Genomic DNA, 57,671 nt, shown 5'->3' with positions numbered 1-57,671 from the left:
GTCGAGGGCTCGGGCGGGCTGCTCGTACGGTTCGACGCGGCGGGCGCCACGCTCGCGGACGCCGCCCGGCTGCTGGGGGCCCCGGTCCTGGTGGTGGCGGAGGCCGGACTCGGCACGCTCAACGCGACCGCGCTCACGGCGGAGGCGCTGCGGGCCCGGTCGCTGACGCCGCTGGGGGTGGTGATCGGAAGCTGGCCTGCCGCGCCGGGGCTGGCGGCGCGCTGCAATCTGGCGGACCTGCCCGACGTGGCGGGCGCGCCGCTGCTGGGCGCCCTGCCGGCGGGCGCCGGGTCGCTGGACCCGGCGGAGTTCCGTACGCGGGCGGCGACCTGGCTGGCGCCGGAGCTGGACGGCGGGTGGGACGGGGCCGCGTTCGCGAGGGCGTTCGCACCGGAGCCCGGGTAGGCGCCGGAGCCGGTGGGGGCGTCCGTACCTGTGTCCAGGGCGCCCTCCGGGGTCGATCCGGTCACGGGTGGGTAGCGAATCCGGGCGCCCGGTTCCCGACCGTACGCGTCACGCGTGAGGAGCGTCCATGACACGGCCCTTCCGATTCGGTGTGAACATGACCTCGGCCACCGGCGGCGACGAGTGGCGCAAGCGGTGCAGACGCGCCGAGGAGCTGGGGTACGACGTGATCCTCGTGCCGGACCACCTCGGTATGGTCGCGCCGTTCCCCGCCCTGGCCGCCGCCGCGGAGGCGACCGAACGGCCGCGGCTCGGCACCTTCGTCCTCAACGCCGCGTTCTGGAACCCGACGCTGCTCGCCCGGGAGATCGCCACCGTGGACGCGCTGTCCGACGGGCGGCTGGAGCTGGGGCTCGGCACCGGTTACGTACGGGAGGAACATGAGCGGACCGGGCTGGAGTTCCTGCCGCCCGGCGAACGGGTCGACCTGCTCACCCGTACCGTCGACGAGCTGGACCGGCTGCTCGGCGACGCGTCCCATGTGCCGCGCCCCGCGCAGTCCCCGATGCCCCCGCTGCTGATCGGCGGTAACGGCGACCGGGTGCTGCGGCTGGCCGCGGAGCGGGCCGCGATCACCGCGTTCACGGGGGCCCGCCACACCCCGGAGGGGCTGCGCGCGATCACCGCCGGGGAACTGGCCGAACGGGTCGCCGCCTACCGGGGGTTCGAGGCGGGCCGGGCGGTGCCCGCGGAGCTGAATCTGCTGCTCCAGTTCGTCACCGTCACCCACGACCGCCGGGCGGCGGTGCGGGAGTTGCTGTCGAGGGTGGGACTCGACGAGGACGAGGCGCTGGAGCTGCCGCTGCTCGCGGTGGGCACCGTACGGCAGATCGCCGACCAGCTCAGGGCCCAGCGCGAGCGCTACGGATTCACCTATCTGACGGTCCTCGACCCGTACATGGAGGCGTTCGGCCCGGTGATCGAGGAGTTGCGCGGCGGGTGACCACGGCCGCCGGGAGGGACGGTCAGCGGTGGGCGCGGGCCTCAGCCGTGGTCTTGAGGTCGTGGAGCCAGGCTTCGAGGCCGTCTCCGAGAGCCTTCGTCGCGGTGGGGACATCCGCTTCGACCTGGGCGCCGGTCCAGGTCTCCTCGGTGTGTACGCGGACACCCCCCTTGACCGTGGTGAAGGTCCACAGGTGGACGCCCTCGTCGATGCCCAGCCCCTCGCCGATCGCGGGTCCCCGCCACAGGATGCAGCGGTCGCGCTGGAGTTGCTGGACGGTGGAGGTGATGTTCAGGGTGGTGGCGGGCGTCGTGGGGGTGGCGGGCGCCGGGGTGGTCCACCGGAACCGTGAACCCTTGCGCAGGGGGCCCGGGTCGAGGCGCCGCATGGTGAGGACGGGTGGCTGCCAGGACGGCCAGCGTGCCACGTCGGTCTGCAGCGTGAAGACGGTGCTCAGCGGCGCCTTGATCACGATGTCGGACCGGTAGCGGATGACGGCGGACGGGTCGACGCCCTCGCCCCGGCAGAGCGCGGCACCGCCGTGGTGGCCGACCGCGGCCGGGTCCGGGGCGGCATGGGCGGCCGGGACGGTCGTTCCGAGGACCCCGGCGACGGCGAGGCAGGCCGTGAGCGCGGCGACGCGCAGACCGGACCGGGACCGTCGGTACGGAACGGTGGACGGGTTGGTGCTGGACATGACGTCCCCCAATACTGCGGATAAGTGGACAGGTAGGTGAGTGATCGAGTGGTTGAGTGGCTGCGCTGGTGATCGAGCGAGTGGGCCGACGGGCTACGGGGTGAGGACGATCTTTCCGGCGACGGTGCCGGATTCGGCCAGCCGCAGGGCCTCGGAGGCGCGTGCGAGCGGCAGTTGGGCAGCGATCCCGGCGGTGACCTCACCGCGCCGGTGGGCCGCGAAGACCTGGGTGAGGTCGGCGCGCAGCCGGGCCCGGAACCGGTCCTTGGCGAAGGCGCGCCCGGCCCAGATGTTGAAGAAGTAGGCACGGCGGCCGTTGGGCAGCGTGTTCCAGACCCACACCCGGGCAAGGATCTTCAGCACGGGAAGCTGCTTGGACCCGGAGTCGTCGCGGGTGGAGGCGCTGCCGTACGAGACGAGCGTGCCGCCGGGGGCGAGCAGGCGCCAGGAGTCGATGACGCTGCGGCCCCCGACATGGTCGAAGACGGCGTCCACCCCGCCGGGGGCCAGCTCACGCACCCGCGCGGCGACGTCCTCGGTGCGGTAGTCGACGGGGGTGACCCCCTGCGCCCGCAGGCTGTCGTGGTGGCGGGCGGAGGCGGTGCCGATCACCTGCACGCCCGCGGCGAGGGCGAGTTGGACGAGGACCGAGCCGACGCCGCCGTTGGCCCCGTGCACCAGGACCGTCTGTCCCGCGCGGATCCGTGCCCTGCGGTGCAGCATCTGCCAGGCGGTGATGCCGTTGACCACCAGGGTCTCCGCCTCCGCCGCGCCGATCCCGTCGGGGACCGCGACGGTGTCCGCCGCCTCCACGACGACGTGGCTGGCCCAGCCGCCGACCTTGACCAGTGCGGCCACCCGGCTGCCGGTCAGTGCGGGGTCGACGCCCTCGCCGGTCGCCTGCACCGTGCCGACCAGGTCGTACCCGGGCACGAAGGGGAACGGCGGCTGGTCGTAGTAGCGGCCCCGGCGCATCTGCTGCTCGGCGAAGGAGACCCCGGTCGCCTCCATCCTGATCACGACCTGCCCCGGCCCCGCGACCGGGACCGCTCCCCGCCGGATCAGCAGCCCCTCCGGCTCCACCGTGCCCGGCAGGACGACCTCGACGAGTCCTTCGGCGTTCATGACGACCTCCACTGCGTTCCGACTTCGGCTATGCGCTTTCGCGTTCGTTAGAAGTTATAGCGCTTCATCGAGGAGAGCGTCAATACGATTCGCGACACCCTCTAACCAAAGCTTGAGGTCGTTCCAAACGGTGGTTCCACGCGGTGAGCGGATCTCACGGAACGGGACGGCCGACGGGGCCGGGCGGCGGTCTGATTGGGTTGCTTTCATGAGCGATCTCCACATCCGCCCCGCCACCCGCACGGACATCGACGCCGTGCTGCGGTTCTGGCGCGAGGCCGCCGAGGGCACGAGCATCAGCGACGACCACGACGGAGTGGCCCGGCTCGTCTCCCGGGACCCGGAAGCCCTGATCCTCGCGGAGCGCGACGGCGTCCTCACCGGGACGGTGATAGCCGGCTTCGACGGATGGCGGTGCTCGGCCTACCGGCTCGCCGTACACCCGGACCACCGCCGGCAGGGCATCGCGAGCGCCCTGATGGAAGCGGCGGAACAGCGGTTCGCCGCGCTGGGCGGGCGGCGGGCCGACGCCATGGTCCTGGAGGCCAACGAGCGCGCCCACCACACCTGGGCCTCGGCCGGATACCACCGTGAGGACCACTGGCGACGCTGGGTGAAGCCGCTGAGCGGCGCCGGAAGCGCCGAACAGCCGCACGGCGCCTGACGGACGCGCGTCTTCCGCCCCCGTACGCCGTCGCGGAAAATGGCCGGCGACGCCGCGCGGTCCCCGGCCCGTGCGGCGATCCTGGGACGGAGGTGACCGGATGACCGAAGTGCTTCTGCTCCTGGTGGCGGTTCTGCTGGCGCTGGCCTGCGGGGCGTTCGTCGCGGCGGAGTTCTCCCTCACCACCGTGGAACGCGGCGATCTCGAACGGGCCGCCGAGCGCGGGGAACGGGGCGCGGCCGGGGCGCTCAAGGCCGTACGGAGCCTGACGTTCCAGCTCTCCGGCGCGCAGCTCGGCATCACCGTGACCAATCTGGTCGTCGGGATGCTCTCCGAGCCGTCCATCGGGAAGCTGATCCGCGGGCCGGTCGAGGCGCTGGGCCTCGCCCCCGCCACCGCCTCCTCGGTGGCGCTGGTCATCGGCACGGCCTTGTCGACGATCGTGCTGATGGTCGTCGGCGAGCTGGTGCCGAAGAACTGGGCGATCTCCTCACCCCTGGCCGTCGCCAAGGTGGTGGGCACACCCCAGCGGTACTTCAGCGGCGCGTTCCGTCCGTTCATCGCGCATCTCAACAGCACGGCGAACCGGATCGTGCGCGGGTTCGGCCTGGAACCGACCGAGGAACTCGCCTCCGCGCGCGGCCCCCAGGAGCTGGTCGCGCTGGCGCGGCACTCCGCCGAGGCGGGCGCACTGGAGGAGGACACGGCGGAGCTGTTCGTACGGACGCTGAGCCTGGCGGCGCTGACCGCGGAGAACGTGATGACGCCCCGCGTGCAGGTGATGGCCCTGGACGTACGGGCCACCGCGGCGGACGTCGCCAACGCGACCCGCGCCACCGGCCTGTCCCGCTTCCCCGTCTACCGGGGCAGCCTGGACACCGTCGTCGGCATCGCGCACATCAAGGACGTCCTGGCGGTCCCGGCGGAGCGGCGGCCCCGGCTCGCGGTGGCCGAGTTGCTGCGCGAGCCGCTGCTGGTGCCGGGGAGCCTGACCGTGGACACCCTCCTCGACCGGCTGTCGGGCGGCGTCACGATGGCCGTCGTCATCGACGAGTACGGGGGAACGGCCGGGGTGGTGACGCTGGAGGACATCGTCGAGGAGGTCGTGGGCGAGGTACGGGACGAGCACGACCCGCACGAGCTCTCCGACCTGGCGCCGGTGGGCGAGGACGCCGAGGGCAGGGCGCTCTGGTCGGCCGACGGCGCCGCGCGCGCCGATCAGCTCAGGACGGCCGGGCTGCGGATGCCCGAGGGCCCGTACGAGACGCTCGCGGGACTGGTCGCCACGGAACTGGGCCGGATCCCCGCCGAGGGCGACCGGCTGACGCTGGAGGGGTGGGAGCTGGAGGTCGTGGACGCCACGGGCCGGCGCGCGGCCCGGCTGCTGCTGCGCGCGCCCCGCCCGTCGGACGGGGCGGCGGACGCAGGCATGCGGAAGACCGGCGGGAGCGGGAAGACGGGGGAGGGTGCCGGATGATCATCGCGCTTCAGCTCTTCGTCGCGCTGCTGACCCTGGCCGTCAACGCGTTCTTCGTCGCGGCCGAGTTCGCCCTGATCTCCGTGCGCCGCAGCCAGATCGAGCCGGCCGCGGAGGCCGGCGACCGGAGGGCGCGGAGCGTGATCCGGGGGCTGGAGCACGTGTCGGCGATGCTGGCCGCGGCGCAGCTCGGGATCACGCTCTGCACCCTGGTTCTGGGCATCGTCGCCGAGCCCGCCATCGCGCACCTTCTGGAGCCCCTCTTCAGCGCGGTGGGGGTTCCGCACGGGCTGGTGCATCCGCTCTCGTTCGTGATCGCGCTCACCGTCGCCACGTATGCGCACATGCTGCTGGGCGAGATGGTGCCCAAGAACGTCGCCCTGGCCGGGCCCGCGCGGGCCGCGCTGCTGCTGGGGCCGCCGCTGGTCGCGCTGGCGGGTGCGCTGCGCCCGGTGATCTTCACGGTGAACGCCTTCGCCAACGGCCTGCTGAAACTGCTCAGGGTGGAGACGAAGGACGAGGTGTCCGCCACGTTCTCGGACGACGAACTGGCCCGGCTGGTCACCGACGCGGGCCATGCCGGGCTGCTCGACGACCGGTCGGCGGAACGGCTGCACGACGCGCTGGAGCTGGGGCGCCGTCCGGTGCGCGATGTGGTGATGCCGCTGGAGCGCGTGGTCTCGGCGCGGCTCGGGGTGACGCCGGAGGGCCTGGAACGGCTGGGGGCGGAGACCGGCTTCTCGCGGTTCCCGGTGGTGGATCCGGCGCGCCGGATCCTCGGCTACCTCCATGTGAAGGACGCGCTGGACGCGGGGCCGCGTGAGGAGCCCTTCCCCGTCTCGGGGATGCGCGCGATCGCACGGGTACGGGCGACGACCCCGATGGACGACGTGCTGACCGCGATGCGCCGCGGCCGTACGCATCTGGCGGGGGTGCTGGACGAGGACGGGAAGCTCGAAGGACTGGTGACGATGGAGGACCTGCTGCGTGAGCTGGTGGGCCGGCACGCGTAGGGCACGCGAACCTACCGCGCGGTACGATCGGCTCCGCCATGGAGATGAATGCCAAGTACACCAGTTTTGTCGCGGTCGGTGACTCGTTCACGGAGGGCATGTCCGACCCGCTGCCGGACGGCTCGTACCGCGGCTGGGCGGATCTGCTCGCCGCCCGGCTCGCGGCCCGTACCCCCGGGTTCCGGTACGCCAATCTCGCCGTACGCGGCAAGCTCATCGGCCAGATCGTCGAGGAGCAGGTGGACCTCGCGGCGGCGATGGCTCCGGACGTGGTGACGCTGGTCGGCGGACTCAACGACACCCTGCGGCCCAAGGTCGACATGGGCCGGGTACGCGCACGGCTCACGGAGGCCGTGGAACGGCTCGCCCCGGCGTGCGGGCAGCTCGTACTGATGCGCAGCCCGGGGCGGAACGGGCCGGTGATGGAACGCTTCCGGCCGCGCATGGAGGAGCTGTTCACGACCGTGGACGAGCTGGCGGCCCGGCACGGCGCGCTCGTGGTGGACCTGTACGGGGCGCCGGTCCTCGGCGATCAGCGGATGTGGGACGTGGACCGGCTGCATCTGACGCCGGAGGGCCACCGCCGGGTCGCCGAGGCGGTCTGGCAGACGCTCGGGCTGGAGGCGGCCGACGACTGGCGCGCGGAGCTGCCGCCCGCCGAGGCCGCGCGGTGGCTGGCGCGGCGGACGAGCGACGCGCGGTTCGCCCGGCAGTACCTCGGGCCGTGGGTGATGCGCCGGGTGACGGGGCGCTCCTCCGGGGACGGCAGGGCGGCGAAGCGGCCGGAGCTGCTGCCGTACGAGGCGAACGAGCCGTACGAGACGCACGAGGCGCAGGAACACCCACCACACGAACACGCGTCGTAGGAACACACGAAAACGGGTGCGGCGCGGGGTCACGTGAACCGACAGTAGAATCAGCTCACGTGACTCCCAAGCCTCGTATCCCCAATGTCCTTGCCGGCCGCTACGCCTCCGCGGAGCTGGCCGTGCTGTGGTCCCCCGAGCAGAAGGTGAAGCTGGAGCGTCAGCTCTGGCTGGCCGTGCTGCGGGCGCAGCGGGACCTCGGGATCGAGGTGCCCGACGCCGCCCTCGCCGATTACGAACGCGTCCTCGACCAGGTCGACCTGGCGTCGATCGCCGAGCGCGAGAAGGTCACCCGGCACGATGTGAAGGCGCGGATCGAGGAGTTCAACGCCCTCGCCGGTCATGAGCAGGTGCACAAGGGCATGACCTCGCGCGACCTGACGGAGAACGTCGAGCAGCTCCAGATCCGGCTCTCCCTGGAGCTGACGCGCGACCGTACGGTGGCGGTGCTGGCCCGGCTCGGGAAGCTGGCGGGCGAGTACGGCGCGCTGGTCATGGCCGGCCGCTCGCACAATGTCGCCGCGCAGGCCACCACCCTCGGCAAGCGGTTCGCGACCGCGGCCGACGAGCTGCTGGTGGCGTACGGCCGGCTGGAGGACCTGCTGGGCCGCTACCCGCTGCGCGGGATCAAGGGCCCGGTCGGCACGGCGCAGGACATGCTCGACCTGCTGGGCGGCGACACCGCGAAGCTGGCCGAGCTGGAGCAGCGGATCGCGGGCCATCTCGGCTTCGGGCGGGCGTTCACGTCCGTGGGCCAGGTGTATCCGCGCTCGCTCGACTACGACGTGGTGACCGCGCTGGTGCAGCTCGCCGCCGCGCCGTCCTCCGTCGCGAAGACGATCCGGCTGATGGCCGGGCACGAGCTGGTCACGGAGGGCTTCAAGCCCGGCCAGGTCGGCTCCTCGGCGATGCCGCACAAGATGAACACGCGCTCCTGCGAGCGGGTCAACGGGCTGATGGTGATCCTGCGCGGCTACGCGTCGATGACCGGCGAGCTGGCGGGCGACCAGTGGAACGAGGGCGATGTCTCGTGCTCGGTGGTGCGCCGGGTGGCGCTGCCGGACGCGTTCTTCGCGTTCGACGGGCTGCTGGAGACCTTCCTGACCGTCCTGGACGAGTTCGGCGCGTTCCCCGCGGTGGTGGCGCGCGAGCTGGACCGCTACCTGCCGTTCCTGGCGACGACGAAGGTCCTGATGGGCGCGGTACGGGCCGGGGTCGGCCGGGAGGCGGCGCACGAGGTCATCAAAGAGCACGCGGTGGCGTCGGCGCTGGCCATGCGCGAGCAGGGCGCCGAGCGCAACGAACTGCTCGACCGGCTGGCGGCGGACGCCCGTATGCCGCTCGACCGGGCGGAGCTGGACGCGCTGATGGCCGACAAGCTCTCCTTCACCGGTGCGGCGGAGGAGCAGATCGCGACGGTGGTGGGCCGGATCGAGGAGATCCTGAAGCGCCACCCCGAGGCGGCGGGCTACACACCGGGCTCCATTCTGTGACGGCTGCGCGCTGAACCCGCCCGTGACCACGTCCCGCCCGACGTGGTCACGGGCGGTTCTCGTTTCTCGTCCGCCCGACCGGTTTCCCGCCGTTCAGTCCAGGTCGGACAGGTCGAGCACGAAGCGGTAGCGGACGTCGTTGCGCCGGAGCCGGTCGAGGGCCTCGTTCACGCGCGCCGACGGCAGCAGTTCGATGTCGGCGGTGAGAGGACAGCAAGCTGGGCGCGATCGCCCGGGCGCAGGCAGCCGGCCTGGTGCGCGAGGGCGGCCCGTTCGACCTGATGGCGATGGTGATCGCCATGTCGATGGCCTGGTCACCGGTGAGCAACGTCTACGCGGCGACCGACGAGGAGCCCGCGGACGTGCACGAGCGGCGTCGCGCCCTGCGTGAGAGCGTCCGGCGCGTGGTGACCGTCGCGTAACCGCTCACCGCGCATGTCGCGCGGCCACTCCGGGGGCGGAGCGGCAACACCGGGGCGGCAGCACCGAGGCAGAGGCCTTGCCAATTTTGTGGCAAGCGTTGACAAGTTTGCGCAACGGTGACGACCATGCACCATGTCGTTCACGCACCCTTCTCCCCTTTCTCCGTCGAGCCGGTAAACGGAGTACTCCATGGCCCCCACCCTCACCGACGTCGCCAAGCGCGCCAACGTCGCCCTGTCCACCGCGTCCCGCGCCTTCAGCGACCCGGACCGGCTCGGACCGCAAACCTTGCGCAAGGTTCTCTCCGCTGCGCAAGAACTGGGATACGAACCGAACGGATCGCGGGTCGCCGAGCCCGCCGCCGACGGGGAGACCGCCACGGTGGCCGTGGTGGTCCCCGATATCGCCAACCCCGTGTTCGGGGCCTTCGTGAAGGCCGCCCAGGGTGAGGGGTGGCACCGCAGGCAGACCGTCGTGCTCGCCGACACCGATCTCAACCCGGACCGCGAGCGCGAGGTGATCGCCCATCTGCGGGACCAGGCCGACGGGCTCGTCGTGGTGTCGTCACGGCTGGACGCCGACGAGATCCTCGGCCTCTGCGGCCGTACGCCCGCCGTGCTGGTCAACCGGGAGACGACCGGCGCGGACTGTGTGCTCACCGACGCCGCGCACGGGCTGCGCCAGGCCGTCGACTACCTCGCCGCCCTCGGCCACCGGCGGATCGCGTACGTCCAGGGCATGCAGCGCTCCTGGTCCAACGCCCAGCGCGTCGAACTGATCCGCGCCGAGGCCGAACGGGCCGGGCTGGAGCTGGAGTTGCTGGGGTGGCAGTCCGAGACGGTGGCGGGCGGGACCGCCGCGGCGGCCAGTGTGATGGCCTCCGGGGCGTCCGCGGTGATCACCCACAACGATCTGGTCGCGCTCGGTGTGATCGCGGGCGCCCGCGCGCTGGGGATCGGTGTGCCGGAGGACCTCAGTGTGATCGGGGTCGACGACATCCCGTTCGCGGAGGTGTCGCAGCCCTCCCTCACCAGCATCGCCGTCCCCATGGCGAAGGCGGGTTCCCTCGCCATGGACCTGCTCGGCCAGGTGCTCGCCGGTGACCGCCACACCCCGCGCACGCTGCGGCTGCCGACCCAGCTCATCGTCCGCGGTTCGAGCGGCCCGGCCCTCCCCCACAGCCGTCCGGCCCCTCCTCACAGCGGCCCGGCCCGCACCCACAGCGATCCGCCCCGCACCCACGACGCCGGGCTCCACACCACCGCGGGGCGAGCCACGAAGGACGGGTCATGACACTCACCGTGGTCGTCGCCGACTCCAACCTCCGGCCCCTGCGCCCCGAGTTCGAGGCCGCGCTCCCGGCGGGTACGGCCGTACGCTGGCCCGACCCGCGGGACACCACCGCCGTCGGGACCGCCCTGGCCGACGCCGATGTCCTCGTCTCCGGCCAGTGCACCGCCGCCATGGCCGCCGCGGCCCCCGGGCTGCGTCTGGTGCACGCCGCGGGCGCCGGCACGGAGAAGATCGAGACCGGTGCGCTCGCCGCCGGTACCGTCGTCGCCAACACCTTCCACCACGAGAACTCCATGGCGGAGTACGCCGTCTCGGCGGCGGTCCTGCTCCGCCGGGGCTTCCTGCGCCAGCACGAGGCGCTGCGCCGCGGGGAGTGGGACTCCCCCGTGTACGACGCCCGCGCACCCTGGGTGGACAGCCTGGGCGCGGCGACGGTCGGTTTCGTGGGCTTCGGTCATATCGGCGCCCGTAGCTGGGAGTTGTTCCGGGCGTTCGGCGCGCGGGGCGTCGCGGTCACCCGGCGCGGCGATGTCGACGCGGCGGCGCACCGGCTGGCGTGGTCGGGGACGGTGGACGATCTCGGCACCCTGCTGGAGACGTCGGACGTCGTGGTGGTCTCGGCGCCGCTCAGCGCGGCGACGACCGGACTGATCGGTCCGGCCGAGTTCGCCCTGATGCGCCCCTCGGCCGTCCTGGTCAACGTGGGCCGCGGCCCCGTCGTGGACGAGGACGCCCTGTTCCACGCGCTGAGCACCCGGGCCATCGGCGGCGCCGCACTCGACGTCTGGTACCGGTACCCGTCCGACGGCCACTCCGGCGCGCCCGGCACACATCCCTTCGAAACGCTGGACAACGTACTGATGACTCCCCATTCCTCGGGCCTCACCCGCGAGACCTTCGCGCGCAGGGCCGCCGACATCGCCGCCAACATCGGCCGGCTCGCCGCCGGCGAACAGCTCCACAACGTCGTGGCGGTGGCCCGATGACCAGGACCGACACCATCGCCGCCGTGGACGTGCTCGTCACCAGCCCCGGCCGTAACTTCGTCACCCTCAAGATCACCACGGCGGAGGGGCTCGTGGGCTGGGGCGACGCCACCCTCAACGGGCGTGAGCTGGCCGTCGCCTCGTATCTGCGCGACCATGTTGCGCCGCTCCTCGTCGGCCGGGATCCGGCACGGATCGAGGACACCTGGCAGTACCTGTACCGGGGCGTCTACTGGCGGCGCGGTCCGGTGACGATGACGTCCATCGGCGCGGTGGACCTCGCGCTGTGGGACATCAAGGGCAAGGCCACCGGGCAGCCGGTGTACCAGCTCCTCGGCGGCGCGGTCCGCGACCGCGTCCTCACCTACACCCACGCCTCCGGCTGGGACGTGCCCGAACTGCTCGACGCCATCGACGCACAGCGCGACCGGGGCTTCCTCGCCGTACGGGCGCAGAGCGGTGTGCCGGGTCATGACATGGTGTACGGGGTGACGCGGGGCGGCGCCGGGTACGAGCCCGCCGGGCGGGGCGCGGCACCGGTGGAGGAGATCTGGGACACGGAGTCCTACCTGCGGCACGCCCCCGGCGTCCTCGCGGCGGCCCGCGCGCACGTCGGCCCGGAGCTGAAGCTGCTGCACGATGTGCACCACCGGCTGACGCCCGGCCAGGCGGCCAGACTGGGACAGCGGCTGGACGACGTCGACCTGTTCTGGCTGGAGGACGTCACCCCGGCGGAGAACCAGGAGGTGCTGCGGCACGTCCGGCATCACACCACCGTGCCACTCGCCATCGGCGAGGTGTTCAACACCGTGTGGGAGTGCCAGTCGCTGATCACCGAGCAGCTCATCGACTACGTACGGACGTGTGTCACGCACGCGGGCGGCATCAGCCATCTCCGGCGGATCGCCGCGCTCGCCGAGATCTGGCAGGTCAAGCTCGGCCCGCACGGCCCCTCCGACGTGTCGCCGATCGCGCTCGGCGCGTCCCTCCATGTCGGCCTCTCCACACCGAACTTCGCCATCCAGGAGTACATGGGGTACGAGCCGCTCGTCCACGAGGTGTTCCGGCACGCGTGGAGTTACAAGGACGGACATCTGCACCCCGGGGAGCAGCCCGGTATCGGGATCGAGGTCGACGAGGAGCTGGCCGCCCGATTCCCTTACGAACCGGCCTACTTGCCGATCGCGCGCCGCCGCGACGGCTCGATGACGGACTGGTGACCGGTGATGACCACAGCGCTCCCCCGGCTCGGTGCCGGAACCGTCGCGGCGAAGCCGCCGGCCGAGACCGGCCTCGTCCATCTCGGGCTCGGCAACTTCCACCGCGCCCACCAGGCCGTGCACACGGCCGCCGCGCTGGCGCACACCGAGGGGCCGTGGGGCATCCTCGGGGTGGCGAGCCGGTCGGCCGGGGTGGCCCGGGCCCTGCGGGAGCAGGACATGCGGTACGCGGTCGTGGAGATCTCCCCGGAACACACCGAGGTGACCGTCCCGTCGGTGCACACCGGGGCGCTGGTGGCCGCCGCGCAGCCGGACGAGTTGCTCGACGCGCTGGCCGCGCCCGGCACCGCCGTCATCACGATGACGGTCACGGAGCACGGCTACACCTTCTCGCCGCGTACCCACGGTCTCGACTTCGACGCCCCCGCCGTACGGTCGGATCTGCGCGGTGACGCGCCACCGCGCACCACCATCGGGCAGATCGTCCGCGGGCTGCAGCGCAGGCAGCGTACGCACGCCGCTCCGGTGACGGTGCTGAGCTGCGACAACCTGGTGGCCAACGGCGCTCAGACCGAGCGCCTGGTGCACGAGTTCGCCCAGGCGCTGCCCGCCGCCGAGCGGGACGCGCTGACGCCGTGGCTGGAGCGTTCGGTGACGTTCCCCAACTCGATGGTGGACCGGATCGTCCCCGCCACGACCGATGTCTACCGGGAGGCGGTCGCCGCCCGGCTCGGGGTGCGCGACGCGGTACCGGTGCCGGCGGAACCTTTCTCCATGTGGGTGATGGAGGACCGGTTCGCCGCCGGGCGGCCGCGCTGGGAGCACGGTGGGGCGCTGTTCACGGCGGACGTCGAGCCGTACGAACTGCTCAAGCTCCGGCTGCTCAACGGCACGCACTCGCTCATCGCGTATCTGGGCGCGCTGGACGGGCGGGCGACCGTTCCGGAGTCGATCGGCCGTCCGTTCGTCGCGGAGGCCGCGCGAGGTGTGCTGCGCGGCGAGTACCTGCCGAGCCTCACCGTGCCCGACGACATCGATCTCGACGCGTATGTCGGGCAGCTCTTCCAACGCTGGGCCAACACGGCGCTGGGCCACCGCACCCAGCAGGTCGGGTCCGACGGCTCGGTGAAGCTGCGCCAGCGGGTGCCGGAACCGGCGCTTCTGCACCTGCGCGCCGGGCGCATGCCGCACCGGCTGGCGCTGACCGTGGCCGCGTACCTGTGCTGCGTCGCCCCGCCCGAGGGGTTCTCGCCCGGTCCGCACGCCGCCGCGATGGTGGATCCGGCGCGCGGGACACTGACGGCGATCGCGGAGCGCGCGGCCACGGCGCCCGCGGCCTCCGGGGCGTCGCGCGCCGCGTTCGTCGAAGCCGTGCTGGACAGCGGGCTGCTCGGCGACGGGCTGACCGAGTACCCGTCGTTCGGCGGCCGGATCGCCGAACTCATCGATGTCATCGTCCGGTTCGGACCGGGCGCGGCGGCCGCCGAGGCCGCGCGCGCGGCGGAGTGCGAGCCGCAGCCGACTGGCTGACCCCCCCTGCCCCCCCCTGTCCCTTCCCGCTCCCCTTCCCCTTCCCCTTCCCGGGTTTTCCGGTCCCCGCTCACAAGGATGTGAGAGACGTGCGAGACGTCAGAGAAGTGTTCGCTCCCGATTCGACCCGCGCCGCCGTCCTGTACGGCCCGGGCGACCTGCGCGTCGAAGACCGCCCGCTGCGGCCGCTCGGCCCCGACGACGTCCTCGTCACGGTCGACGCCGTCGGTGTCTGCGGCTCGGACATGCACTACTTCACCAGCGGCCGCAACGGCCGGAACGAACTGCGCCGGCCGACGGTGCTCGGCCACGAGGCGTCCGGCGTCATCAGCGCCAAAGGCCCCGCCGTCGCGCTGGACGTGGGCACCCGGGTGGCGGTGGAGCCGGCCGTGGGCTGCGGCTCGTGCCCGACCTGCCGCTCCGGGCGCTACAACCTCTGCCCGGTGGGCACCTGCCTCGGCTCCCCGCCGACCGACGGGACCTTCGCCGAACACGTCGTCACCACCGCGCGCGCCGTCCATCCGCTGCCCGACGCCATACCCCTGGAGGTCGGCTCGCTGGTGGAGCCGCTGGCCGTCGCGGTGTGGGCGGTGCGGCGCGCCGGTGTCGAGTTCGGCGACCGGGTGCTGGTCACCGGGGCGGGGCCGATCGGCATCCTCGTCGCCCAGGTCGCGCGGGCCGCGGGGGCGAGCGAGGTGATCGTCACCGATGTCAACGACGCGCGGCTCGCGCAGGCGCTCAAGCTGGGCGCGAGCTCCGTCGTCAACACGGCGGAACAGGAGCTCGAACTGACCGGTGCCGACCGGCTGCTGGAGTGCTCGGCCCATCCGGCCGCGCTCCGGCAGGGGCTCGCGGCCCTGCGCCCCGCGGGCCGGGCGATCGTCGTCGGGCAGGCCCCGCCCAGCGTGGACGGGCTGCCGCTGGCGCATCTCCAGCGCTGGGAGATCGAGCTGTCCACCGCGTTCCGCTCCGCCCACGCCTTCCCCACCGCCATCGCTCTGGTGGCCGAGGGACGGGTCGATCTCGCGGGCGTCCTGACCGGACGGTTCCCGCTCGACCGGGCGGCGGACGCCCTGCGGGCCCCGGGGAACGACCCGGCCCATCTCAAGGTCGTCGTACGCCCCGGCGACAGCCCCGCCTGACCCCCGGACGGGCCGCGCGGCGACCCCGCTCACCCGCACCACCTCGTACCGCACACCGCGACACACTCCCGCCCCCCCCCACCCCACGCACCCCCACGTACCCCTTTTGACCAGCTTTGCTCCATCAGTTCCGCTCCGCTCCGGAACTCCGATCCGTTCAAGGAGGCATGGATCATGGACCACACGACACCTGCCGTGACACCCCCGTCCCCGCCGGCCACGACCCCGTCCGGGGAACCGACGCCGGAACCCGCCGCGGTACGCCGCGCGGCCTGGGCCGGCCTGATCGGCACCGCGCTCGAACAGTACGACTTCGTCATCTACGGGACCGCCTCGGCGCTGATCTTCAGCGAGCTGTTCTTCCCCAACGTCTCGGCGTCCGTGGGCATCCTCGCCAGCTTCAGCACGTACGCGGTCGGCTTCGCCGCCCGGCCGCTCGGCGGGCTCTTCTTCTCCCGGTACGGGGACCGGCTCGGCCGTAAGTGGATCCTGGTCACGACACTTCTCCTGATGGGCGGCTCCACGCTCGCCATCGGGCTGCTGCCGACGTACGGACAGGTCGGCCTGCTCGCCCCGATCCTGCTGCTGATCTGCCGCATGGGCCAGGGCTTCGGCGCCGGCGCCGAGCAGTCGGGCGCAGCCGCCCTGCTCACCGAGACAGCGGCCAAGGGGCGCAGGGGCAGGCTCTCGTCACTGGTCATGACCGGCGCGGCGCTGGGGACGGCCCTGGGTGCCGTCGCCTGGATCCTCGCCCAGCGCCTCTCCGACGAGGCCCTGATGTCCTGGGGCTGGCGGCTGGTCTTCGGATCGAGTCTCGTCGTGACCGTGGCCGCCATGATCATCCGGCGCAAGCTCAACGAGAGCCCTGTCTTCAAGGACCTCAAGGAACAGCAGGCGCAGGAGCAGGAGCGGCGGGAGAAGGCCGCGTCACCGGTGCGGGAGGTCCTCACCCGGGGCCGCAGGCCGATGCTCCTGGTGCTCTTCATGAATTTCGGGATCAGCACGCAGTCCTACACATATCAGGTCTTCATGGCCTCCTACCTGGTGACGACCGTGGGCGTCCCGAAGGACTTCGTACCGGAGGTGCTGCTGCTCGGCGCCATCTGCGGCGGCATCGCGGCGATCTGTTTCGGCACCCTCTCCGACCGGTTCGGGCGCAGGCCGGTGTACACACTGATCCTGAGCGCCCTGGTCCTGCTTCCCGCGCCCACCTTCGTCGCGCTGAACTCGGGGTCCAAGGTCGCGATCACCGTGGCGATCGTCGTCGGCTTCATCCTGGCCTGCCAGGGCGCGGTCGGTGTCCAGATGAGCTTCTTCCCCGAGCTGTTCGGGAACCGCTACCGGTACGCGGGGGTCACCCTGGGCCGGGAGTTCTCCTCCGTGATCGGCGGCGGGGTCGCGCCGCTGATCTGCACCGCGCTGGTCACCGCGTTCTCCGGCTCCTGGATCCCCGTCGCCGTCTACATGATGCTGGTCACGACCGTGAGCCTCATCGCCACCCGGATGGCACCGGAGACCCGTGACCGCGATCTGACGCTGCCGTACGACAGCACGGATCCGGGACACGTACGTGCCGGACGGGAGCGGGCGCCGGACCGGTCCGCCGCGCGGATGGAGAAGGTCGGCGACTGACCGCCGCGGCGGACGGCCGGGATCCGGGGCCGTCCCGGGGAGCGTGGAGCGCTCCGCTTCTGCGGACAGCTGACGCGCGGCGGTGCGCGGTCGAGCTGCTGCCGGAGAAGGCCGCGAACGCCGTGATCATGCTGGAAATCCTGACCACCGATGATCCTTTCCGCCCTCGCCGAGAAGATCGCCGAGGGCGGAAAGGGCACGGCCACGCGGCGCTTCATCCGTCAATCGTTCACTCAGACGGGAAGTTCGGTGATGCCGAGGGCGAAGTCCACGTTCCCCACCCCGTGGTTGGCGAGGCCCACCGTGACCACGCCCACTCCTTCCAGCCAGTGCGCCATTTCCAGGCCGCCGACGTCCAGCGGGCGCAGCCCGAGGCTCTCGACGAACGCCTCCACACTCGCCTTGGCCTGCGCATCATCGCCGGCGATGAAGACGTCGGGCCGGCCCTTCTCCAGGACATGGCGGAAGACGGTGTTGAACGCCTTCACCACGCCGGCGCTTGCCGGGGCCGCCTTGGCGACTTCCCGCGCGATCGAGGTCTCCTCACGGTGGGCCAGCCCGTCGAAGGTGGAATTGAAGGGATTGCTGATGTCGACGATGACCTTGCCCGCGAGAGCGTCTCCGTACTGGGCGACGACCGGCACGACACCGTCGTACAACAGGGCCACGATGACGATGTCCCCGGCCGGGGCGGTGCCCCATTCTCCCGTCGTGGCGCCGCCGCCGAGGGCCTTGGCCAGGTCGGCGGCCTTGGACCGATCGCGGCCCATGACCTCGACGGTGTTGCCGCCCGCTACCGCCCGCGCGCCGATGGTGCGGGCCATGTCCCCGGTGCCGATGATGCTGATGTTGCTCATGAGATGTCCTGCCCTGGTTGTGTGTCGTTCGGTCTAGATGGCGGTGGTGCCGCCGTCGGCGACGAGTTCCATGCCGTTGACGTAGCTGGAGTCGTCGGAGGCGAGGAAGAGGGCGGCGTTGGCGATTTCGTCGGGGCGGCCCATCAGGCCGCGGGGGATGAGGGACTCGAACTGGCGCTTGGTGGCCTCGTCGAAGAGTTCTTCCTGCTTGGCGGTGGCGACCTGGCCGGGGGTCAGGACGTTGACGCGGATGCGGCGGTCCTTGAGCTCGTTGAGCCAGACGCGGGCCCAGGCCTGCTGGACGGCCTTGCTGCCGGCGTAGACGCTCCAGCCGGGGAAGGCGCCGAGGGAGGCGTTGGAGCCGGTCATGAGGATGGAGCCGCCGTCGTTGAAGAGCGGAAGGGCCTTCTGGACGGTGAACAGGGTGCCGCGGGCGTTGAGGTGGAACGCGGCGTCGAAGTGGGCCTCGGTGATCTCGCCGAGCGGGGCGGGCTCGCCGCCGCCTGCGCTGGCCCACAGCACGTCGAGGCTTCCCTTCTCCCGCTTGACGGTGTCGTACAGGCGGTCCAGGTCGTCCAGGTCGGCGGCGTCGCCCTGGACGCCGGTGACATTGCGACCGATCTGCTTCACGGCCTCGTCCAGGGCGTCCTGGCGGCGGCCGGTGATGAAGACGTGTGCTCCCTCGTCGACGAACAGCTTCGCGCCGGCCAGTGCCATGCCGGTGGTGCCGCCGGTGATGACCGCTACCTTGCCGTCGAGCTTTCCCATAGTCGCTCCCTTGGGTCGGTGGTGCCGTGCGCACCTGGGGTGATGGCGTTATGTACACCGATCTGTTTGTTTACGGTACGGGGCGGGCGACCGGGGCGCAAGCTATGTACACCGACCATTACCCAGCCGGGGTACGATGGGCTCATGACGGAGTTGGAGAAGGGCCCCACGGGCCGCCGCCGCGGCCGGGGCGCCCGCGAGCGCATCCTCAGTGCGTCCCAGCAACTGTTCCGCGAGCAGGGCATCAACCGCACCGGAATGAACGAGCTCTGCGCGGCGGCCGAAGTGTCCAAGCGCACGGCCTACCAGCACTTCACCGGCAAGGACGAACTCGTCGCCGAGTACCTGCGCCGGTTCGACCCTTCCGTTCTGTCCGGCGTGTTCGACCGCACCGACCTCACGCCCCGCGAACGGCTCCTCGCCGCCTTCGACATCCCCCCCACCACCCCCATGTGCCCCTTCATCGCCGCCGCCGTCGAACTCCACGACCCCCAGCACCCCGCGTCCCAGTACGCACGCGACTACAAGAAAGCCGTCGCCGCGCGGCTCGCCGACACCGCCCGCGAAGCCGGCGCCGCCGCCCCCGAACAGCTCGGCGAGCAGCTCGCGCTGCTCATCGACGGCGCCGCGGCCCGCACCCGGGTCCTCGACGCCGACGCCTTCCCCGCCGCCGCCGCCATCGCCGCCGTCCTCATCGACAACGCCATCCCCGCCACAGCCGGCGCTGACCGGCGACGGTAGGAAGTGTCACGTTGACTCGGCACTCCTCGGCCGGGCCGGACGCGCTGCCGGTTCGCACAGACGGCTGATCGCTGATGGTCAACCGCGGGCCGTTGTCGACCGGGCGGCGGCCGGGTCCGCCCGCGTACGCCCCGGTGCACACCACTCGCCGGGCCGTCGGGCACCGAGTACGATCCGCCACACACGCGCACGAGCTGGAGGAGTACCGTGGGGCGGCTGACCGGCGGAGATCCGTCCCTGCTGCGGAGGATCAACTCCGCGGTGGTACTGCACACCCTGCGGGACGCGGGCTCGCTCACCCTCACGGACATCACCAGGATCACCGGTCTGTCCCGGCCGACGGTCGAGGGTGTGGTGGAGGGGCTGATCGAGGCCGGGCTGGTCGCCGGGTCGGCCCCGGAGGAGGGCGAGACCCGCAGACAGGGCCGCCCGGCGCGGCGGTTCCGGTTCCGCGCCGAGGCCGGGCATCTGCTGGGCATCGAGATCGGGCCGCACCGGGTGGCGGCCATGGTCGCCGGGCTGGACGGCGAGATCATCGGCGCCGGGTCCCGGGAGGTCTCGGCGAAGGCGGACGCGGACGAGCGGCTGGCGGGGGTCCGCCTGGTCACCGACGAGGTGCTGGCGCGGGCCGGGGTGGCGCGCGATTCGCTCCGGGCGGTGGGGGTGGGCAGTCCGGGCATCGTCGAGGCCGACGGGACGGTACGGCTCGGCACGGCGCTGCCCCAGTGGACGGGGCTGGCGCTCGGCGAACGGCTGCGGTGCTCGTTCAGCTGCCCGGTGCTGGTGGAGAACGACGCCAACGCGGCGGCCGTGGCCGAGCAGTGGAAGGGCGCGGCCACCGACTCCGACGACATCGTCTTCGTCCTGGCCGGGCTCAGCCCCGGCGCGGGCTCACTGATCGGCGGACGGCTGCACCGCGGGTTCGGAGGGGCGGCGGGCGAGATCGGCGCGCTGCATCTGCTGGGGCGCGGGGTCACCCCGGAGCGGCTGCTGTCGACGACGGACGAACCGCTGCATCCGCTGGACGAGCAGGCGGTGGCGCAGGTCTTCGCCGAGGCCCGGCAGGGCGACCCGCGGGCCCAGGAGGCCGTCGAGCGGTTCATCCTGCGGCTGGTGCACGATGTCGCGGCACTGGTGCTCGCGCTCGACCCGGAGCTCGTGGTGATCGGCGGCTGGGCGGCGGGGCTCGACGGCGTACTGGACCCGCTCCGCGACGAGCTGGCCCGCTACTGTCTGCGCCCGCCCCGTGTGACGCTCTCCCTGCTCGGCGAGGCCGCGGTGGCCACGGGCGCGCTGCGGCTGGCCATCGACCATGTGGAGGAGCAGCTCTTCGCGGTGGAGAGCACGGTGACGGCCCGCCGCTAGGGACTTCGCGCGGGGACGACAGGCCCTCGGTCTCGGTCACCGCCTCCGCAGGCCTGGCCTGGCCTGTCGGTACGTGGCTCGACTCGGCTCGGCTACGACGCCCTGCGCTCCTGCGTCTCGTCGCTGATCTCCAGACCGCCGGAGTCCCCGAAGGTGAGCCGGCAGGTGTCCGCCCGGTACGTGGCCACGGAGACCGCGGCGACCCGGCCCGCCACCACGTAGCGCGTGGTGACCACGAGGACGGGCGCGCCGGGGAGGCGGTCCAGCTCCTTGGCGTCGTCGGCGCGGGCCGAGCCCAGCTCGACCGCCCGTTCCTGGGAGTCGAGTTCCAGGTGCTGGAGTTCCCGCAGGACGGCGCGGGCGCGCGCGGGGCCCGAGGGGGCGTCGATGGCGGAGAGGCCGGGCACCGAGGACGACGGCACGTAGATCAGCTCGGCGGCCACGGACTGGCCGTGCGTGACGCGGATCCTGCGGACGGTGTGGACCTGGTCGCCGTCGTCGGTCTCCAGGAGCCGGGCCACCGCGGCGGGCGCCGCCGCCGGGCCGCAGTCGAGCGGCTGCCAGGCGTCCTCGCCCTCGCCCGGCCAGGCGCGCCGGGGCGTGGAGACGTCGACACCGACGCGCGGCGGGGCGACGGTCGTGCCGACGCCGCGACGGCGCTGGAGGCGGCCCTCCAGCTCCAGTTGTTCGAGCGCCTGCCGCAGAGTGGCGCGGGCAACCCCGAAACGGGCGGCCAGTTCACGCTCGTTGGGCAGCACCTCACCGACCACGAAGTCGGAGTCGAGCGCCTCGGCAAGGACGGTCCTGAGATGCCAGTACTTGGGCTCCGGCACCGTTTCGAGCTGCGTGGTCCCCACCCTGATCCTCCGCAATCGCCGGCCGCCCGGCGGGTTTCCGTGCCCTTGTTTATTAAAGGTTCCTCACTAAAAAGCGACCATAAGACGGCCCCACCCCTTGGTCAAGACCAATGGGCACGCAGGTCACGGAAGGAAACGGATCTTTTACCCGGTGTGGAGGCCCGCCTTACACCGCGGGCCGGCCCGCGACGATGCCACCGAGCTTGTCCGGGTTGCGGATGATGTTGACGCACTGCACCCGGCCGTCCCTGATCTCCAACTGGAGGACGGAATCAGGCTTTCCGCCGTCGAGGGCCAGGACCGCGACGGCGCCGTTGATCTCGGTGAGGGTGAAGTCGTACAGCGCGAGGCCCGCCGAGATCGCGGACAGGAAGCGGCCGACCTTGTCGGCGCCCTCCAGGACGCGCGGGGGCGCCAGGGCCTTGCCTCCGCTGTCGCCGACCAGCCGGGCGTCGGGGGCGAGGAGGGCGAGGAGCTTCTCCAGGTCACCGCCGCCGGCCGCCGCGAGGAACCGCTCGGTGAGATCGCGGCGTTCGGCCGGGTCGACGTCGTAGCGGGGCCTGCGCTCCTCCACGTGGCGGCGGGCCCGGCCCGCGAGCTGCCGTACGGCGGCCTCGCTGCGCTCCAGCGTGGTGGCGATCTCCGCGAACGGGAAGCCGAACGCCTCCCGCAGGACGAACACCGCGCGCTCCAGCGGCGAGAGCGATTCGAGGACGACCAGGACCGCGAGGGAGACGGAGTCGGCCAGCACGGCACGGTCCGCCGTATCGGGCACGGTCGGGCCGAAATCGGTGACGACGGGTTCGGGCAGCCAGGGGCCCACGTACGCCTCGCGCCGCGTATGGGCCAGGCGCAGCCGGTCGATGGCGAGGCGGGTGGTGATCCGTACGAGGTAGGCGCGCGGCTCGCGGATGTCCGCGCGGTCGGCGGCGCTCCAGCGCAACCACGCCTCCTGCACGACGTCCTCGGCGTCGGCGTACCGGCCGAGCATGCGGTACGCGACCCCCGTCAGCACCGACCGGTGTGCCTCGAACGCCTCGGTGCTCACGGTGTCGGCTGCCACCCCGCCATCCTACGGTCCGGTTCCCGGACGAGCGCGGGCGGTTGTTCACCCGGGGTTCGTGCGGTGGCCGTCGCCGGGCATTAGGCATGGCAGGACACTCCGGTCACCACTCGGCCAGGGTCACCACTCGCCCAGGAGACGCATCGATGCCGTACGGCCCCCAGAACAGCCAGCTTCCCCCTTCCTCCCCGGCCTCCTCCCCCTCCGCCTCCGACGCCGCGCGCCATCCCGGCCGGCGCGGCGTGCTGCGCGGTTCGCTCGCCGCCTCGGCCGCGCTGGCGCTGCCCGGCGCCGCCGTACTGGGCGGCGCGGCGCCCGCGCAGGCCCTGTCGGGCCGGCCGCGCGCGGGCTGGGGCGTACAGGCGGGCGACATCACGACCTCCTCCGGACTGGTGTGGGTACGGTCGGACCGGCCCGCCCGGATGATCGTGGAGACCTCGGCCACCGAGTCCTTCCGCCGCGCGCACACCGTGCGCGGTCCTCTGCTCGGCGCCGGCAGCGACTTCACCGGTACGGTCCCGCTGCGCGGGCTCCCGGCGGGCGAGCGGGTCCACTACCGGGTGACGCTCGCGGACCCCGACGACCCGCGCCGTACCGGCGAACCGGTGTACGGCACGTTCCGTACGGCGCCCGCGAAACGCCGTCAGGACGTGCGCTTCGTCTGGTCGGGCGACATCGCGGGGCAGGGCTGGGGGATCAACCCCGACATCGGCGGCTTCACCATCTACGAGGAGATGCGCCGGCTCGCCCCGGACTTCTTCCTGTCCAGCGGCGACAACATCTACGCGGACGGGGTGATCGAGCCGAGCGTGACGCTGCCCGACGGCCGCGTCTGGCGCAACGTCACCACCGAGGAGAAGGCGAAGGTCGCCGAGACCCTGGCCGGGTACCGGGGCAACTTCCGCTACAACCTGCTGGACCACAACGTCCGGCGCTTCAACTCCGAGGTGCCCTCCATCACCCAGTGGGACGACCACGAGGTGCGCAACAACTGGTACCCGGGCCAGATCCTGGACGACGCCCGCTACACCGAGAAGAACGTGGACGTGCTCGCCGGCTACGCGAGCCAGGCGTTCCGCGAGTACTTCCCCATCTCGACGCTGCACGCGCGCGGCACGGACCGGCGGGTGCACCGGGTGATCAACCACGGTCCGCTGCTGGACGTCTTCGTCCTCGACATGCGGACCTACCGCAACGCCAACTCGCCCGGCCGGCAGCCCGACGACACCACCGGCATCCTCGGCGCGGAGCAGCTCCAGTGGCTCAAGCGCGAGCTGTCGCGCTCGCGCGCGGTGTGGAAGGTCATCGCCGCCGACATGCCGATCGGTCTCGTCGTGCCGGACGGTACGGCGAACATCGAGGCGGTCGCGCAGGGCGACCCGGGCGCGCCGCTCGGCCGGGAGCTCCAGGTCGCCGAGCTGCTGCGGTACATCAAGCACCGGCGGATCACGGGCACGCTGTGGCTGACGGCGGACGTGCACCACACGTCGGCGCAGCACTACCTGCCGGAGCGGGCCGCCTTCAAGGACTTCGAGCCCTTCTGGGAGTTCGTCACGGGCCCCATCGCGGCGGGTCAGTTCCCGGCGAGCGCGCTGGACGGGACCTTCGGCCCGGACCGGGTCTTCGTGAAGGCGCCGACGGGCTCGAACCTCTCGCCGATGGAGACGCCTCCGCTCTTCGGCGAGGTGGAGATCGACGGCGCCAGCGGCGAGTTGACGGTGCGGCTGCGGGAGCAGGGCGGCACGGTGCTGTTCACGAAGGTGCTCCAGCCAGGCAAGGTCGGCCAGTAAATCCGGTCGGAAAGCGGGGTTTTCCCAGCTCAGGCTGATTGTCAGTGGGCGCGTCTACGGTTTTCCCATGACGCGATCCACACAGGCTCTGGCCTATTCCCGTCCGTCCGCCCTGGAACAGACCCAGGGCGGACGGCTGCTCGGCCTGGAGACGTCGGGCGGGCTCACCCCGGCCGGTACCGAGGCGCATCCGCGCTTCTTCTCCGGGTTCCTGTCCTCGCCGCGGGCGGCGGCGCGCGGCCTGCTGGCCGTCGCGGACGTGGCGGGGGCGCGGTACCACCAGCGGGTGCCGGGGGCCTCGCTGGACCCGGTGGTGACGGGGAACGGCGACCGGCTGCGCTTCGAGTCGTTCTCCGGCTGCTGCGGGGTGTACGCGCGGCTGGATGTGCTGGAGGACGGGCTCGACGGCGCGGCGACGGGCCACGGCACGACCAATGTGGATGTGAACAATCCGCTGCGCGAGGCGCTGTCCCGGATGACCGGTGACGATCCGCTGCATCTGCGCGTGGGGCCGGACGAGTTGGCGGTCACGACGGTCGGCGGGGCGGTGGTGGAGAAGAAGGTTCCGCTGCCGGACCGCTGGCTGCGGGGGTTCGCCGAGGCGCAGGTGGTCACCGCCGGGTTCGATCTGCGGGCGGAGCTGACCGGGGCCGAGGCGGTGCGTTTCCTGCGCTCGCTGCCCCGCGGCGGGGGCAGTGCGTCGCGCGGGGCCCTGTGGGTGGTGCCGGCGGGGCGGACCCTGCGGCCGACGACCCGGCCGGTGCCGGGCGCCGTCTGCCTGCCGGGTCCCGAGCGGCTGGCGGCGTTGCAGCGGGTGCTGCGGGACGCGACGGCGCTGCGGGTGTACGGACCGCCGGTGACGGACGGGGCGGCGGTGTCGAGCGCCTGGGAAGCGGTGCTGCCGGGGATGCGGCTGACGCTCACGCTGTCGCCGGAAGCTGCGCGCGGCTTCTCCGGCGAGGGCGGTGTGCTGGAGGCGCTGGCCACCGAGGAGGCGGCCGGGGACGCCGAGTTGGTGTCGGTGCTGCTGGCGTGGGAGCCGCGGATCGATCCGGCGGAGCTGGCGGCGGAGTCGGGGCTGACGGTGGAGCGGGTACGGGCCGCGCTGACCCGGCTGGGCACGGCGGGCCGGGTCGGCTACGACGTCGCGGACGCGGCGTACTTCCACCGGGAGCTGCCGTACGACGCGGGGCGCGTGGAGCGGCACAACCCGCGGCTGGTCGCGGCGCGCGCCCTGCTCGCCGACGGGGCGGTGACGCTGGACGACGGGCCGGCCCGGGCCGCGTCGCCGGCGTCCGTCTCGTCCGCCCCTTCCCTCTCCTCCGTCTCCTCTATCTCCTCCGTCTCCTCCGTCGTCTCGGGTGAACGCCGCTATCAGGTGCGCGAGTCGGGCGGTGTGCCGAGCTGCACATGCCGGTGGTGGGCCGACCACCGGGGGCGCCGGGGGCCGTGCAAGCACGCGCTCGCGGTCCGGATGGCGCGCCGCGCGGCCGTGGTGACCACGGGCGGTGCGCGATGAGCGCGCTGCTCGACGCCGTCGGGGCGGGGCGGGTCGCGGCCGTTCCCGGGCTGGTGAAGCCGCTGACCGCCGCGGAGCGGAAGACGGAGCTGGCCGCGCTGAAGGCGCTCCGCGCGGAGCTGCGCGACTGGGGGTTCCGGCGGTGGCAGGAGCGCCAGAAGGTCGGGTGCGCGCTGGTGGTGGCGGGCGCCGGATGCCTGACGGGCGCGGCGGCCGCGGCGGCCTGGATCAGCGCCCGCGATCTGCGGGTCAGCTCGTCGCTCCCGCACCAGCTGCTGATCGATGTCCTCGCCGACCGTGACCCGCGGTGGCTGGGCGATGTCGCCCACCGGCTCGCGGATCGGCCGTCGACGGCCGCGCTGGACTACCGGCTGATCACGGAGCTGGTCCGTCTGGCGGGGTGTCAGGTGCCGACCACGGACGGCTATGTGCATGGCTGGGCGGCGGCGCTGCCCTCGCACGGCGAGCTGCTCCCCGCGCTGCGTACGGACCCCGACGTACGGATCATGGTGCCGCGGCTGTTCGAGACGGCCGAGCTGTCCGGGCCGCTCGCCTGGCAGAACGATCCGGACGAGGCGCACCACTGGCCTTCGGTGCTCGCCGTCCTCGCGGACGAGGGGGTGGTGGAGCGTCGGGTGCTGGTGGACGCGACGGTGGCGCGGCTGCTGCGCGGCGGGCGGCCGGGCGCGCTGGCGTTCTTCCTGCGTCTGCTGCGCCGGCTGACGCTGACGGCGGAGGAGGAGCTGGACCGTACCGGCGACTGGATCGGCATGGCGGCGGACGGTCCGGTGGCCGTGGCGGGGCACGCCCAGGAGGTGCTGGGCCGGCTCGCGCTCTCCGGGGCGCTGCCCGTACGGAGCCTCGCGGATCTGTCCGCCTCGATGCTCTTCCGGCCGGAGAAGAAGCTGGTGCGGGCGCAGTTGGTGCTGCTGGGCAAGGTGCTGCGGGCCGACTCCGGCGCGGCGGGCGAGCTGCTGCCGGTGGTCGCGGAGGCGTTCGGGCACGAGGACACCGGTGTCCAGGAGCGGGCGCTGAAGCTGGTGGCCCGGCATCACCCGGCCCTGGACGCGGACCGGCGTGCCGAGGTGGCGGAGGCGGCGGCGCTGCTCAGTCCGGTCCACCACCCCCGGGCGGGCGAGATCTTCGGTGACGTTCCGTCGGCGGGCGCGGCGCCGTACGTGGAGATCCTGCCGCCCGTCCCGGAGCGGGTGGCGCTGGCGCCCGCCCCGGCGGATCTGGCCGAACTGGTCGAGGAAGTGGCGGCGTTCATCGCCTCGCCGGGTGAGATGCCGGCGTTCGAGCGGGCGCTGGACGGCCTGGTCAGACACGCGTCCCGGGACCGGGGGGCGCTGGTGGCCGCGCTGCGCCCGGCGCTGGCGGGGTGCTGGTGGCTGAAGGACGAGGACCGCCGGGACCGCGACCAGTGGTTCACCCGGAACATCTGCGACCTGGAGGTGGTGGCCGCCGCGCTGCTCGACCGGCTGTCCACGCGGACGCTGCACGCCTCGTCCAACCAGGGAAAGACCGGCCGGTCGTGCGCGCACTCCCCGCTCGTCGGGGTGATCGACGCCCGGCTGCGGGAGGCGGCGTCTCTGGTGCACGCGAAGCCGCCGCCCTTCGTACTCGCCTTCCCGAGTTGGGAGACGGGGGCGCTGGATGCCGGGGTTCTCGTCGAGCGGCTGCGGGAGTACCGACGGCTGGGCGCGACGCCGGGGCCGGCCGATTTCGCCCAGGCGCTGCTGCGGGTGGACCGGGGCGGGGATCCGGCGGCGGTGCGCGCGGCGGCGGAGCTCGGCACGCCGGAGGCGGACCGGCTCGTCGCCTGGCTCACGGCGGACGGCGCTCCCGTACCGGCCCTTCGGCCGATGGCGGAGCCTCCGCGGCCCGCGGAGGTCGCGGGGACCGTGTGGCCGAACCGGAGGGAGCCCGAGAAGAGCGAGACGACCGAGAAGACCGAGCGGGAGGAGCTGTCGGCCGTGCGGCGGGAGTTCCCCGAGTCGTTCCACTGGCTCGGCCACCCGGGGCCGCGGAGGGTGCAGGCCTGCTACCACTGGGACGGGCTGCGGGGCAGCCACTGGACGGCGGTCCTGCCCCAGGACCGGGAGGCGCTGGCCGCCCGGCTGCTCACCGAGTCCGCGTCGAGCGCGCGGGACGATGAGCGGGGCGGGACCTGGTGGCTGCCCCTGCTCGCCGAGCGAGGGGGGCCGGTGGGCCGGTGTCTGCACCGGGGGCTGGCGTACGGGCTGGGCGCCCGGCATCCGCAGGACCGGCTGCCGGCCGTGGACGCGCTGCTGGTGCTCGCGGCCCGGGGCGAGCTGTCCGGGCCGATGCTGAGCGAGGAGCTGGCCGCGCTGGTGATCTCGTCGGACATGAAGATCAACCGGCTGGCCGACGCGGCCCGTACGGCGGCCGCGACGGGTGCGTACGGAACGGTCGCCTCGGTGCTGCTGCCGGCCCTGCCCGCCCTGCTCGCCCCCGAGCCGGCGGCGTCGGGGGGCGGCTCGCGCTCCTCGGCCACGCACCCCGGGCTCGGGGAGATACTGTCCGTGGCCGCCGACTGCGTGGAGCGCGGCGGGGGCTCCGAGGAGATACCGGGGCTGGCGGAGCTCGCCGGACGTCGGGGCACCTCACAGGTGATCACACAAGCCTCCCGACTTCTGGTCGCGATCCGTCAGGGGAACGATCACTCCGCGCCATAAATGGCCAAAGATGGCTCAAAAGGGAACAGATCCAGCCTTAACCCATCAGTCACAAACCGTTCGTGATCACGCAACACCGTTCGGTCAGAGTGAGGTCATGACCAATGTGACTTCCGCGAAGAGTGCCCGCCGCCCCCACCACTGGCGGCGGGATCTCGTCGAGCTGGCCGCCCTGTTCACCGCGGTGGCAGTCGCCGACGCGCTGGCGAACCTGATCGCGCACGGACCCGACGGCGGGTTCCTGCTGGTCGCCTCGGCCGTGGCGCTCATTGCCACGGCCGCGTTCCACACCTGGTGGGCACGGAGGCACGGGCACGCGCCACCGGCGTCCGGCGGAGACGGACCGCCCGCCTCCGCCCCGGCCACGGCACCGGACGTACGGGAGGGGGCGGAGCCGGAGGAGACGGCCCTGTGGCGGATGCGGACGACCGTGAAGGACGAACCGGGCAGCCTGGCCGCGCTGTGCGTCACCTTCGCGACGCACCGGGTGGACATCCTCACCCTGGGGACCCACCCGCTGGCCGACGGCACGGTCGACGAATTCCTGCTGCGCGCCCCGGCGTCGCTCCAGGCGAAGGACCTCGTCCGTGAGGTCTCGGCCGCGGGCGGCACCGCCACCTGGATCGAGCGGGCCGACGCGCACGACCTGGTGGACACCCCCACCCGGGTGCTCGGCCTCGCCACGCGCACGGCGCTGGACGGTGCCGAACTCCCTCTCGCGCTGCGACAGTTGCTGGGACGGTGCACCATCCACTCCCGGCCCGCGGGATCCACGGGCGGACAGGCGTCCGACCAGGACGGCCCGGAGGGTGAGTGCGAGGGCATCGACGGACAGGACGGTACGGAGATGCGGCTGCGGGACCCGCACGGCGGCAGCATCACCATAGAGCGCCCGTACCTCCCCTTCACCCCCACCGAGTTCGCCCGCGCCCACGCGCTGGTGGAGCTGGACACCCGGCTCGGCCCGCGCATCCCCCGCAGCCAGGACGTGCTCACCCTCCCCGAGGGCGAGGAGATCACCGTCCGCCGGGCCGACATCGCCGACCTCGACGCCGCGCTCGCCATGCACAGCCGCTGCACGCCGCGCACCCTGGGCCTGCGCTACCACGGCCCGGTGGGTGACGCCGACCGCTATCTGACGCACCTGCTCAGCCCGCGCTTCGGACGGACGCTCGCCGTCCAGACCGCCTCGGGGCGACTCGTCGCGCTCGGCCATCTCCTCTGGGACGGCGACGAGACCGAGGTCGCGCTGATCGTCGAGGACACCTGGCAGCGGCGCGGCATCGGCTCCGAACTGCTGCGCCGGCTCGTCGCGCTCGCCGTCGAGGCCCGCTCGGGCAGCGTGTACGCGGTGACCCAGGCGTCCAACACGGGCATGGTCGCGGCCATGCGCGACCTCGGGCTGCCGCTGGACTACCAGATCGACGAGGGCACGCTCGTGATCACGGCCCGGCTGGAGCAGGCCGCCCCGGGCGGGTCGCCCCGTCCCTCGTACCACGACTCCGGGCTGTTCGACCGGACCACTCCGTGACGCCCGCCGGGCGGCGGCCCGCCGCCGCCCGGCGCCGCCCCGTCGTGCCGCCCCTCGGTCATGCCGCCGCCCCCACCCCGCCGTCCGGCGGCGCGCGAGTGTAAGGATCCGGCCAAAGTCGGTTCAGGGCCGCGGGCACCGCTCCCCCTCGGTTCCGGGCCCGGGCCGGTCCGTATCCGGCGGAATTGACCGGCCGTTTCGCCGCACGGAGAAGGCCGGATTCCGGTGTCCGTCGTGGCCTGCCCGCGCCGTCCCGAGGCGTACGACGCGGGCGGCGCCGGGCCGCCCGTCTCCGCCGGCCCATCTGATCAGCCATTCCGACCGTGCACCGGAGAAGGTGAAGTGACGCGGCCGTCCGGGTCGGAGAGGATGGCGCCATGTCAGACACAGCCGGCAGCGCGCTGCCCCGCCAGGTCGCCGACGCCTACGTCGACGCGCTCATCGAACTCGACCCGATCACCGGGACCTATCTCGGCGTGGCGGAATCCTCCCGCCGCCTCCCCGACTTCTCCCCTGCCGGTCAGCAGGCCCGCGCCGATCTCGCCCGGGCCACGCTCGCCCGGCTCGACGAGGCCGAGACCCTGCCGGGCGCCGACAGCGATGCCGAGCGGCGCTGCGGCCGGCTGCTGCGTGAGCGGCTCACCGCGTTCCTCGCCGTCCACGACACGGACGAAGGGCTGCGCGAGGTCAGCAACCTCCACTCCGCCCCGCACTTCATCCGCAACGCCTTCAGCGTGACCCCCGCGGAGACCGAGTCGGACTGGGCGGCGCTCGCCGCGCGGATGCGTGCCGTGCCCGCCGCGCTGGAGGGGTACCGCGCGTCGCTGGCCCTGGGCATCGAGCGCAAGCTGCCGGCCGGGCCGCGCGCGACGGCGACCTTCGTCGAACAGCTCACGGAGTGGGCGGGTACGGACCGGGGCTGGTTCGAGGAGTTCGCCGCGGCCGGCCCCGACTCGCTCCGTACCGAACTGGACGCCGCCGCCCACGCGGCGACCGCCGCCGTGGCGGAACTGCGCGACTGGATGCGTGAGGTGTACGCCCCGGCCGTCGAGGACGCGCCCGACACCGTGGGCCGGGAGCGCTACGCCCGCTGGGCGCGCTACTACAACGGTACGGACCTGGACCTGGACGAGGCGTACGCGTACGGCTGGTCGGAGTACCACCGGCTGCTCGCCGAGATGAAGGACGAGGCGGGGAAGATCCTGCCGGGCGCGGGCCCCTGGGAGGCGCTGGCCCATCTCGATGTGCACGGCGCGCACATCGAGGGCGTCGACGAGGTCAGGATCTGGCTCCAGAAGCTGATGGACGAGGCGATCGACGCGCTGGACGGCACACACTTCGAACTCGCCGAGCGGGTACGCCGCGTGGAGTCCCGCATCGCCCCGCCCGGCGGCGCGGCGGCCCCGTACTACACCGGCCCCTCCGAGGACTTCTCACGCCCCGGCCGCACCTGGCTGCCGACCATGGGCGAGACCCGCTTCCCGGTGTACGACCTGGTGTCGACCTGGTACCACGAGGGCGTCCCGGGCCACCATCTCCAGATCGCGCAGTGGACGCATGTCTCGGACCAGCTCTCCCGCTATCAGGCGTCGGTGGGGCAGGTCAGCGCCAACGCCGAGGGCTGGGCGCTCTACGCGGAACGACTCATGGACGAGGTGGGCTTCCTGCCGGACGCGGAGCGCAGGCTCGGCTATCTGGACGCGCAGATGATGCGGGCCTGCCGGGTGATCGTGGACATCGGGATGCACCTGGAACTGGAGATCCCGGCGGACTCGCCGTTCCACCCGGGCGAGCGCTGGACGCCCGCCCTGGCGGAGGAGTTCTTCGGCGGCCACAGCGGCCGGCCCGCGGACTTCGTCAGCAGCGAGCTGACCCGCTATCTGTCGATGCCGGGCCAGGCCATCGGCTACAAGCTGGGCGAACGCGCCTGGCTGCTGGGCCGGGAGAACGCGCGCACGGCGCACGGCGACGCGTTCGACGCGAAGGCGTGGCACATGGCCGCGCTGTCGCAGGGCTCGCTGGGTCTGGACGATCTGGTGGACGAGCTGTCGAAGCTCTGAGGCGGGCCGGGCTCAGCCGCGTGGCACGAGCGGCATGAGCCCGGCCTCGGTCGTCCGGAAACCGCAGCTCGCGTAGAAGGGCGCCAGTGCCGGTTCGTAGTCGACATGGAACCAGCGCGCGCCCCGCGCGCACGCCTCGGCCGCCGCGCTCCGCACGAGCCGGCGGCCGAGGCCCAGGCGGCGCTCGTCGGGGTGGACGGTGGTGTCGAGGACGAAGGCGTGCAGTCCGCCGTCGCCGACGACGTTGACGTACCCGACGAGCCGCCCGGCGCGCCGGGCGGCCACCCAGAGCAGGCTGCGGTCGAGGAGGGGCGCGAACGCCGTCGTGGTGTGGTCCGGCCACGACGCGGCGAAGAGTTCGTTCAGCTCGTCGTCCGAGAGGGCGGGACGGATGTCGAGTGCGGGGGTCGTGGACACGTTCTCTCCTGGTTCTCTTCTGATTCTCTTCCGCCGGAACCGCGACAATCACAGGGCAGTCAAAGGGCAGTCACAAGGTGTGCGACTCAAGCGTGTGAAATGTCTGGGGGATGCGATGGAAGCCGGTTTTCTGTTCTGCGCCGATCCGCTGCGGACTGTCCGGACCGATCCGGTGTTCGCCGCCGAGGCGGCCCTGGCCCGCTCGCCCGACTCGGCGTTCGCGCTGCTCGACCATCACGCCCTGCTCTCCGGCGACACGGCGGGCGCGCTGGCGGGGGTACGGCGCGGTTCGGGGCCCTACTGGTACCGGGGGTGGATGATGCCCCCCGCGTCGTACGAGGAACTGGCGCGCGGCATGGAGGTACGGGGCTGCCGACTGCTCACCGACCCCGGTTCGTACCGGCGCGCGCATGAACTCCCCGGCTGGTACGCGGAGTTCGCGGACCTGACGCCGCGGAGCGTCTGGCAGGAGCGGCCACCCGCCGAACCCCCCGCGCGGGCGGAACTGGCGGCGCTCGCGGCGCCCCTCGGACCGGGCCCCGGGATCGTCAAGGACTACGTGAAGTCCCGGAAGGACCGGTGGGACGAGGCCTGCTTCGTCCCCGAACTCACCGATCACGAGCGCCTCATGGCGGTGGTGGACCGCTTCTTCGCGCTTCAGGAGGACTCGTTGACCGGCGGGGTGGTGCTGCGCGCGTACGAGCCGTTCACGCCCGGCGGTGAGGCCCGCGTGTGGTGGGTGGACGGCGCCCCGGTCCTGACCACCCCCCACCCGGACACCCCCGGCCACCTGCCGGACCTGGACTCCACGCGGGGTGCGGCGCCGGTGCTGGAGGCGGTGGCCGCTGCCGTACGGGCCCTCGGCTGCCGGTTCCTGACGACGGATCTGGCGCTGCGGAAGGACGGGGTGTGGCGGGTGGTGGAGGTGGGCGACGGACAGGTGAGCGGAGCCCCGGCCGGGGCGGACCTGACGGACCTCTTCACCGCGCTCGCGGAGGCAGGCGCCACGGACTGACGCGCCCCTGCCACGGACCGTCTCCCGTGCCACGGGGCGTCCGGTGGCACGGCGGGCGGGTGGCTCAAGTGCGGGCATAGGGGCCCATGATGGACGGGGCGGGGGCGGTTGTCATGTGGTTTTCCCCTTGTTTTTCCCTGGGGTGCGGGGCCGTTGTCCGGGGGCCGGGTCAGGCGTCGTGCTGGGCGTTGACCAGGACCTCGCCCGCGTCGGTGCGGAAGTAGAGCACGGACCGGCCGGCGCGGCGGCGGCGTATCAGCCGGGCGTCGAGGAGGACCTTGAGATGGCGGCCGACCGAGCCGAGGCCCTGGCCGGTCAGGGCCACCAGTTGGGTGGTGCTCTTCGGGGTGTCGAGGAGGACCAGGACGCCCGCCCGCGCGGGACCGAGCAGCGCGCCGAGGCTCTCGGGGACGGGGGTGCGGTCCGCCTCGGCCAGGGCGCCTGAGCAGGGGTAGACCACGGCGTAACGGTGCGGCGCGTCCCAGGAGACCCAACCGGTGACCGGTGTCACGGGGACGAACATCAGGCGCGCCCCGGACAGTTCTCTCGGCGGGTTGTTCTTGGTGTTGATCTGGAGGCGGCTCCCGCCGAGCCAGCGCATCCCGGGACGCATGCCGTCCAGGGGCGCGGCCCAGCCGGCCCGGCCGAGCCTGGCCGTACGCGCGACGACGTCCGCCTCGATGACGCGGCGGCGCCTCGGCCAGGTGGGCAGCACGGTCCGCGTCCACACCCACGTCAGTACCTCGGCGGTGCGTTCCGGCAGGTCGGAGCGGTGCAGCCGGGCGGGGAGCGGGCCGTTCAGCGATACGGTCAGATCGGCGCGGGCGGCGTCGGCGGGCGTCTCGCGTACGCGCCTCACCTCGTCCTCGAAGGGCTGGTCGCCGTCGCCGGTCGGGGTGGGCGTGAGGTAGTCCGCGTTCCAGTGCCGCCCCAGCGCCGCCCGTACGAGCAGCGCGCCGACCGGGTCGTCCGCCTGGCGCTCGCGGTAGGCGGGCAGGTGGAGCCCGAGCCAGGCGCGCTCGCCCGGGTGCGCGGCCGTGCCCCGCTCCAGGGTCTTGAGGCTCGCGACCGTCTCGGCCAGGGCGGAGACGACGAAGCGGCTGTTCGCGAGGGTGTCCGCGCTGATCTGCCACCAGCCCATGTTTCGCCTCCCCGCGAAAGAGTAACGTCCCGGCCGGGGCCGCTCGACACTCCGATCATGCGTACCTACCGCGAACTCTTCCGTGTGCCCGAGTTCACCCCGCTGTTCCTCATGTCCGCCGGACAGGTCGGCGCCCAGACGGTCGGCGGGCTCGCGCTCGGCACCCTGATCTACTCGGCGACCGGTTCACCGCTGCTCTCCGCGCTCGCCATGTTCGGGCCCTCTCTCGCCCAGGTGATCGGCGCGGCCACACTCCTCTCGGCGGCCGACCGGCTGCCGCCGCGTGCCACGCTGGCCGGGACGTCGCTGCTGTTCGCCCTCGGCACCGCTGTCCTGGCCGTCCCCGGGCTGCCGGTGGGGGCCTCGTTCGGGGTGCTGTTCCTGCTCGGTACGGTCGCCTCGCCGGTCGGCGGGGTGCGGTACGGGCTGCTCAACGAGATCCTTGAGCGGGACGGCTATCTGCTCGGGCGCTCCGTGCTCAACCTGTGCGCGGGCGCGGCGCAGATCGGCGGCTTCGCGGTCGGCGGTCTGCTGGTGACCACCCTGTCGCCCCGCGGCACCCTGCTCGCGGGCGCCGCTCTCCACCTCGCCACCGCGGTCGTCGCCTACCTCGGTCTCAGCGGCCGGCCGCCGCGTACGACGGGGCGCCCCTCGCCCGCCGAGACCTGGCGGACCAACACACTGCTGTGGTCCTCTCGTCCCCGCCGCTCCGTCTATCTCGCACTGTGGGTGCCCAACGGGCTGATCGTCGGCTGTGAATCGCTCTTCGTCGCCTACGCGCCCCGGTACGCGGGGCTCCTCTTCGCCTGCGGCGCCTGCGGCATGCTGGCCGGGGACGTCGCGGTGGGCCGGTTCGTGCCGCGCCGGTGGCGGGGGCGGCTCGGCGTACCGCTGCTGCTGTTGCTCGCCCTGCCGTATCCGCTGCTCGCCCTGCGTCCTGCGCTGCCGCTCGTGGCGGCGGTCGTGGCCCTGGCCTCGGTGGGGTTCGCCGCGAGCCTGGTCCTCCAGGAGCGGCTGATGTCCCTGACTCCGGATGAACTGAGCGGCCACGCGCTCGGGTTGCACACCTCGGGGATGCTCGCGATGCAGGGGGTGGGCGCGGCGCTGGCGGGCGGCGTCGCCCAGCTCACCTCGGTGCCGACGGCGCCGGCCGTCATGGCGGTGCTCTCCGTCACCGTCACACTGACCCTGGCACCCGGGCTGCGGAAGCGGAAGGGGCCGGCGCCGAGCAGTGGGGCACCACGGGCACCACGGCCGACGCGAGCGCCCCGTACACCGTTGCCGTGACGGCGTTGCCCTGACATTGCCGCCGTGGCACCGTGGCGGTGGCACTGCCGCCGTGGCACCGTCCGGGGGCGGGCCGGTTCACTCCCCGGCGACGCGTTGGCGCACCGCGGACCCGTGCCGTTCCTTGACGATCTCCAGTTGGGTGGGGATACGGCGGCGCAGGTCCGCGACATGGCTGACGATGCCGACGCTGCGGTCCCGTTCCCGCAGCGAGTCGAGTACGTCCAGGACCTCGTCCAGGGTCTGTTCGTCCAGGCTGCCGAAGCCCTCGTCGATGAAGAGCGTGTCCAGCCGTACGCCGCCGGCCTCGTCCGTGACGACGTCCGCGAGGCCGAGCGCGAGCGCGAGGGAGGCGAAGAACGTCTCGCCGCCGGAGAGCGTCGCGGTGTCGCGGGCGCTGCCGGTCCAGGCGTCGACGACATGCAGCCCGAGCCCGGACCTGCGCTGTCCGCCCGCGCGGGCGTCGGTGTGGGACAGGGCGTAACGCCCGGAGGACATGTGCTGGAGGCGCACGGTGGCGGCCGCCGCGACCTGTTCGAGGCGGGCCGCCAGGACGTACGACTCCAGGCGCATCCGGCGTTCGTTGTCGGCCGAGGTGCCCGCGGTGAGCCCGGCGAGGCGGGCCACCCGGTCGTACTCCTCGCGTACGGGGCCGAGCCCGCGCACCTCGGCCTCGGCCCGCCGGGACAGCCCGGCGAGTTGCTCCCGGGTGTCCCGCGCGGCGGCGCCCCGGGCCGAGGCGGCGCGCAGGGCGCCTTCGGCGGCGTCATGGGCGGCCCGCGCGGTGCCGGGGTCGGCGGGCGGGCGCGCGGCGGCCTCCCGGGGCGCGGGTTCCTCGAGCCGGTCGGCGACCGCGGCGGACTCGGCCTGCCAGTCGTCGATACGGTGCTGGAGGGAACGCCGGTCGGCGGCGCCGAGCAGCGCCTCGGCGGCGGCGCCGGGGGTGTCGAAGCCGGCCCGGAAAGCGGCGCCGGCGAGACGCCCGTCGGCTTCCTTGAGGCGCAGCGCGGTGGCGTCGGCGGCGCGTGCGGTCTCCGCCGCCCCGGCCAGCAGCCGGGCCCGGCCCGCCAGTTCGGCCGCCCGGTCCGCGACGGTGGCGGCCTCTCCCCTGGCACGGCTCAACTCGGCTCGCAGCGAGCCCTGTTCGCGTTCCAGCGCCTCGCGCCGCGAGGTCCGGGCGGCGGCACGGCGTTCGGCCTCCCGCTGCGCGGTGACCCGGCCCTCGTACTCGCGCTCCGCCCGGGCCAGGGCCTCGCGTGCCGCGTGCGCCCCGGCGGCGACCTGGCGCGCCGCGGTGTGTTGGTGGTCCAACCGCCCGGTGAAGGCGGCGAGTTCATCGACGGTGGGGTCCTGGGGGTGGGCAGCCGCGTCGCCGCCCTGGGACGGGTCGGCAGCCTGCGACGGGTCGCGCAGCTGGAACGGGTCGGCGGCCTGGGTGCGGGCCGTCGCGTACTGTTCCCGGAGCGCGGCGTGCGCGCGGTCGGCCTCCTCCTGGGCCGCGCCGGAGCGCCGGTACTCCGCCAAGGCCGCGTCCTCCGCCGCCGGATCGACCTGGTCGTCCGTGGGGCGCGCGGGGACGGGGTGGTCGGCGGAGCCGCACACCGCGCAGGGAGCGCCTTCGACGAGCCGGGCGGCCAGTTCGGCGGCGATGCCCTTCAGGCGTCGCTCCCGCAGGTCGAGCCAGTGCTCGTGGGCGGCGTTGACGCGGGTGCCCGCGGCCAGCAGCCGCCGCTCCGCCTCCCGTACGGCCCCTTCGAGAGTGTCGCGCCGCCGGGCCGCGGCCAGTCGCCGCCCGGCCGGTTCGAGCTGTCCGGCCAGTTGTTCGGCGCGGGTCGCCGCCTCCAGGGCCTCTTCCACCCGGTCGAGCAGGGCCCGCCGTTCGGACTCCCAGCCCGCCAGCCAGGCGGCCGCCTCCTGGAGGATGTCGTCGTCGGCGCGCGCCTGCCGGTCCAGTTCGGCGCGTTCGGCCGTGATCTCCGCGCTGCGGCGCTCCACCCGCCGCGCCGCGTCGAGGGCGCCCAGCTCCTGGCGTACGGCCCCTTCCAGGGCGGCGAGTTGCTCGGCCCCGGCGTCGGTCAGCTCCGGGGGCAGCAGGTCCCTGGTCCGCCCGTGCGCGGCGGAGGCGGCGCGGTGGGCCTCTTCCGCCTCGTCGCGCAGGGCGAGCGCCGGGGCGACGAGCTCGGCCTTGCGGTCGCGCTCCAGCAGCGTACGGTGGCGCTCGTACTCGGGGCGGCGCGCTTCAAGGGCGGCGCGGCGCCGCTGAGCCTCCGCGAACCGCTCCTGGAGAGCGGCCAGTTCGTCCTCGGCGTCCCGTACGCTCCGGGCCCCGGCCAGCCGGTCTTCGGCCTGGGCGAGGCCGGACGCCGCGATGTCCGCCCGCTCGTGGGCGTCGCAGCGTACGACCGCCGCCCAGGCGAGCACGGCAGGCGCGAGCCCGGCGTCACCGGGCTTCCCCTCGGGCGGCTGCGGCACCTCCCCGCCCGCCGCCGCGGCCGAACTCCCCTCCGCCGCCTGCGCGATGCGCTGCGCGATGCCGAGGAGCCGGTCGTCACCGGCGCGTACCCGGTGCTCGGCGGCGCGCCGCAGCTCGGCGAGGCGCTCCTCGACCGCGGCGAACCTGCGGGTGTCGAAGAGGGCGCCGAGGAGTCTGCCGCGCGCCTCCGCGTCCGCGCGCAGGAAGCGGGCGAAGTCGCCCTGCGGCAGGAGCACGACCTGGCAGAACTGCTCCCGGCTCATGCCGAGGAGCTGACTGATCTCCTCCCCGATCTCCTGGTGGGAACGGCTCAGGGCCCGCCACGCTCCGCCGTGGCCGTGGCCGTGGCCGTCAGGGGCGTACTCCCGCAGCCGGCTCTGCGCCTTCTCGGTGGTGAAACCCTTGACGCGCTTCTTGGGGCGGAGCTGGGCGGGCCGCCGCGTGATCTCCAGCCGCCGCCCGCCGACGGTCAGTTCGAGGACGACCTCGGTGACGGCCCCGGTGGGGGCGTGGTCGCTGCGCAGGGTGGTGCCGGGGCCCTGCCGGGCGCCCGGTACGGCCCCGTACAACGCGTAGCAGACCGCGTCCAGCACGGAGGTCTTTCCGGCGCCGGTCGGGCCGTGCAGCAGGAAGAGCCCGGCGCCGGAGAGCGCGTCGAAGTCGACCTCCTGGGTGGTGGCGAAGGGACCGAAGGCGGTGACGGTCAGCCGGTGCAGTCTCACGGGGCCACCTCGCGCGCCGTCGCCTCGACCCGTACGTCGTCGAACGCGCCGCCCAGCACGACGCGTTCCCGCTCGTCCGGCCCCGCCCCGCCCCGTACGTGCGCCACGAAGTCCGCGGCGATCTGCTGGTCGGTACGGCCCGCGAGGCGCCTGCCGTAGGAGGCGAGCGGATCGCCCTCCGGCCGCTCGGGGTCGAAGACGAGGCTGATCGTGTGCGGGAAGCGCGCGGCGAGCCGCGCCATGGGTTCGGCCGGGCGCACGGCGTCGGTGAGGGTCGCCTCGACCCAGGACTCCTCGTGGCGGGCGAGGGCGGGATCACCGAGCAGTCCGTCGAGCGGGCCGCGGATCCGGGCGAGGGAGCGCGGCACCGGGCAGTCGATCCGCCGGGCGTCGATCACCCCCGCGGGCCCGAGATCCACCAGCCACATCGTCTTGCGGTGACCGGCCTCGGAGAAGGAGTAGGCGAGGGGCGAGCCCGCGTAGCGGACGCGCTCGGTGAGCGTCTGGGAGCCGTGCAGATGCCCGAGCGCGACGTAGTCGACACCGTCGAAGACCCCGGCGGGCACGGCCGCCACCCCGCCGACGGTGATGTCGCGCTCGCTGTCGCTGGGCGCGCCGCCGACGACGAAGGCGTGCGCGAGGACGACCGAGCGGGTGCCGGGCGCGCGGGCGGCGAGGTCGGCCCGTACGCGCTCCATCGCGGCCCCGAGCACCGCCTCGTGACCGGCCTTCGACGCCTCGAACTCCGACCGCACCAGGGCCGGTTCGAGATAGGGCAGCCCGTAGAAGGCCACCTCGCCATGGGCGTCCGCCAGCAGGACGGGGGTGGCGCAGCCCGCCGGGTCGGTCCGCAGGTGGATGCCCGCGCGCTCCATCAGCCCGGCTCCGACGCCGAGCCTGCGGGCCGAGTCGTGGTTGCCGGAGATCATGACGGTGGGCACCCCGGCACCGGCGAGGCGGTGCAGCGCGCGGTCGAACAACTCGACGGCGGCGAGCGGCGGTACGGCCCGGTCGTAGACGTCACCGGCGACGAGGACCGCGTCGACGTCGTGGGTGCGGACCGTCGCCACGAGGTGGTCGAGGAAGGCCGCCTGGGCGTCGAGCAGGTTCACGCGGTGGAAGGGCCGGCCGAGATGCCAGTCCGACGTGTGCAGAAACCTCAAGAGAGACATTCCTCCCGATCGCACCTTTTGGCCGATTGGCCCAGTTGGTTCGGTTGGTTCGGTTGGTTCGGTCGATTCAGCAGGTCACTCCGTCGGGGCATCGCCGTACGCCTCCCCGCCCAGCTCCAGGACGGCCGTCCCCGCGGTGGTGTCCGCGAGCCACGCGCGGAACGCGTCGACCTCCGCGTCCGGCAGCCCCAGCTCGATCGTCACCGCCTCGGCGTACCGCACCTCGCCCACCGCGCGGCCCATGGCGCGCAGATCGTTCTCCAGCCGGCCCGCGCGCTGGTGGTCGACGGTGACGGTGACCCGCCGGAAGCGCCGCCTGATCCGGGTCCCGAGGGCGTCCAGCGCCTCGCCGACCGCTCCCCCGTACGCCCTGATCAGGCCACCGGCGCCGAGCTTGACCCCGCCGTAATAGCGGGTGACGACGGCCACCGTGTAGCGCACCTCACGTCGCATCAGCATCTGGAGCATCGGTGCGCCCGCCGTGCCGCCCGGTTCGCCGTCGTCGCTCGCCCGCTGCACGGAGGCGTCGGCGCCGAGCACGTACGCGAAACAGTGGTGCGTGGCCGTCGGGTGCTCCTTGCGGACGCGCGCGATGAACTCCTGCGCCTCCTCCTCGGTCGCCGCCGGTCCCAGCGCACAGAGGAAGCGCGACCGGTTGACCTCGGTCTCATGGACGCCCGTGCGGGCGACGGTCCGGTACTGCTCCTGCATGCCCCCACCCTATGCGGGGCGTGATCGGCGCCCCGACCGAAGCCGGGAAGCGCGTTTCGGGCTGTACGGAAACTCCTTGTCCGGGCCCGTGCCGGGCCATGAGTGTGAACGGATGTCGTGGGTCCGACGACTGTGGCCGCCTCGATGGTTCGGTGACGACGGCCGGTGCGGGGCTCCCCGCCGGGGACTCTCCGCCGAGGGCTCTCCACCGGGGGCTCTCCACCGGGGCTCCCCGCCGGGGCGGCTGTGCCCGCGTCGGTGCCCGCCGGAACGGTTCCGTACACACGTATCCAGAAGGACAAGAAGGGCAGGGCCGCATGACGGTCACGACCACCGACGCGGGCAGAGCCCCGTCGGGCCATCCGCAACGCTGGCTCATCCTCGGCGTCATCTGCCTGGCCCAGCTGACGGTGCTGCTCGACAACACGGTGCTGAACGTCGCGATCCCCTCCCTCACCCGGGAGCTGGACGCGTCCACCGCCGACATCCAGTGGATGATCAACGCCTACTCCCTGGTCCAGTCGGGTCTGCTGCTCACCGCGGGCAGCGCCGCCGACCGGTACGGCCGGAAGAAGATGCTGGTCGCGGGGCTCACCCTGTTCGGCATCGGATCGCTGGTGGCCGGTCTCGCGGATTCCTCCGAGCAGCTCATCGCGGCGCGGGCGGGCATGGGCGTCGGCGGCGCGCTGCTGATCACCACCACCCTCGCCGTGGTCGTGCAGATCTTCGACGAGCAGGAGCGGGTGCGGGCCATCGCGCTCTGGGCCACGGTCAACTCGCTCGGCTTCGCCGTGGGACCGCTGGTCGGCGGGGTGATGCTGGACCACTTCTGGTGGGGCGCGATCTTCCTGATCAACATCCCGGTCGCCGTCATGGGGCTGGCCGCGGTGATCGCGCTCGTACCCGAGTCGAAGACCAAGGAGGGCGACCGCCCCGACCTGCTCGGCGCGCTGCTCTCCACGATCGGGATGACCGGGGTGGTCTACGCGATCATCTCGGGCCCCGAGCACGGCTGGGCGTCGGGGCAGGTCCTGGTCTCCGGGGCGGTCGGGGTGACCGTACTCACCGCGTTCGTGCTCTGGGAGCTGCGTATCCCGCACCCGATGCTGGACATGCGCTTCTTCCGCGACCGGCGGTTCGTCGGGGCGGTGGCGGGCGCGGTTCTGATCGCCTTCGGGATGGGCGGCTCGCTCTTCCTGCTCACGCAGCACCTCCAGTTCGTGCTGGGTTACGGCCCGCTGGAGGCCGGCCTGCGGACCGCTCCCCTCGCGCTCACCGTCGTCGCGCTCAATCTCACCGGTGTCGGGGCCCGGCTGCTGCCCCGGCTGGGCACGCCGCTCACCATCGCCATCGGGATGGCGATGCTCGCCGCGGGGCTGACGGCGATCGCCGTGCTGGGCGGCCACGCGTATACGGGGATGCTGCTCGGCCTGGTGGTGATGGGCGCCGGCATCGCGCTGGCCACGCCCGCGATGGCCAACGCGATCATGAGCGCGATCCCGCCGGAGAAGGCCGGGGTGGGCGCGGGGGTGAACGGCACCCTCGGCGAGTTCGGCAACGGCCTCGGCGTCGCCACGCTCGGCGCGGTGCTCAACTCCCGCTTCGCGGCGCTCGTCCCGGGCGCGGTGGGAGCGGCGTCGCTGCCCACGGTGCTGGCCGAGGCGGACGGCGGGGCGGCCAGGCAGCGTATCGCGGACGGCTTCGCCTCGGGCCTGGAGACCAGCCAGCTCTTCGGCGCGGTCGCGGTGCTCGCGGGCGGGATGCTGGCGGCGCTGCTGCTGCGCCGCGCGGAACGGGCCGAGGCGGCGGGACCGGCCGGTACGGGCGCCGACGTGGATACGGACGCCGGTACGGAGACGGCGAAAGCACCGAGCGCGTAGCTCACCCCACCCAGGCCTACGGCGGCCGGACCGTGCTTCCACGGTCCGGCCGCCTTCCTGTGTCCGGGCCCGGTGAGCCCGGACACACCCCACTTCACCTCACCTCACCTCACCGTGCAGCCGTCGGCGATCTCCGCGAGGGCGCGGGTGTACGCCGCCGCCAGTTCGGCGATCGTCTTCCGGTCGTACATCGCCGAGGAGTAGGACCAGGTGACCGTGAGCCGCCCTTCCTGGACGACCGCGGCCACATCGATCAGATGCGAACGCTCCTCCGACAGGCTGAAGTCCCTTCCCGAAAGGTCCAGTTCGGAGCGGAGCAGCCCTTCACCGCCGCGTCCGCCCGCCAGGTCGAAGCGGCCCAGATAGTTGAAGCTGATCTGCGGCTCGGGGGCGTCCGCGAGCGTGCGGCCCGGGGCTCCGGGGGCGCTGAGGCGGCGCAGCGCACCGTACCCGACACCGTGGTCGGGGACCGCCCGGAGCTGCCGTCTGACCGCCCGGATCGTCGCGTCCCAGCCGCTGTCGGCGGAGGCCTCCAGCGCGACCGGGTGGATGGCGGTGAACCAGCCGACGGTGCCCGAGAGGTCGATGTCGTCGAACAGGTCCTCCCGCCCGTGGCTCTCCATGTCGACGACGGTACGGGCCCGGCCGGTCCAGGTGGCGAGGGTGCGGGCGAGCCCGGCGAGCAGGACGTCGTTGATCTGGGTGCGGTACCGGCCGGGGGCCAGGTTGAGGAGCGCGTGCGTCCGCCCGGCACCGAGGGTCTCGGCGACGGCGGTCAGTTCGGCACCGGTGTTGGGTGCCCCCGGCCGATCCACGGGGAGCGGGACCGCGGCCGGATCGGTGGCCGCCCGCCAGTGGTCGAGCTGACCGTCGAATCCGCCCTCCGCGACATGCCGGGCGAGGTGTTCGGCCCACTGCCGTACGGAGGACGTCCTCGGCCGGGGTACGACCGCACGGGCCCACTCGTCGGAACCGGCGGAAGGGGCGGAAGGGGCGGAAGGGGCGGCCTGAGCCTCGGCGTACGCCGCCTCCAGATCGTCCAGCAGGATCCGCCAGGACACACCGTCGACCACGAGATGGTGCGCGACAACGGTGAGCCAGGGGGCCAGGCCCGGGCCCCTGGTGCCGAACAGGACACGGAAGAGCGGCCCCGACTCCAGCCGGAATCCTGCCTGTACCTCACGGACCAGGGCATCCCAGCGCGCCTCCAGCACACCCTCCGCTGATGCCGGCGCTGCCGGATCGTGGGCGGCGCTGAGGTCGTGGGCGGTGAACACCGTGTCCTGGTCGATGTGTTCGAGGATCCGCCCGGACCGGCCCACCCGGTCGGCTGCAGCGGGTGCCGCCGGTCCTGAACTCTCCTCGTGATAGACCGCGCGCAGCATGCCATGGCGCCCGAGCAGGGACGCGACCGCCTGTCGCAGCGCCGACTCATCGGTGTCGGGGGCGAGTTCGAAGGACATCGTCATGTCGAAATGGGCCGGATCCTCGGTGTGCGTGGCGAAGAACCACTCGGCGACCGGAGTGGGCGGCAGCGGCCCCGCCTCGGTCTCCTCCGCCGCGGGGGCCGGGGTGGCCGCGGCGCGGGTCGCGTCCGCCTCCGCCGCGAGCCCTGCCACGGTCTGCCCGACGAAGACGTCGCGGGAGTACAGCTCCAGTCCGGCGCGGCGGGCCCGTGACACGACCTGGATGCTGAGGATCGAGTCACCGCCCAGCGCGAAGAAGCTGTCGTGGACGCCCACCCGCTCGACGCCGAGGACCTCCGCCCAGATCCCGCACAGGGTCCGTTCGGTCTCGGTACGGGGCGGGGTGTACGCGGCGGCGAGGTCGGCGTCCTCGTCGGGGGCGGGCAGTGCCCGGCGGTCGGTCTTTCCGCTGGCGTTGACCGGCAGTTCCGGCAGTGTGACAAAGACGGCGGGCAGCATGTACTCGGGGAGCGACGCGCCCGCGAACGCGCGCAGTTCGTCTCCCGCCGGCACCTCGCCCTCGGCGCGGGGAACGACGTACGCGACGATGCGCTTGGCGCCGGGCCGGTCCTCGCGCACCGTCACCGCCGCCCGCTCCACCGCGGTGTGCCGGGCCAGCACCGCCTCGATCTCGCCCAGCTCGATCCGCAGGCCCCGTATCTTCACCTGGTCGTCCGCGCGGCCCACGTACTCCAACTGGCCGTCCGCGCACCACCGTACGAGGTCGCCGGTCCGGTACAGCCGTCCGCCGCCGGACGGGTCCGCCACGAACCGGGCGGCCGTCAGCCCGGGGCGACCGTGATAGCCGCGGGCCAGCACGGCGCCCGCCACGTACAACTCACCGGGAACGCCGACCGGGACGGGGCGCAGCCGCCGGTCGAGTACGGACACGGCGGCCCCGGACACCGGCGCGCCGATCGGTGGCGTACCGCCGTCCTCGCCGCCGAGGAGGGTCCCGCTCATCGTCGCGACGACGGTGGTCTCGGTGGGGCCGTAGGCGTTCACCATGGTCCGTCCGCCGGCCCAGTGCCCGGCCAGTCCGGCGTCGCACGCCTCGCCGCCCGTCAGCAGCGTACGCAGCCCGGGCGCCCGGCCCGGGGGGATGCTGGCGAGCACGGTCGGCGGCACCAGGGCATGGGTGACCCGGCCCTCCTCCAGCACGCGCGCCAGTTCCTCTCCCGCCAACGGCCCTTCCTGTGGGGGCAGTACGAGCGTTCCGCCGCCGCCGAAGGCGAGCAGCAGTTCCAGTACGGACGCGTCGAAGCCCGACGAGGCGAGCTGGAGGACACGGGCGGACGCGTCGGACGAGCAACCGCCCGGGCCGGCGGCGCCGTCCGTGCCCTCGGCGCCGTCCGCGCCACGCGGAACTCCCGGGTTCCCGGCCACCGTGTCGCGGCCGACCAGCGACCGGGCGAGCGAGGTGAGTCCGGTGTGCGGTACGACCACGCCCTTCGGCCGCCCGGTCGAACCCGATGTGTAGATCACGTACGCCGCGGCCGAGGCCGGCACCGCGACGTCCGGTGCCGCCACCGGGAGGTGTGCGAGTTCCCCGACGACCGCCGGATCGTCCACGGCCAGCCACGCCGTCCCGCCGGACCCGGGTACGGCTCCGGTCCTGGTGCCGGTCCCGGCCTCGTCTGAGTACTGCACAGCCAGTTGATGACGGTTCGTCAGCAGCAGCGTGGCGCCGCAGTCGTCGAGGACGTAACGCAGCCTTTCCGCAGGCCACTTGGGGTCCACCGGAACGTAGACACCGCCCGCGCGCACCACGGCGAGCACGGCGACGGCCCACTCCACCGACTTCGGCAGCAGCACCGCGACCCGGGACTCGACCCGTACTCCCCGTGCGCGCAGCAGGTGCCCGAGACGGTTCACCCGCTCGTCCAGCTCACGGTAGGACAGTTCATCGCCGCCGAAGGCCAGGGCCGCCGCCTCGGGGTGCGCCGCGGCGCGCCGGGCGAACCACTCCCCCAGCGGTACGGGCGCCGCCGCGGCCGGGCCGGTACCCCAGCCGGCCGCGCGGCGCGCCTCCTCCGGGGAGACCGGCGGGATGTCGCCCAGCGGCAGATCCGTACCGGACGTCAACTCCTCGACCATACGGACAAGGTGAGCGGCGAGGCGGTCCGCCGTGGCGGTGTCGAACAAGCTCGGGTCGTAGGCCAGGGTGAGGCTCAGGCCGGGTCCGTCGGCTCCGGCGATCAGGGTGAGCGGATAGTTGGTGGCCTCGACGGCCTCGACATCGCGCAGGGCCACACCGTGGCGGGTGGCGGCGTCCGGGTCGGCCGGGTAGTTCTCGAAGACCACCAGACTGTCGAAGAGGACGGTGCCCGAGGGCAGTTCGGTCGCGATGTCGCGGAGGGCGACATACTCGTGCTGCCCGGCCTCCGACGCGTGCTCCTGGATCCCGGCCAGCCAGGCGGAGCGGCTGCGGTACGGGTCCACGTCGACCCGTACGGGGAGGGTGTTGATGAACAGCCCGAGGATCTCCCCGGCTCCGGGCAGCTCGGCCGGACGCCCGGAGACCGTCGCGCCGAAGACCACGTCCGCCGTACCCCCGTGATGGGCGAGAAGCAGCGCCCACGCACCCTGGACCACCGCGTTGACGGTGATCCGATGGCGGCGTGCGAACCGGGTGGCCCGAACGGCCGCCTCGGGGGACAGCGGAACCTCGGTGCGCGCGGTGGACCGGCCACGGTGCTGCCAGGCGGCGGGCCGGTCGTACGGGAGTGCCACCGGCTCGGTGAAGCCGGCCAGCCGGTCCTGCCAGTACGCCGCCCCCTGGGCGTGGTCACGCTCCGCCAGCCAGCTCAGATAGTCCCGGAACGGGCCGCGCGGCGCCGGACCGGACACGTGTCCGGGGGCGGATGCGGATGCGGACACCTGTCCGGGGGCGGGTGCGGGTGCGGTTGCGGTGCCGGTGAGTGCCGCGTACTCGGCGATGACGTCGGCGAGCAGCGCGGCGCTGCTCCACCCGTCCAGCAGCAGATGATGGAAGGTCCAGACGAGCTGTACGCGCCCGCCGGAGAGCCGGGCCAGCACCACCCGGGTCAACGGGGGCTCGGCGAGGTCCACCCCGCGCTCCCGTTCCTCCGCGAGCGCGGCGGTCAGCCGCCCGGCGTGCTCCGCGTCCGAGCAGCCGGTCCAGTCCTGTACGTCGACGGGCAGTCGCACCCGGCGGTGGACGATCTGCACGGGATGGTCAACTTCCGCCCAGGCGACGGAGATCCGCAGAGCGTCCGACGCGTTCACCACCCGCTGCCAGGCGCGGGCCAGGGCGTCCGGGTCGGTCACCCCGTCCAGTACACAGGCGAACTGTTCCAGGTAGGCGGAGGAGTCCGGCTCGGCCAGCGTGTGGAACAGCATCCCTGCCTGGAGAGGCGTCAACGGATAGATGTCCTCCACGTTCCGCCCGTCGCCCGCCAGTTGGTCCGTCTCGTCCTGGCCGAGGGTGACCAGGGGGAAGTCGGCGGGGCTGCATCCACCGGCCCCGGGCTCGGCGCAGTGCTCGACGAAGTCCGCCAGTTCGGCCGCGAACCGATCGGCGAGGATCCGTACGGTCTCCTCCCGGTGGAGACCCGGTGAGTAGGTCCAGGCGAAGGTCAGCCGGCCCTCCTCGATCCCGCCGACGACGTCGAGGAGGTGGCTGCGCCGTTCCCGACCGCCGCGATCCCCTCCCGCGTCGGGGAGTTCGGCGCGGTAGAGCCCCTCGCTGTCGGCCCGACCGTCCCCGTCGCCCCGTTCCCGTACGGCGTCGAACTGTCCGTGGTAGTTGAAGGAGATGCGGGGGCTGGGCAGGGTGCGCAGCGCTTCTCCCGGGGAGCCTGCCGCACCGAGATGGCGCAGGGCTCCGTAACCGATGCCCCGGTCGGGCACCGCTCGGAGCTGCTCCTTGACGGCGGTGATGCTGTCCTTCCAGTCCTCCCCCGGCGGAAGTTGGGGTGCCACCGGGTACAGCGAGGTGAACCAGCCCACGGTACGGGTGAGGTCGATGTCCTCGAACAGCTCCTCGCGTCCGTGGCCCTCCAGATCGATCGCGACCCGGTCCCGTCCGGTCCAGGCGCGCAGGGTGCGGGCCAGGGCGGCGAGCAGGACCTCGTTCGTACGCGACCGGTACACGGCGGGCACCCGGTGCAGCAGGTCGTCGGTCTGCGCCGCGCTCAGCGCGCACAGGACGGTGCGCTCGTCGGCCACGGTGTCGGCGCCACCCGGTGTGTCCAGCGGCAGTTCGGTCGTGGCGCCTTCGAGGGCCGACCGCCAGTAGCCGGCCTGCGCGTCGAAGCCACCGGAGGCGACATGCGCGGCGAGGCGGTCGGCCCACTGCTGTACGGAGGTGGTCTTACGGCCCAGATCGGCTCTGCGGCCGGACGGCGACGCCTGCATCTCGGAAGCCGTCCGTGCCGTCTCGTAAGCCGTCCGTGCCGTCTCGTAAGCCGTCTCGATGTCCGCCAGCAGGACACGCCACGACACCCCGTCGACCACCAAGTGGTGTGCTGTGAACTGGACCCGGATGGCGCCCCCGCCGCCCATCAGGCCGACGACCACACGGAACAGCGGCCCGCCGAGCCCGATGCGGGCCGGGGCCCCGGCGGCGATCTCCTGCCAGGCGGCCTCCGGATCGGGCTCGCCCGACAGCTCGTACTCCTGGAACACCGTGTCGATGTCGGCCTCGGTGAGGATCCGGGCGGTGACAGCTCCGCCGGAGCCACCGGTGAAGGACGTCCGGAGCGCGTCGTGGTGGGCGAGCACCGCGCGCACGGCCTCCCGGAGGAGGGCCGGGTCGGTCCCGTCCCGCAGCTCGAAGGCCATGGACATGGCGAAGTGCCCCGGGTCCAGCGGATGCGTGGCGAAGAACCACTCCCGGATCGGCGTGGTCGCGACAGGCCCGCTCAACCTGCCCTGATCTGCGGGGACTTCGGCCGCTCCCGCACGATCGGGCCCGGTGACGGACGCGCGGGCGGCGAAAGCGGCGAGCGCGGCCACGGTCTGGCGGGCGAACACGTCCCGCGACGATATCCCGATGCCCGCGCGGCGTGCCTTCGCGACGAGCTGGATGCTCAGGATGGAGTCGCCGCCGAGATCGAAGAAGTTGTCGTGCGCGCCGACCCGCTCGGCGCCCAGCACCTCGGCCCAGATCCCGGCGAGCACCTCCTCCAGGCCCGCCCGAGGCGCGACGTATCCGCCGTCGCCCGTACCGTCGCCTGTACCGTCCTCCGCGCCGGCGGCAGCGCCGGGGGCCGGCAGGGCGGCCCGGTCGACCTTCCCGTTGGCGTTGAGGGGGATCCGGTCCAGTGCGACGAAGGCCGAGGGCACCATGTAGTGGGGCAGCACGGCCGCCGCGTGTTCGCGGAGCGCGGCCGCATCCACCCCGCCCGGTTCGACGGGCACCACATAGGCGACGAGCCGTGCCGCCGCTCCGGCCGGGCCACCGCCTCCGGACCCGCTCCGTACCACCGGTGGGGCGTCGACGGTCACCTGGGCGACCGACGCGTGCAGGCTCAACACGCCCTCGACCTCGCGTGGTTCGATCCGGAAGCCGCGCACCTTGACCTGGTCGTCGCCGCGCCCGACGAACTCCAGTTCGCCGTCCGTACGGCGGCGGACCACGTCCCCGGTACGGTACAGCCGCTCACCGCTGCCGAACGGGTCGGCGACGAAGCTCCCCGCGGTGAGCCCGGGCCGGCCGAGATAACCGCGGGCGAGCCCGTGCCCCGCCACGTACAGCTCACCGGGCACACCGACCGGGACCGGGCGCAGCCAGGCGTCCAGGACGTAGGTCCTGGTGTGGACGACCGGGGTGCCGATGGGCGGCGTACCGTCGCCCGCTGCGAGTGCGGCGCTCATGGTGGCGCACACGGTGGTCTCGGTCGGCCCGTACGCGTTGACCATGGTCCGGCCCGGCGCGCAGCGGTCGACCGTCTCGGCGGGGCACGCCTCCCCGGCGACCACGAGTGTGGGCGGCAGGTCGGCGGGGTCCAGCGCCGCGACGAGGGCGGGCGGCAGGGTCGCGTGGGTGACGTCGCAGGCGGCGACGAGGGGGCCGAGCGTGGTGCCCCAGTCGGTGGAAGGCCCGTTGGAGGGCCCATTGGAGGGCCCGTTCGTTCCGGCGCCGGGGCCAGGTCCGTCCACGACCAGGGTGGCGCCGGTCAGCAGCGCCATGGACAGCTCCCACCAGGAGGCGTCGAACCCGGGTGAGGCGAACTGGAGAACCCGCGATCCCGGCCCCACCCCCAGCCGCTCCGCCTGGGTCGCGGCCAGGCTCGCAAGCCCCGCGTGGGTGACGGTCACACCCTTGGGGCGCCCCGTCGAGCCGGAGGTGTAGATCACGTAGGCGCCGGCGGAGAGGGGGACCTCCCCGGCCTCCGATTCACCCGGAGTGCCCGGAGTGACGGGTGTGTCGAGGGCATCGGAAACATCGGGGGCATCAAGGGCGAGCACAGGGAGCGGCCCGGCCCCCGAGTGATACGCCACCGTGTCCCGCAGGGCGGCGGCGTGTGACTCATGCGTGATCAGCAGCTCGGCGTCGCAGTCGGTGAGGATGTAGCCGACCCGATCGGCGGGATACGAGGGATCCACGGGGACGTACGTCGCCCCTGCCTTCAACACCGCGAGCACCCAGACGACTTGGTCGACGGAGCGCGACAGGAGGAGGGCCACGCGGGACTCCGGCCCGATACCCGTACGGAGAAGATACCCGGCCAGCCGGCCGGCCCGCTCGTCCAGCTCGCGGTAGGTCAGCTCGGGGCCCTCCGAGCACCGTACGGCCGGGGCATCGGGGGTCGCGTGGACCCACTTTCCGAAGAGGGCCGGGGCGGACAGTCCCGGCACGTCGGCACTCGTACGGTCGTTCGCGCCGGTCAGGGCGGACCGCTCGGCGGCGGGCAGCGCGTCGGCGGCGAACAGCGGAGCGGCCGGAGATGCGAGCAGCGCCTCGGCGAGATACAGCCAGCGCCGGGCCAGCCGCTCGACGGTGGCGGCGTCGAACAGGTCGGTGTTGTACTCGACACCGGCCCGCAGGGTGCCGACGTCCTCCCGGAACCCGAAGGTGATGTCGAACTGCGCGGTCTCGCGCTCCACTTCGAGCGGTGACACCTCCAGGCCGGCCAGGGTCAGCGGCTGTCCGTCCGGGGTGTTCTGGAGGCTCACCATGGCCTGCACGAGGGGGGTGCGGCTGGTGTCCCGCCCGGGGGCGAGGTCGTCCACGAGCACACTGAACGGGATGTCCTGGTGGGCGAAGGCGTCGAGCACCGTCGCGCGTGAGTCGGCGAGCAGCTCGACGAAGGAGCGCGACTCGTCGATCCGCGAGCGCAGCACGAGGGTGTTGACGAAGAAGCCGACGAGGTTCTCCAGCTCGGCCCGCTCACGTCCCGCGACGGCGGTACCGACGGCGATGTCCCGCTGCCCCGTCCACCGGGACAGAAGCAGTTGGGTGACGGCCGTGAGCGTCATGAAGAGGCTGGCGCCCTGCTCCTGGCCCACGGTACGCAGACGGCGCGACAGTGCCTCGGGCACGTCGAAGGCGTACAGCGAACCGGCGGAGGTACGAACGGCGGGACGCGGCCGGTCGGTGGGCAGGTCGAGCGGTTCGAGACCGTCCAGCGTCCGCTGCCAGAAGCCGAGTTGCTCGTCAAGCTCGGGCCGCCGCCGGCGCTGCCACAGGGCGAAGTCGGGGTACTGCAAGGGCAGATCGGGCAGGCTTGCGCGCTCACCGTGTACGGCGGCGTCGTAGAAGATGCCGAGTTCGCGGACGATCACACCCATCGACCAGCCGTCGGTGACGATGTGGTGCACCGACAGGACGAGAACGTGCTCGTCCTCGGCGACCGGCATCAGCAGGACCCGCAGCAGCGGGCCGGTGCGCAGGTCGAACGGGGTGGCGGCCTCCTGGCGCACCAACTCGTCCAGCGCGCCGGGACAGCCGCTCGGATCGACGGTGCGGAAGGACACCGGAAGGTCCACCGGCCCGTGCACGACCTGCACACCCCGTCCGTCGACGGAGTCGAACGTGGTGCGCAGCGCCTCGTGCCGGCTGACGAGCGAGGCGACAGCGGAGCGCAGAGCGCCGGCATCCACGGGCCCGGTGAGTCTCAGTGCTTCCACGACGTTGTACTCGACGCTGCCGTGCGCGAACTCGTCCAGGAACCAGAGGCGTTCTTGAGCGAACGAGAGGGGCAGGTCCCCGTCCCTGGGTGCCGGAGTGATCGCCGCGCCGACGGTGGTGCTCGCCGCACCCGTCACGAGGGGCGCAAGGCCGGACACGGTCGGCTGGTCGAACAGCGCCCGGGGCGACAGGGCCGCACCGCACGCATCGCGGATCCGGGAGACGACTTGGAGGCTGGAGATGGAGTCGCCGCCGAGGGAGAAGAAGTTGTCGTGCACCCCGACCCGCCCGACACCCAGCACCTCCGACCACACCGCCGCAAGGGCTTGCTCGGTCTCGGTACGAGGGGCAACGTACTCAGAGGCGGCGGAAGCCAGATCGGGCGCGGGCAGCGCACGGACATCGACCTTGCCGTTCACCGTCAACGGCAGGCCCTCCAGCACGACGAAAGCCGACGGAACCATGTACTCCGGAAGCAACCCAGCCGCATACGCACGCACCTCCGCAACCACAACCGCGTCCGCCACACCGGCCGGAACGAGGTACGCCACCAGGCGCTTGGCACCCGGACGGTCCTCACGGACCACGACCGAGACCCGCCCCACCCCCGCATAACGCGACAGAACTGCCTCGACTTCCGCCAACTCGATCCGGAACCCCCGGATCTTCACCTGACCATCCCGCCGCCCCAAAAACTCCAACCGCCCATCCCCACGCCACCGCACCACATCACCCGTCCGGTAGAGCCTGCCACCGGAACCGAACGGATCCGCCACGAACCGCTCCGCCGTCAAACCACCCTGACCGTCATAACCCCGCGCAAGCCCCGCACCACCCAGATACAACTCACCCGGCACCCCCACACCCACCCGACACAACCCACCATCCAGCACATAAACCCACGTACCATCCATCGGACCACCCAACGCAACCACCGCACCCGCCGCATCCGCACCGGTCACCGGGCCGCACACGGCGAACGTCGTCGATTCGGTCGGCCCGTAGACGTGCACCAGATCCAGCTCCGGGCATGCGTCCAGCACCCGCGCCATTGCCGCACCCGAGGCAGACTCACCCCCTGTCCAGACCTCACGAAGCCCCCCGAAACACCCCGCATCCTCCTCGGCCAGCAGATCGAACAACGCCTTCGTCAGAAAGACCCCGGTCACCCCACGCCCCACCGCATCCCGCACCACACCCACCGACAGCTCGGCCTCGGCCACCACCACCGTGCCGCCGTTCAGCAACGGCACCCACACCTCATACGTCGCCGCATCAAAAGAATGCGGGGAGTGGAACAGCACCCGCTCATGCGCACCCGACGACCAACGGGAATCAGCAGCCAACGCCACCACATCCCCATGCGTCACCCCCACCCCCTTCGGCACCCCCGACGACCCCGACGTAAACATCACATACGCCAAAGAACCCGGCGAAACCACGGGCACTACACCACCAGTCCCCCGAACCCCGAAGGAGCCCACACCCACCGCCCGCACCCCACCGACCCGCTCCACATCCCGATCGGTCACCACCAGTACAGAGCCGCTCCGCCCCAGCACCTCCCGCACCCGCTCCTCCGGATACCCCCCATGCAACGGAACGTACACACCCCCCGCCTTCAACACCGCCAACATCGCCACCACCACATCCACCGACCGCTCCAACAACAACCCCACCCGCGACTCCACCCCCACACCACCCGCACACAACACCCGCGCCAAACCCTCCGCACGCGCATCCAACTCCCCAAACGTCAACGACACACCACCACACTCCACCGCCACCGCACCCGGCGAAACAGCCACCCGCCCCGCAAACACCTCCACCACCGAACCACCCGACACCACACCCACCCCACCACACTCCACACCCACCACAGACTCCAACTCCACACCACCCACCATCGACACCCCACGCAACACAGCCCCACCACCACCAGCCACCAACCCACCCGCCAACTCCACCCAATGCCCCGCCAACCGCTCCACAGACCCCACATCGAACAAATCCGTGCTGTATTCGACGGCCGCCAGCAACTCACCCTCACGTTCCTCGAATTCGAGCATGAAGTCGAAGGGAAGGGCGTCTCGCGACACGCTCATGGGCTCGATGCGCAGCCCGGAAAAGTCCGGCGTCGGGCCTGTCGCACCCTGGAGCACCACCATGGCTTGGACGAGCGGCATGCGGCTGGGATCGCGCTCGGGAGCCACGGCTTCGACCACGCGGTCGAAGGGCACCTTCTGGTGGTCGAACGCCTCCAGTACGGTGTTCTTCACTGCCCTCAGGAACTCGCCGACCGTCTCTCCGCCGTCCACATGCGACCGCAGGACCAGGGTGTTCACGAAGAAGCCGACCAGGTTCTCCAGCTCGGCACGGTCGCGTCCCGCCGTCGCCGTGCCCAGGGCGACGTCGTCCTGTCCGCTGTACCGTGCGAGCAGAAGTTGTGTGACCGCCGTCAGCGTCACGAACAGGCTCGCGCCCTGCTCCCGGCCGAGCCTGGTCAGTCCTGCCGCCAGCTCGGACGGAACGGCGAAGGTGTGCACGGCGCCCGCACCGCTCCGTACCGTCGGCCGGGGCCGGTCCGTCGGCAGTTCCAGCGGCTCCATGCCTGCCAGGCGGTCCCGCCAGTACGCAAGGCCGTCGGCCAGTTCGGTATCGGTGAGCCGGTCGTGCTGCCAGGACGCGTAGTCCGCGTACTGGATGGCCAGTTCCGGCAATTCCGCGTCGTCGCCGTGCAGTGCCGCCGCGTAGCACGTGGCCAGTTCTCCGGTCAGTACGTCCAGCGAGCGGCCGTCGCTGATGATGTGGTGCATCGAGAGCAGCAGGGCATGCCGGTCGGCGGCGAGCCGCACCACCAGCACCCGGAAGAGCGGGCCGCCCCGGAGATCGAACGGCGTGAGCAGACGCTCTTGCAGGATCCGATCAGCAGAGGCATCAGCATCGGCAGTGGCAGTGGCAGTGGCAGTGGCAGTGGCATCGATGTCAGCGCCGCCGTCATACTCCGCGTCACCGTGGCAGTCCTTCGCATCTCTCTTCCCAGCCCGGGAGAGGTCGAGATACTCGACCGGAATGGTCATCAGCGGGTGGACCACCTGGATCACCCGGCCGTCCACCGAGTCGAATGTCGTACGCAGCCCCTCGTGCCGCGCGACGATCTGCGCAACCGCCCGTTCCAGCGCACCGATGTCCAGGATCCCCGTCATCCGCAGCGCGAGGCCGGAGTTGTACTCCACACCCCCGGGGCTGAACTCCTCCAGAAACCACAACCGTCGCTGCGCGAAGGACGCCGGCAGCTCGGCTCCACGGTCCACGGGCTTGATGGCATCCGCATCAGGGGCCACCGCCTGGCCGGCCATCCGTTCGCGCAGCAGAGCCCGCATGTGCTCCGGCAGGGCGCTGATCCGGCTTTCCCTCGACGGTGGCGTGCTCATCTCATATCTCCCTGTACGCATGACAAATGAACGACCGGCGGAGAACCTTCCGGCCCCCGCCGAACACGGCGGGGGCCTGCTTCTCCTGGACTGATGAGGTTGATGAAGTTGATGAAGTTCGGTTCGACCGGAGTGAGAGGCCGACCGGGTCTCAGCCCCTGCACACACTCCGCAGTGCGGCGACGAAGCCCTCCGCCAGGGCGGCGACGGTTGATTCCCGGTGGACCGCCGCGGAGTAGTACCAGGTGACGACGAACCGCCCCTCGTCCACTACGGCGACGACGTCGATCAGGTGGTTACGCTCCTGCTCCGGCCCATGTTCGGGGCCGACCGCCGGCAGCGACGTTCCGAGCAGCCTGTTCTCGGCGGACTCGCCGGTGCCGCCGAACTGCCCCAGGTAGTTGAAGCTGATGCGCGGGTCCGGGTCGTCGGCCAGATCCCCACTGAGGTAGCGCAGGGCGCCGTATCCGACACCGCGATCCGGTACGGACCTGAGCTGACGCTTCACCGACCGCATGGTCGCCGGCCAGTCCTCCTCGGCGCCGTCGGACTCCTGATCCGGAAGCGTGAGGGCGACCGGGTAGATGGAAGTGAACCAGCCGACGGTACGGGTCAGATCCGTATCGTCGAAGATCTCCTCCCGGCCGTGCCCCTCCAGGTTGACCGCGACCCGGTCCGCGCCCGTCCACGTACGCAGCACACGGGCGAGGGCGGCGAGCAGCACGTCGTTGATCTGCGTACGGAACCGGCCCGGCACCTGGTGCAGGAGCGCGTGGGTCTCGTCCGCGTCGAGATGGGCCATGACCGCGGCCTGGTCGGCGACCTTGTTTCCGCCACCCGGTGTGTCGAGCGGCAACTCGAATGCCGCGGACGCCGTCACCGACCGCCAGTACTCGACCTGTTCGCCGAACCCGCCCGCCTGGACATGGCCGTTGAGCCGGTCCGCCCAGTAACGCACGGACGTCGACTTGGGCCCGAGATCGGTCACCCCGACGGATACGACCTGGTCGTACGCCGTGGCGAGATCGCTCAGCAGCAGGCGCCAGGACACGCCGTCGATGACCAGATGGTGCGCGGTGATCAGCAGACGGAGCCGGCCACCGCCCTCGCCCGGCCTGCCCACCACGAAGCGTACGAGCGGCCCGTGTTCGAGGTCCAGCCCCGCCTTCGTACGGGTCGCCAGGGCCTGCCAGTCAGCGTCCTCGTCCGGTACGGAGGGCAGGTCATGGACGGTGAAGACGGCGTCCAGGTCCACGGCGGCAACGAGATGCCCGGCCCATGTCCCGTCCACCGTACGGAGGAACGTGGAGCGCAGGGCGTCGTGGTGGTCCAGCAGGGCACCGACCGCTGTCCGCAAGGCGTCGAGGTCGACATCGGCGGGCAGGGCGAAAGCCGTCGACATGTTGTAGTGCTCCGGGGCCACCGGATGGGTGCCGAAGAACCACTCCCGTACCGGAGTCGGCGCCACCGGCCCCAGGACGAGGCCCTGTTGGGCTCCGCTGTCGTCCGCCTCGGCACCTGCTTCATCGAGCTCTGTCGCGAGTGCGGAGATGGTGGGGTGGAGGAAGACGTCGCGGGAGGAGAGGGCGAGTCCGGCGCGGCGGGCGCGGGAGACGACCTGGAGGCTGATGATGGA

36 protein-coding genes and 2 pseudogenes (1 of these 38 running past the window's edge) are annotated in these 57,671 nt (G+C 72.7%); 24 read left to right on the top strand and 14 right to left on the bottom strand.

Annotated elements, in window-relative coordinates:
• Positions 1 to 405: the 3' portion of a dethiobiotin synthase gene (gene bioD, locus ACFTZC_RS28940; RefSeq protein ID WP_382894623.1), read on the top strand. Its footprint begins 321 nt before the window's first position; 405 of the gene's 726 nt are visible here — the last part of the coding sequence; the start codon falls outside the window, past its left edge; its stop codon occupies positions 403 to 405.
• A 127-nt stretch (positions 406 to 532) separates the two neighbouring features.
• Complete coding sequence (locus tag ACFTZC_RS28935) at positions 533 to 1,408, top strand: TIGR03621 family F420-dependent LLM class oxidoreductase (protein ID WP_382894621.1); 876 nt, start codon at positions 533 to 535, stop codon at positions 1,406 to 1,408.
• Positions 1,409 to 1,430: 22 nt separating this feature from the next.
• On the opposite strand, the gene ACFTZC_RS28930 is transcribed toward ACFTZC_RS28935, so the two are convergent.
• Both ACFTZC_RS28930 and ACFTZC_RS28925 read right to left on the bottom strand, forming a co-directional pair.
• The gene (locus ACFTZC_RS28930) at positions 1,431 to 2,105 is read right to left on the bottom strand and encodes an SRPBCC family protein (RefSeq protein ID WP_382894619.1); all 675 of its coding nucleotides are present in this window, start codon (positions 2,103 to 2,105) and stop codon (positions 1,431 to 1,433) included.
• Positions 2,106 to 2,198: 93 nt separating this feature from the next.
• A complete protein-coding gene (locus tag ACFTZC_RS28925; protein ID WP_382894617.1) occupies positions 2,199 to 3,230 on the bottom strand; it encodes a medium chain dehydrogenase/reductase family protein in 1,032 nt (343 codons plus the stop codon).
• A 208-nt stretch (positions 3,231 to 3,438) separates the two neighbouring features.
• Between ACFTZC_RS28925 and ACFTZC_RS28920 the strand changes: the two genes are divergently transcribed.
• The 5 genes from ACFTZC_RS28920 to purB all read left to right on the top strand — a co-directional run bounded on the left by ACFTZC_RS28920 (position 3,439) and on the right by purB (position 8,743).
• Complete coding sequence (locus ACFTZC_RS28920; RefSeq protein WP_382894616.1) at positions 3,439 to 3,894, top strand: GNAT family N-acetyltransferase; 456 nt, start codon at positions 3,439 to 3,441, stop codon at positions 3,892 to 3,894.
• A gap of 100 nt (positions 3,895 to 3,994) precedes the next feature.
• Positions 3,995 to 5,371, top strand: coding sequence for a hemolysin family protein (locus tag ACFTZC_RS28915; protein WP_382894614.1), 1,377 nt, complete (start codon positions 3,995 to 3,997; stop codon positions 5,369 to 5,371).
• A complete protein-coding gene (locus ACFTZC_RS28910) occupies positions 5,371 to 6,384 on the top strand; it encodes a hemolysin family protein (protein WP_382894715.1) in 1,014 nt (337 codons plus the stop codon). Before ACFTZC_RS28915 ends, ACFTZC_RS28910 begins: the two co-directional genes overlap by 1 nt.
• Before the next feature lie 38 nt (positions 6,385 to 6,422).
• A complete protein-coding gene (locus ACFTZC_RS28905; protein WP_382894613.1) occupies positions 6,423 to 7,250 on the top strand; it encodes an SGNH/GDSL hydrolase family protein in 828 nt (275 codons plus the stop codon).
• Positions 7,251 to 7,309: 59 nt separating this feature from the next.
• Positions 7,310 to 8,743: an adenylosuccinate lyase gene (gene purB, locus ACFTZC_RS28900; protein ID WP_382894611.1), complete on the top strand. Its 1,434-nt coding sequence runs from the start codon at positions 7,310 to 7,312 to the stop codon at positions 8,741 to 8,743.
• 93 nt (positions 8,744 to 8,836) lie between these two features.
• Here purB and ACFTZC_RS28895 read toward each other — a convergent pair.
• Positions 8,837 to 8,950 (bottom strand): annotated as a pseudogene (locus ACFTZC_RS28895) (NAD(P)-dependent alcohol dehydrogenase); the annotation flags it as partial.
• Between ACFTZC_RS28895 and ACFTZC_RS28890 the strand changes: the two are divergent.
• From ACFTZC_RS28890 to ACFTZC_RS28860, 7 genes and pseudogenes are all read left to right on the top strand, one after another.
• A pseudogene (locus ACFTZC_RS28890) lies at positions 8,950 to 9,165 on the top strand (TetR/AcrR family transcriptional regulator); the annotation flags it as partial. The pseudogenes ACFTZC_RS28895 and ACFTZC_RS28890 sit on opposite strands and share 1 nt — an antisense overlap.
• A gap of 190 nt (positions 9,166 to 9,355) precedes the next feature.
• The gene (locus tag ACFTZC_RS28885) at positions 9,356 to 10,459 is read left to right on the top strand and encodes a LacI family DNA-binding transcriptional regulator (RefSeq protein ID WP_382894609.1); all 1,104 of its coding nucleotides are present in this window, start codon (positions 9,356 to 9,358) and stop codon (positions 10,457 to 10,459) included.
• Positions 10,456 to 11,445: a 2-hydroxyacid dehydrogenase gene (locus tag ACFTZC_RS28880; RefSeq protein WP_382894607.1), complete on the top strand. Its 990-nt coding sequence runs from the start codon at positions 10,456 to 10,458 to the stop codon at positions 11,443 to 11,445. The genes ACFTZC_RS28885 and ACFTZC_RS28880 overlap by 4 nt, the downstream gene beginning before the upstream one ends.
• Entirely contained in the window at positions 11,442 to 12,665 is a 1,224-nt protein-coding gene (gene manD / locus ACFTZC_RS28875; protein ID WP_382894605.1) for a D-mannonate dehydratase ManD, read from the top strand. Before ACFTZC_RS28880 ends, manD begins: the two co-directional genes overlap by 4 nt.
• Positions 12,666 to 12,671: 6 nt before the next feature.
• Positions 12,672 to 14,195, top strand: coding sequence for a mannitol dehydrogenase family protein (locus ACFTZC_RS28870; RefSeq protein ID WP_382894603.1), 1,524 nt, complete (start codon positions 12,672 to 12,674; stop codon positions 14,193 to 14,195).
• 89 nt (positions 14,196 to 14,284) lie between these two features.
• A complete protein-coding gene (locus tag ACFTZC_RS28865; RefSeq protein WP_382894601.1) occupies positions 14,285 to 15,337 on the top strand; it encodes an NAD(P)-dependent alcohol dehydrogenase in 1,053 nt (350 codons plus the stop codon).
• Positions 15,338 to 15,511: 174 nt separating this feature from the next.
• Positions 15,512 to 16,969, top strand: a complete 1,458-nt coding sequence (locus ACFTZC_RS28860) for an MFS transporter (RefSeq protein ID WP_382894600.1) — start codon at positions 15,512 to 15,514, stop codon at positions 16,967 to 16,969.
• Between the two features lie 233 nt (positions 16,970 to 17,202).
• Here the strand turns inward: ACFTZC_RS28860 and ACFTZC_RS28855 are convergent, their stop codons facing one another.
• Positions 17,203 to 17,826, bottom strand: a complete 624-nt coding sequence (locus ACFTZC_RS28855) for an NADPH-dependent F420 reductase (protein WP_382894598.1) — start codon at positions 17,824 to 17,826, stop codon at positions 17,203 to 17,205.
• A gap of 33 nt (positions 17,827 to 17,859) precedes the next feature.
• A complete protein-coding gene (locus ACFTZC_RS28850; protein ID WP_382894596.1) occupies positions 17,860 to 18,594 on the bottom strand; it encodes an SDR family NAD(P)-dependent oxidoreductase in 735 nt (244 codons plus the stop codon).
• Positions 18,595 to 18,738: 144 nt separating this feature from the next.
• Here ACFTZC_RS28850 and ACFTZC_RS28845 point away from each other — a divergent pair, with 144 nt between their 5' ends.
• Positions 18,739 to 19,335, top strand: a complete 597-nt coding sequence (locus ACFTZC_RS28845) for a TetR/AcrR family transcriptional regulator (protein ID WP_382894594.1) — start codon at positions 18,739 to 18,741, stop codon at positions 19,333 to 19,335.
• Positions 19,336 to 19,542: 207 nt separating this feature from the next.
• Complete coding sequence (locus ACFTZC_RS28840) at positions 19,543 to 20,700, top strand: ROK family transcriptional regulator (RefSeq protein WP_382894592.1); 1,158 nt, start codon at positions 19,543 to 19,545, stop codon at positions 20,698 to 20,700.
• 92 nt (positions 20,701 to 20,792) lie between these two features.
• On the opposite strand, the gene ACFTZC_RS28835 is transcribed toward ACFTZC_RS28840, so the two are convergent.
• Both ACFTZC_RS28835 and sigJ read right to left on the bottom strand, forming a co-directional pair.
• Complete coding sequence (locus tag ACFTZC_RS28835) at positions 20,793 to 21,557, bottom strand: GntR family transcriptional regulator (protein WP_382894590.1); 765 nt, start codon at positions 21,555 to 21,557, stop codon at positions 20,793 to 20,795.
• Positions 21,558 to 21,723: 166 nt separating this feature from the next.
• Positions 21,724 to 22,620, bottom strand: a complete 897-nt coding sequence (sigJ, locus tag ACFTZC_RS28830) for an RNA polymerase sigma factor SigJ (RefSeq protein WP_382894588.1) — start codon at positions 22,618 to 22,620, stop codon at positions 21,724 to 21,726.
• 146 nt (positions 22,621 to 22,766) lie between these two features.
• On the opposite strand from sigJ, the gene ACFTZC_RS28825 reads away from it, so the two are divergent.
• The 5 genes from ACFTZC_RS28825 (at position 22,767) to ACFTZC_RS28805 (ending at position 32,219) form a co-directional block, all read left to right on the top strand.
• Positions 22,767 to 24,410, top strand: coding sequence for an alkaline phosphatase D family protein (locus tag ACFTZC_RS28825; RefSeq protein WP_382894586.1), 1,644 nt, complete (start codon positions 22,767 to 22,769; stop codon positions 24,408 to 24,410).
• A gap of 67 nt (positions 24,411 to 24,477) precedes the next feature.
• Positions 24,478 to 25,929: an SWIM zinc finger family protein gene (locus ACFTZC_RS28820; protein WP_382894584.1), complete on the top strand. Its 1,452-nt coding sequence runs from the start codon at positions 24,478 to 24,480 to the stop codon at positions 25,927 to 25,929.
• Positions 25,926 to 28,628: a DUF6493 family protein gene (locus ACFTZC_RS28815; protein WP_382894583.1), complete on the top strand. Its 2,703-nt coding sequence runs from the start codon at positions 25,926 to 25,928 to the stop codon at positions 28,626 to 28,628. Before ACFTZC_RS28820 ends, ACFTZC_RS28815 begins: the two co-directional genes overlap by 4 nt.
• 97 nt (positions 28,629 to 28,725) lie before the next feature.
• Positions 28,726 to 30,159, top strand: a complete 1,434-nt coding sequence (locus tag ACFTZC_RS28810; protein ID WP_382894581.1) for a GNAT family N-acetyltransferase — start codon at positions 28,726 to 28,728, stop codon at positions 30,157 to 30,159.
• A gap of 377 nt (positions 30,160 to 30,536) precedes the next feature.
• A complete protein-coding gene (locus tag ACFTZC_RS28805; protein ID WP_382894579.1) occupies positions 30,537 to 32,219 on the top strand; it encodes a DUF885 domain-containing protein in 1,683 nt (560 codons plus the stop codon).
• A gap of 12 nt (positions 32,220 to 32,231) precedes the next feature.
• On the opposite strand, the gene ACFTZC_RS28800 is transcribed toward ACFTZC_RS28805, so the two are convergent.
• On the bottom strand, positions 32,232 to 32,636 hold the full coding sequence (locus ACFTZC_RS28800; protein ID WP_382894578.1) for a GNAT family N-acetyltransferase: 405 nt from the start codon (positions 32,634 to 32,636) through the stop codon (positions 32,232 to 32,234).
• Between the two features lie 115 nt (positions 32,637 to 32,751).
• Here ACFTZC_RS28800 and ACFTZC_RS28795 point away from each other — a divergent pair, with 115 nt between their 5' ends.
• Positions 32,752 to 33,651, top strand: a complete 900-nt coding sequence (locus ACFTZC_RS28795) for an ATP-grasp domain-containing protein (protein WP_382894576.1) — start codon at positions 32,752 to 32,754, stop codon at positions 33,649 to 33,651.
• A gap of 169 nt (positions 33,652 to 33,820) precedes the next feature.
• On the opposite strand, the gene ACFTZC_RS28790 is transcribed toward ACFTZC_RS28795, so the two are convergent.
• Positions 33,821 to 34,792: a transcriptional regulator gene (locus tag ACFTZC_RS28790; protein WP_382894574.1), complete on the bottom strand. Its 972-nt coding sequence runs from the start codon at positions 34,790 to 34,792 to the stop codon at positions 33,821 to 33,823.
• 57 nt (positions 34,793 to 34,849) lie between these two features.
• Between ACFTZC_RS28790 and ACFTZC_RS28785 the strand changes: the two genes are divergently transcribed.
• Entirely contained in the window at positions 34,850 to 36,079 is a 1,230-nt protein-coding gene (locus ACFTZC_RS28785) for an MFS transporter (protein WP_382894572.1), read from the top strand.
• Between the two features lie 78 nt (positions 36,080 to 36,157).
• Here ACFTZC_RS28785 and ACFTZC_RS28780 read toward each other — a convergent pair whose 3' ends face one another.
• The 3 genes from ACFTZC_RS28780 to ACFTZC_RS28770 form a co-directional block, all read right to left on the bottom strand.
• The gene (locus ACFTZC_RS28780) at positions 36,158 to 39,274 is read right to left on the bottom strand and encodes an AAA family ATPase (RefSeq protein WP_382894570.1); all 3,117 of its coding nucleotides are present in this window, start codon (positions 39,272 to 39,274) and stop codon (positions 36,158 to 36,160) included.
• Positions 39,271 to 40,437 carry an exonuclease SbcCD subunit D gene (locus ACFTZC_RS28775; protein WP_382894568.1) on the bottom strand — a complete coding sequence of 389 codons (1,167 nt, stop codon included), beginning with the start codon at positions 40,435 to 40,437 and terminating at the stop codon, positions 39,271 to 39,273. The genes ACFTZC_RS28780 and ACFTZC_RS28775 overlap by 4 nt, the downstream gene beginning before the upstream one ends.
• Positions 40,438 to 40,521: 84 nt before the next feature.
• Complete coding sequence (locus tag ACFTZC_RS28770; protein ID WP_382894567.1) at positions 40,522 to 41,157, bottom strand: YigZ family protein; 636 nt, start codon at positions 41,155 to 41,157, stop codon at positions 40,522 to 40,524.
• A gap of 317 nt (positions 41,158 to 41,474) precedes the next feature.
• On the opposite strand from ACFTZC_RS28770, the gene ACFTZC_RS28765 reads away from it, so the two are divergent.
• Complete coding sequence (locus ACFTZC_RS28765; RefSeq protein WP_382894565.1) at positions 41,475 to 43,037, top strand: MFS transporter; 1,563 nt, start codon at positions 41,475 to 41,477, stop codon at positions 43,035 to 43,037.
• A 104-nt stretch (positions 43,038 to 43,141) separates the two neighbouring features.
• Here the strand turns inward: ACFTZC_RS28765 and ACFTZC_RS28760 are convergent, their stop codons facing one another.
• On the bottom strand, positions 43,142 to 56,035 hold the full coding sequence (locus ACFTZC_RS28760; protein ID WP_382894564.1) for an amino acid adenylation domain-containing protein: 12,894 nt from the start codon (positions 56,033 to 56,035) through the stop codon (positions 43,142 to 43,144).
• Positions 56,036 to 56,186: 151 nt separating this feature from the next.
• Positions 56,187 to 57,671: condensation domain-containing protein (locus ACFTZC_RS28755; RefSeq protein ID WP_382894562.1), on the bottom strand; the 1,485-nt coding region annotated here is incomplete at its 5' end.

Source organism: Streptomyces sp. NPDC056987 (assembly GCF_042673865.1).
Classification (GTDB): domain Bacteria; phylum Actinomycetota; class Actinomycetes; order Streptomycetales; family Streptomycetaceae; genus Streptomyces.
This window is presented reverse-complemented; position numbering and strand designations above follow the sequence as displayed.

What these genes read in the sequence shown, in the direction of transcription:
- ACFTZC_RS28870 (WP_382894603.1), top strand. Translation starts at nt 12,672, where the DNA reads ATGACCACAGCGCTCCCCCGGCTCGGTGCCGGAACCGTCGCGGCGAAG.
- ACFTZC_RS28810 (WP_382894581.1), top strand. Translation starts at nt 28,726, where the DNA reads ATGACCAATGTGACTTCCGCGAAGAGTGCCCGCCGCCCCCACCACTGG.
- ACFTZC_RS28805 (WP_382894579.1), top strand. Translation starts at nt 30,537, where the DNA reads ATGTCAGACACAGCCGGCAGCGCGCTGCCCCGCCAGGTCGCCGACGCC.
- ACFTZC_RS28790 (WP_382894574.1), bottom strand. Translation starts at nt 34,792, where the DNA reads ATGGGCTGGTGGCAGATCAGCGCGGACACCCTCGCGAACAGCCGCTTC.
- ACFTZC_RS28860 (WP_382894600.1), top strand. Translation starts at nt 15,512, where the DNA reads ATGGACCACACGACACCTGCCGTGACACCCCCGTCCCCGCCGGCCACG.
- ACFTZC_RS28885 (WP_382894609.1), top strand. Translation starts at nt 9,356, where the DNA reads ATGGCCCCCACCCTCACCGACGTCGCCAAGCGCGCCAACGTCGCCCTG.
- manD (WP_382894605.1), top strand. Translation starts at nt 11,442, where the DNA reads ATGACCAGGACCGACACCATCGCCGCCGTGGACGTGCTCGTCACCAGC.
- ACFTZC_RS28925 (WP_382894617.1), bottom strand. Translation starts at nt 3,230, where the DNA reads ATGAACGCCGAAGGACTCGTCGAGGTCGTCCTGCCGGGCACGGTGGAG.
- ACFTZC_RS28935 (WP_382894621.1), top strand. Translation starts at nt 533, where the DNA reads ATGACACGGCCCTTCCGATTCGGTGTGAACATGACCTCGGCCACCGGC.
- ACFTZC_RS28850 (WP_382894596.1), bottom strand. Translation starts at nt 18,594, where the DNA reads ATGGGAAAGCTCGACGGCAAGGTAGCGGTCATCACCGGCGGCACCACC.
- ACFTZC_RS28760 (WP_382894564.1), bottom strand. Translation starts at nt 56,035, where the DNA reads ATGAGCACGCCACCGTCGAGGGAAAGCCGGATCAGCGCCCTGCCGGAG.
- ACFTZC_RS28815 (WP_382894583.1), top strand. Translation starts at nt 25,926, where the DNA reads ATGAGCGCGCTGCTCGACGCCGTCGGGGCGGGGCGGGTCGCGGCCGTT.
- ACFTZC_RS28765 (WP_382894565.1), top strand. Translation starts at nt 41,475, where the DNA reads ATGACGGTCACGACCACCGACGCGGGCAGAGCCCCGTCGGGCCATCCG.
- ACFTZC_RS28770 (WP_382894567.1), bottom strand. Translation starts at nt 41,157, where the DNA reads ATGCAGGAGCAGTACCGGACCGTCGCCCGCACGGGCGTCCATGAGACC.
- ACFTZC_RS28930 (WP_382894619.1), bottom strand. Translation starts at nt 2,105, where the DNA reads ATGTCCAGCACCAACCCGTCCACCGTTCCGTACCGACGGTCCCGGTCC.
- ACFTZC_RS28880 (WP_382894607.1), top strand. Translation starts at nt 10,456, where the DNA reads ATGACACTCACCGTGGTCGTCGCCGACTCCAACCTCCGGCCCCTGCGC.
- ACFTZC_RS28825 (WP_382894586.1), top strand. Translation starts at nt 22,767, where the DNA reads ATGCCGTACGGCCCCCAGAACAGCCAGCTTCCCCCTTCCTCCCCGGCC.
- ACFTZC_RS28915 (WP_382894614.1), top strand. Translation starts at nt 3,995, where the DNA reads ATGACCGAAGTGCTTCTGCTCCTGGTGGCGGTTCTGCTGGCGCTGGCC.
- ACFTZC_RS28855 (WP_382894598.1), bottom strand. Translation starts at nt 17,826, where the DNA reads ATGAGCAACATCAGCATCATCGGCACCGGGGACATGGCCCGCACCATC.
- ACFTZC_RS28905 (WP_382894613.1), top strand. Translation starts at nt 6,423, where the DNA reads ATGGAGATGAATGCCAAGTACACCAGTTTTGTCGCGGTCGGTGACTCG.
- ACFTZC_RS28845 (WP_382894594.1), top strand. Translation starts at nt 18,739, where the DNA reads ATGACGGAGTTGGAGAAGGGCCCCACGGGCCGCCGCCGCGGCCGGGGC.
- ACFTZC_RS28785 (WP_382894572.1), top strand. Translation starts at nt 34,850, where the DNA reads ATGCGTACCTACCGCGAACTCTTCCGTGTGCCCGAGTTCACCCCGCTG.
- ACFTZC_RS28795 (WP_382894576.1), top strand. Translation starts at nt 32,752, where the DNA reads ATGGAAGCCGGTTTTCTGTTCTGCGCCGATCCGCTGCGGACTGTCCGG.
- ACFTZC_RS28820 (WP_382894584.1), top strand. Translation starts at nt 24,478, where the DNA reads ATGACGCGATCCACACAGGCTCTGGCCTATTCCCGTCCGTCCGCCCTG.
- ACFTZC_RS28920 (WP_382894616.1), top strand. Translation starts at nt 3,439, where the DNA reads ATGAGCGATCTCCACATCCGCCCCGCCACCCGCACGGACATCGACGCC.